Annotated in this window: 47 protein-coding genes and 1 tRNA gene (1 of these 48 only partly in view); 24 read left to right on the top strand and 24 right to left on the bottom strand. The window is 35.4% G+C overall.

Annotated elements, in window-relative coordinates; genetic code table 11:
* On the top strand, positions 1-569 hold the 3' portion of the coding sequence (leuB, locus tag E0H99_RS03285) for a 3-isopropylmalate dehydrogenase (protein WP_131991129.1). The gene continues 493 nt to the left of window position 1, outside the view; 569 of the gene's 1,062 nt are visible here — the last part of the coding sequence; its start codon lies off the left edge, out of view; its stop codon occupies positions 567-569.
* An 89-nt stretch (positions 570-658) separates the two neighbouring features.
* Here the strand turns inward: leuB and E0H99_RS03280 are convergent, their stop codons facing one another.
* Both E0H99_RS03280 and E0H99_RS03275 read right to left on the bottom strand, forming a co-directional pair.
* Positions 659-1,021, bottom strand: a complete 363-nt coding sequence (locus tag E0H99_RS03280; RefSeq protein ID WP_099713722.1) for an RNA recognition motif domain-containing protein — start codon at positions 1,019-1,021, stop codon at positions 659-661.
* 155 nt (positions 1,022-1,176) lie between these two features.
* Positions 1,177-1,662: a DUF6252 family protein gene (locus tag E0H99_RS03275; protein WP_131991127.1), complete on the bottom strand. Its 486-nt coding sequence runs from the start codon at positions 1,660-1,662 to the stop codon at positions 1,177-1,179.
* A gap of 200 nt (positions 1,663-1,862) precedes the next feature.
* On the opposite strand from E0H99_RS03275, the gene E0H99_RS03270 reads away from it, so the two are divergent.
* The 7 genes from E0H99_RS03270 to E0H99_RS03240 all read left to right on the top strand — a co-directional run bounded on the left by E0H99_RS03270 (position 1,863) and on the right by E0H99_RS03240 (position 7,898).
* Entirely contained in the window at positions 1,863-2,423 is a 561-nt protein-coding gene (locus E0H99_RS03270) for a 30S ribosomal protein S16 (RefSeq protein WP_131991125.1), read from the top strand.
* Positions 2,424-2,438: 15 nt separating this feature from the next.
* A complete protein-coding gene (gene rimM / locus E0H99_RS03265; RefSeq protein WP_131991123.1) occupies positions 2,439-2,963 on the top strand; it encodes a ribosome maturation factor RimM in 525 nt (174 codons plus the stop codon).
* A gap of 151 nt (positions 2,964-3,114) precedes the next feature.
* A complete protein-coding gene (locus E0H99_RS03260) occupies positions 3,115-3,822 on the top strand; it encodes a tRNA1(Val) (adenine(37)-N6)-methyltransferase (protein WP_131991121.1) in 708 nt (235 codons plus the stop codon).
* 237 nt (positions 3,823-4,059) lie between these two features.
* On the top strand, positions 4,060-5,238 hold the full coding sequence (locus E0H99_RS03255) for an acyl-CoA dehydrogenase family protein (RefSeq protein ID WP_131991119.1): 1,179 nt from the start codon (positions 4,060-4,062) through the stop codon (positions 5,236-5,238).
* A 91-nt stretch (positions 5,239-5,329) separates the two neighbouring features.
* Complete coding sequence (locus tag E0H99_RS03250; protein ID WP_131991117.1) at positions 5,330-6,112, top strand: DUF3050 domain-containing protein; 783 nt, start codon at positions 5,330-5,332, stop codon at positions 6,110-6,112.
* 64 nt (positions 6,113-6,176) lie between these two features.
* The gene (locus tag E0H99_RS03245) at positions 6,177-6,920 is read left to right on the top strand and encodes an SGNH/GDSL hydrolase family protein (protein WP_131991115.1); all 744 of its coding nucleotides are present in this window, start codon (positions 6,177-6,179) and stop codon (positions 6,918-6,920) included.
* An 81-nt stretch (positions 6,921-7,001) separates the two neighbouring features.
* On the top strand, positions 7,002-7,898 hold the full coding sequence (locus E0H99_RS03240; protein WP_131991113.1) for a serine/threonine protein phosphatase: 897 nt from the start codon (positions 7,002-7,004) through the stop codon (positions 7,896-7,898).
* 32 nt (positions 7,899-7,930) lie between these two features.
* Here the strand turns inward: E0H99_RS03240 and E0H99_RS03235 are convergent, their stop codons facing one another.
* The 6 genes from E0H99_RS03235 to trmB all read right to left on the bottom strand — a co-directional run bounded on the left by E0H99_RS03235 (position 7,931) and on the right by trmB (position 11,844).
* A complete protein-coding gene (locus tag E0H99_RS03235) occupies positions 7,931-8,248 on the bottom strand; it encodes a 2Fe-2S iron-sulfur cluster-binding protein (protein WP_073205174.1) in 318 nt (105 codons plus the stop codon).
* A gap of 181 nt (positions 8,249-8,429) precedes the next feature.
* Complete coding sequence (locus E0H99_RS03230; RefSeq protein ID WP_073205171.1) at positions 8,430-8,669, bottom strand: NifU family protein; 240 nt, start codon at positions 8,667-8,669, stop codon at positions 8,430-8,432.
* A 71-nt stretch (positions 8,670-8,740) separates the two neighbouring features.
* A complete protein-coding gene (locus E0H99_RS03225) occupies positions 8,741-9,868 on the bottom strand; it encodes an Mrp/NBP35 family ATP-binding protein (RefSeq protein ID WP_131991111.1) in 1,128 nt (375 codons plus the stop codon).
* A gap of 201 nt (positions 9,869-10,069) precedes the next feature.
* Positions 10,070-10,399, bottom strand: coding sequence for an MGMT family protein (locus E0H99_RS03220; protein ID WP_131991109.1), 330 nt, complete (start codon positions 10,397-10,399; stop codon positions 10,070-10,072).
* A gap of 43 nt (positions 10,400-10,442) precedes the next feature.
* Complete coding sequence (locus E0H99_RS03215; RefSeq protein ID WP_131991107.1) at positions 10,443-11,078, bottom strand: LysE family transporter; 636 nt, start codon at positions 11,076-11,078, stop codon at positions 10,443-10,445.
* Positions 11,079-11,169: 91 nt separating this feature from the next.
* Positions 11,170-11,844, bottom strand: coding sequence for a tRNA (guanosine(46)-N7)-methyltransferase TrmB (trmB, locus tag E0H99_RS03210; protein WP_131991632.1), 675 nt, complete (start codon positions 11,842-11,844; stop codon positions 11,170-11,172).
* Between the two features lie 306 nt (positions 11,845-12,150).
* Here trmB and E0H99_RS03205 point away from each other — a divergent pair, with 306 nt between their 5' ends.
* Both E0H99_RS03205 and E0H99_RS03200 read left to right on the top strand, forming a co-directional pair.
* The gene (locus tag E0H99_RS03205; RefSeq protein ID WP_131991105.1) at positions 12,151-13,755 is read left to right on the top strand and encodes a murein L,D-transpeptidase; all 1,605 of its coding nucleotides are present in this window, start codon (positions 12,151-12,153) and stop codon (positions 13,753-13,755) included.
* Between the two features lie 329 nt (positions 13,756-14,084).
* Positions 14,085-16,130, top strand: a complete 2,046-nt coding sequence (locus tag E0H99_RS03200) for a M13 family metallopeptidase (protein ID WP_131991103.1) — start codon at positions 14,085-14,087, stop codon at positions 16,128-16,130.
* A gap of 95 nt (positions 16,131-16,225) precedes the next feature.
* Here E0H99_RS03200 and E0H99_RS03195 read toward each other — a convergent pair whose 3' ends face one another.
* Positions 16,226-16,738, bottom strand: a complete 513-nt coding sequence (locus E0H99_RS03195) for a nuclear transport factor 2 family protein (RefSeq protein WP_131991101.1) — start codon at positions 16,736-16,738, stop codon at positions 16,226-16,228.
* 241 nt (positions 16,739-16,979) lie between these two features.
* On the opposite strand from E0H99_RS03195, the gene E0H99_RS03190 reads away from it, so the two are divergent.
* A complete protein-coding gene (locus E0H99_RS03190) occupies positions 16,980-18,560 on the top strand; it encodes a murein L,D-transpeptidase (RefSeq protein WP_131991099.1) in 1,581 nt (526 codons plus the stop codon).
* A gap of 100 nt (positions 18,561-18,660) precedes the next feature.
* Here the strand turns inward: E0H99_RS03190 and E0H99_RS03185 are convergent, their stop codons facing one another.
* Together E0H99_RS03185 and E0H99_RS03180 are read right to left on the bottom strand one after the other, a co-directional pair.
* Positions 18,661-18,975, bottom strand: coding sequence for an HPF/RaiA family ribosome-associated protein (locus E0H99_RS03185; protein WP_131991097.1), 315 nt, complete (start codon positions 18,973-18,975; stop codon positions 18,661-18,663).
* 318 nt (positions 18,976-19,293) lie between these two features.
* A tRNA-Leu gene (locus tag E0H99_RS03180) sits at positions 19,294-19,373 on the bottom strand.
* A gap of 622 nt (positions 19,374-19,995) precedes the next feature.
* On the opposite strand from E0H99_RS03180, the gene E0H99_RS03175 reads away from it, so the two are divergent.
* The 7 genes from E0H99_RS03175 (at position 19,996) to bioB (ending at position 28,168) form a co-directional block, all read left to right on the top strand.
* On the top strand, positions 19,996-20,937 hold the full coding sequence (locus tag E0H99_RS03175; protein WP_131991095.1) for a ribose-phosphate pyrophosphokinase: 942 nt from the start codon (positions 19,996-19,998) through the stop codon (positions 20,935-20,937).
* 106 nt (positions 20,938-21,043) lie between these two features.
* Positions 21,044-21,655: a 50S ribosomal protein L25/general stress protein Ctc gene (locus tag E0H99_RS03170; RefSeq protein WP_131991093.1), complete on the top strand. Its 612-nt coding sequence runs from the start codon at positions 21,044-21,046 to the stop codon at positions 21,653-21,655.
* A 250-nt stretch (positions 21,656-21,905) separates the two neighbouring features.
* Complete coding sequence (gene pth / locus E0H99_RS03165; RefSeq protein ID WP_131991091.1) at positions 21,906-22,580, top strand: aminoacyl-tRNA hydrolase; 675 nt, start codon at positions 21,906-21,908, stop codon at positions 22,578-22,580.
* 145 nt (positions 22,581-22,725) lie between these two features.
* On the top strand, positions 22,726-24,768 hold the full coding sequence (locus E0H99_RS03160; protein WP_131991089.1) for a M43 family zinc metalloprotease: 2,043 nt from the start codon (positions 22,726-22,728) through the stop codon (positions 24,766-24,768).
* A 99-nt stretch (positions 24,769-24,867) separates the two neighbouring features.
* Positions 24,868-25,797, top strand: a complete 930-nt coding sequence (locus E0H99_RS03155; RefSeq protein WP_131991087.1) for a bifunctional riboflavin kinase/FAD synthetase — start codon at positions 24,868-24,870, stop codon at positions 25,795-25,797.
* Between the two features lie 117 nt (positions 25,798-25,914).
* A complete protein-coding gene (locus E0H99_RS03150) occupies positions 25,915-26,364 on the top strand; it encodes a hypothetical protein (protein WP_131991085.1) in 450 nt (149 codons plus the stop codon).
* Positions 26,365-27,076: 712 nt separating this feature from the next.
* Positions 27,077-28,168: a biotin synthase BioB gene (bioB, locus tag E0H99_RS03140; RefSeq protein WP_131991083.1), complete on the top strand. Its 1,092-nt coding sequence runs from the start codon at positions 27,077-27,079 to the stop codon at positions 28,166-28,168.
* A gap of 70 nt (positions 28,169-28,238) precedes the next feature.
* Here the strand turns inward: bioB and E0H99_RS03135 are convergent, their stop codons facing one another.
* Positions 28,239-31,547, bottom strand: coding sequence for a T9SS sorting signal type C domain-containing protein (locus E0H99_RS03135; protein ID WP_131991081.1), 3,309 nt, complete (start codon positions 31,545-31,547; stop codon positions 28,239-28,241).
* 208 nt (positions 31,548-31,755) lie between these two features.
* A complete protein-coding gene (locus E0H99_RS03130) occupies positions 31,756-35,076 on the bottom strand; it encodes a T9SS sorting signal type C domain-containing protein (protein WP_131991079.1) in 3,321 nt (1,106 codons plus the stop codon).
* 338 nt (positions 35,077-35,414) lie between these two features.
* Between E0H99_RS03130 and E0H99_RS03125 the strand changes: the two genes are divergently transcribed.
* Positions 35,415-35,894 carry a regulatory protein RecX gene (locus E0H99_RS03125; RefSeq protein WP_131991077.1) on the top strand — a complete coding sequence of 160 codons (480 nt, stop codon included), beginning with the start codon at positions 35,415-35,417 and terminating at the stop codon, positions 35,892-35,894.
* 15 nt (positions 35,895-35,909) lie between these two features.
* Here the strand turns inward: E0H99_RS03125 and E0H99_RS03120 are convergent, their stop codons facing one another.
* From E0H99_RS03120 to E0H99_RS03105, 4 genes are all read right to left on the bottom strand, one after another.
* Positions 35,910-37,064, bottom strand: a complete 1,155-nt coding sequence (locus tag E0H99_RS03120) for a beta-ketoacyl synthase N-terminal-like domain-containing protein (RefSeq protein WP_131991075.1) — start codon at positions 37,062-37,064, stop codon at positions 35,910-35,912.
* Positions 37,065-37,166: 102 nt separating this feature from the next.
* Positions 37,167-38,438, bottom strand: a complete 1,272-nt coding sequence (gene bioA / locus E0H99_RS03115) for an adenosylmethionine--8-amino-7-oxononanoate transaminase (protein ID WP_131991073.1) — start codon at positions 38,436-38,438, stop codon at positions 37,167-37,169.
* Between the two features lie 63 nt (positions 38,439-38,501).
* Positions 38,502-39,122: a dethiobiotin synthase gene (gene bioD, locus E0H99_RS03110; protein WP_131991071.1), complete on the bottom strand. Its 621-nt coding sequence runs from the start codon at positions 39,120-39,122 to the stop codon at positions 38,502-38,504.
* A gap of 3 nt (positions 39,123-39,125) precedes the next feature.
* Positions 39,126-40,271 (bottom strand): aminotransferase class I/II-fold pyridoxal phosphate-dependent enzyme, encoded by a 1,146-nt coding sequence (locus E0H99_RS03105; protein ID WP_131991069.1) that lies wholly within the window; start codon positions 40,269-40,271, stop codon positions 39,126-39,128.
* A gap of 295 nt (positions 40,272-40,566) precedes the next feature.
* On the opposite strand from E0H99_RS03105, the gene E0H99_RS03100 reads away from it, so the two are divergent.
* The 5 genes from E0H99_RS03100 (at position 40,567) to E0H99_RS03080 (ending at position 46,027) form a co-directional block, all read left to right on the top strand.
* Positions 40,567-41,106 (top strand): hypothetical protein, encoded by a 540-nt coding sequence (locus tag E0H99_RS03100; protein WP_131991067.1) that lies wholly within the window; start codon positions 40,567-40,569, stop codon positions 41,104-41,106.
* Positions 41,107-41,593: 487 nt separating this feature from the next.
* Complete coding sequence (locus E0H99_RS03095) at positions 41,594-42,799, top strand: hypothetical protein (RefSeq protein WP_131991065.1); 1,206 nt, start codon at positions 41,594-41,596, stop codon at positions 42,797-42,799.
* 103 nt (positions 42,800-42,902) lie between these two features.
* Complete coding sequence (locus E0H99_RS03090; protein ID WP_131991063.1) at positions 42,903-43,826, top strand: hypothetical protein; 924 nt, start codon at positions 42,903-42,905, stop codon at positions 43,824-43,826.
* Positions 43,816-45,369 (top strand): phosphatase PAP2 family protein, encoded by a 1,554-nt coding sequence (locus E0H99_RS03085; protein WP_131991061.1) that lies wholly within the window; start codon positions 43,816-43,818, stop codon positions 45,367-45,369. Before E0H99_RS03090 ends, E0H99_RS03085 begins: the two co-directional genes overlap by 11 nt.
* A gap of 190 nt (positions 45,370-45,559) precedes the next feature.
* Complete coding sequence (locus E0H99_RS03080; RefSeq protein WP_131991059.1) at positions 45,560-46,027, top strand: hypothetical protein; 468 nt, start codon at positions 45,560-45,562, stop codon at positions 46,025-46,027.
* A gap of 297 nt (positions 46,028-46,324) precedes the next feature.
* Here the strand turns inward: E0H99_RS03080 and E0H99_RS03075 are convergent, their stop codons facing one another.
* The 7 genes from E0H99_RS03075 to E0H99_RS03045 all read right to left on the bottom strand — a co-directional run bounded on the left by E0H99_RS03075 (position 46,325) and on the right by E0H99_RS03045 (position 57,584).
* On the bottom strand, positions 46,325-46,606 hold the full coding sequence (locus E0H99_RS03075; RefSeq protein WP_131991057.1) for a F0F1 ATP synthase subunit epsilon: 282 nt from the start codon (positions 46,604-46,606) through the stop codon (positions 46,325-46,327).
* Between the two features lie 91 nt (positions 46,607-46,697).
* On the bottom strand, positions 46,698-48,209 hold the full coding sequence (gene atpD, locus E0H99_RS03070; RefSeq protein ID WP_073352327.1) for a F0F1 ATP synthase subunit beta: 1,512 nt from the start codon (positions 48,207-48,209) through the stop codon (positions 46,698-46,700).
* A 258-nt stretch (positions 48,210-48,467) separates the two neighbouring features.
* Positions 48,468-50,042, bottom strand: coding sequence for a G-D-S-L family lipolytic protein (locus tag E0H99_RS03065; RefSeq protein WP_131991055.1), 1,575 nt, complete (start codon positions 50,040-50,042; stop codon positions 48,468-48,470).
* 31 nt (positions 50,043-50,073) lie between these two features.
* A complete protein-coding gene (locus tag E0H99_RS03060; RefSeq protein ID WP_131991053.1) occupies positions 50,074-52,908 on the bottom strand; it encodes a TonB-dependent receptor domain-containing protein in 2,835 nt (944 codons plus the stop codon).
* Between the two features lie 390 nt (positions 52,909-53,298).
* Entirely contained in the window at positions 53,299-55,146 is a 1,848-nt protein-coding gene (gene glmS, locus E0H99_RS03055) for a glutamine--fructose-6-phosphate transaminase (isomerizing) (protein ID WP_131991051.1), read from the bottom strand.
* A gap of 9 nt (positions 55,147-55,155) precedes the next feature.
* A complete protein-coding gene (locus E0H99_RS03050; protein WP_131991049.1) occupies positions 55,156-56,757 on the bottom strand; it encodes a DUF4270 domain-containing protein in 1,602 nt (533 codons plus the stop codon).
* 20 nt (positions 56,758-56,777) lie between these two features.
* Positions 56,778-57,584, bottom strand: coding sequence for a glycogen/starch synthase (locus E0H99_RS03045; protein WP_131991047.1), 807 nt, complete (start codon positions 57,582-57,584; stop codon positions 56,778-56,780).
* Positions 57,585-57,671: the final 87 nt, after the last annotated feature.

Here is a 57,671-nt window from a genome sequence, read left to right as displayed (position 1 = left end):
AAGTACAACGTTTAGCAAAAAAAGGTTTTGAGTTGGCAATGACCCGTACTAAAAAACTATGTTGTGTTGATAAAGCCAATGTAATGGAGACTTCCCGCTTGTGGAGAGAAACTGTACAAGCTATGGAAAAAGACTATCCTGAAGTAACGGTAAGTTATGAATTTGTTGATGCTGTAGCGATGCGTTTAGTGCAATGGCCTAATTCGTATGATGTATTGATTACAGAAAACTTATTTGGAGATATTTTGACCGATGAGGCTTCAGTAATATCAGGCTCAATGGGATTAATGCCATCAGCATCTGTAGGAGAGCATACTTCATTGTACGAACCTATTCACGGATCGTATCCACAAGCCACAGGCTTAAACATTGCCAATCCATTAGCAACAGTACTATCCGCTGCAATGATGTTTGAAGATGCTTTTGGACTAAAAGCAGAAGCAGAAGCTATTAGAGCAGTAGTTAACAAATCATTGGAGCAAGGAATTGTAACTGAAGATTTAGCTTCTAAAGATTCAAAAGCCTATAAAACCAGCGAAGTGGGAGATTGGTTGGTTGCTAATCTATAGTAAAGACGCACTGCCGTGCGTCTCAACAATATCCAAACAAAAAAGGTGTCAATAAATTGACACCTTTTTTTATATTGTAGAAAAAAATATTAATATCCTCCTCTGTTTCCACCACCACGGTTATCTCCACCACGGCTGTTTCCACCACCATAACCACCGCGTGAATCTCCACCACGACTGTTATTGTTAAAACTTCTTCTTTCACCTTCTGGTTTAGGCTCAGATTTGTTTACTACGATTGCACGTCCTTGAACAGTAGCACCGTTCAATTCGTCAATTGCTTTTTGAGCTTCGTCATCATTTGGCATCTCAACAAAACCAAATCCTTTACTTCTTCCAGTAAATTTATCAGTAATAATTTTAACTGAATCAACTGCTCCGTAAGCCTCGAAAGACTCTCTTAAATCTGCTTCCTCAATACTGAATGGAAGGCTTCCAACAAAAATATTCATATGTACTTATTTAAATAATAGAACAAATGTACTGTTATTTTTTTCTAATCTACTATATATTAGCTTATTTATGTTTTTATTTTAATTTAAAAAAAAGAAAACGAGCATCCTAAAGCTAATACTCGAAGTGTTTTAAGAAACCAACTCCTCATAGATTACTGAACAAGAGAACTAACTACAGGAACCTTATAAAAAACTCCGTGTTGAAAATTCACAACAGGACTGGCTAACGAGTTTGTATTTGTATTTTTTGCATTAAATTTAAACGTGCCTGTGACGGTATTATTAACAGCATCATAATCCGTTATCTCAATTTGCCCCTCTCCTATCCCAAAACCTGTAGAAAAAGTAACCAAACCATTCGTAACATCAGTAATCGTATAAGTCGCTTTTTTGGTCTCGCTGGTTCCTAAAAAATAAGTTTGAGCCGTAGTAGAAGTGGTTTTTAAGGATAAAGTTTCATTTGCTGTAAAGGATTCTATAAGCAAAGATCCATCACCAGCTAATGTTGCTTTAGATTGCACCCCTCTCCAAAACACGTTATCCTTCATACCTTGCAGCGAAGGATTATTAAAACTAATATCTTCTTCACAAGAGATTAAAGAGAAAAGCACGACAATAAACAAAAAATATGTTTTCATAAAATGCAACTTTTGAACAAACAAAAATAAGTTATTAAAGCTTAAAAACAGAACTTCCCTCAAAAAATATGCGCCAAAATCATTCCTAACACATTACCAATCATTAAAATACTATTCGAATTAGTATTTATCGAGAAAAAATGTATCTTTGCACCCTTAATTAATCGAGGTCGAGTACCTCAAAATTTAATCATAAGATTATGTCAGTAAAAATTAGATTACAAAGACACGGTAAAAAACAAAAACCTTTTTACTGGGTTGTAGCTGCAGATGCACGCTCAAAAAGAGATGGTAAATACCTAGAAAAAATTGGTACTTACAATCCAAACACTAACCCAGCAACTATCGAATTAAACCTTGATAGCGCAGTAAAATGGTTACACAATGGTGCTCAACCAACTGATACTGCAAAAGCAATTCTTTCTTACAAAGGTGCTTTATTGAAACATCACCTTGATGGTGGTATTCGTAAAGGAGCTTTAACTCAAGAACAAGCTGATGCAAAATTAGCTGCTTGGTTAGAAGCAAAATCTGGAAAAGTTGATGCTAAAAAAGAAGGTTTAACAAAAGCACAAGCTGATGTTAAAGCTAAAGCTTTCAAAGCAGAACAAGATGTTAATGCTAAACGTTTAGCTGCAGCTGCTCAAGCAGAAGCTGACGCTATCGCTGCTGCAACTCCAGCTGTTGAAGAAGAAGTTGCTGAAGTTGAAGCTGAAGAAGCTCCTGCTGCAGAAGAAAATAACGAAACAACTGAAGCATAATTTTAGAAGGCGAAGATGCGTAAAGAAGATTGTTTCTACTTAGGTAAAATCGCTAAAAAATTTAGTTTCAAAGGGGAAGTTCTTGCCTATTTAGACACGGACGAACCTGAGTTATACGAAAACTTGGAATCAGTGTTTGTTGAATGCAACAAACACTTGGTTCCTTTTTTTATTGAAAATAGTTCGTTACACAAAAACGACTTTCTTAGAATTCGTTTTGAAGATATGAATACCGAAGAAGATGCCGATGCTGTTATTGGCAACAATCTATATCTTCCTTTAAATATGTTGCCAAAACTTACCGGCAACAAATTCTACTTCCATGAAGTAATTGGTTTTGAAGTTGAAGACAAACGCCTTGGTGTTGTTGGAAAAATCCAATCCATAAATGACACTACTGCCCAACCTCTTTTTGAAGTTCTAAACGGCGATGTAGAAATTCTCATTCCCATGATTGACCATTTCCTTGTAAAAATTGACAGGGAAAACAAAAAAGTTATCATGGATTTACCAGAAGGACTTATTGAAATGTACCTTTAGAAAAGTTTAATCGGTTATTTGCTTATTCGGTTAATCGATAAAATCAAAGACTTCATTAGACTTTACTATTTATTGAAATCCAATAAATCCGCATTTACAAAAAATCCTAAATCAAAAATCGTTAATCTACAATCTGAAATCAAATTTCTCCATGTTTAGTTTCAAACAATTTTCAATAGAACAAGATCGTTGTGCCATGAAAATTGGAACCGACGGTGTTTTACTTGGCGCTTGGGCACCAATTGAAAACAATCCCTTTAACATTTTAGATATTGGCACCGGAACAGGTGTAATCGCTTTAATGCTTGCACAAAGAAGCAACGCGGAACAAATTGACGCTTTGGAAATCGACGAAGAAGCGTACGAACAATCCGTAGATAATTTTGAAAACTCCCCTTGGAGTGATCGCCTATTCTGTTTTCATGCTGGTTTGGATGAATTTGTAGAAGAACCAGAAGACGAATACGATTTAATTGTTTCCAATCCTCCATTCTATACTGACGATTATAAATCTGAAAACGAACAACGGGATTTGGCGCGTTTTGCCGATGCGATGCCTTTTGAAGATTTGATCGAAGCCGCTGCTTTGTTACTTTCTGAAAACGGTATTTTCTCTGTTATAATTCCTTTTAAAGAAGAAGAAATCTTTTTGGCTCTAGCCAAAGAATACGAATTACATCCTTTAAAAATTACTCGCGTAAAAGGGACTCCAACTACCGAGATCAAACGCAGTTTACTAGCTTTTACCCGAAATGAAAACGCTATCATTACTCTTGATGAATTAATTATCGAAACTTCGAGACATCAATATACACCCGATTATATCGAATTGACAAAAGATTTTTATTTGAAGATGTAATTCAGTACTGTATCCACATCCATCGACTTCTTCTTTTAAAATAAATTTCAAACGGCAATTAGCGATTTTATTGTAAATTAGTAGGCAATGTTTTTTTCATTAAAATCATACTTTGAAAAATACCATATTTGATTACAAAATTCGTTATTTTCAATGAAAATAAAAAAATATAACATTTGTTAGTGCTTTTGTTATATTTCTTTATGTAAATTTGTCACATATAAAAATTACCAAACCATGAAACCAGACTTATTTCAAGCTCCAGATTATTATAACTTAGACGATTTACTAACAGAAGAGCACAAGCTAGTTCGTGATTCTGCTCGTGCATGGGTAAAACGCGAAGTATCTCCTATCATAGAAGAATATGCTCAAAAAGCGGAATTTCCAAAACAAATCATAAAAGGTTTAGGTGAAATTGGTGGTTTTGGTCCTTATATTCCCGAAGAATATGGCGGTGCAGGTTTAGATCAGATATCCTATGGATTAATCATGCAAGAAATTGAGCGTGGAGATTCTGGCGTTCGTTCTACCTCATCTGTACAATCTTCTTTGGTAATGTATCCAATTTGGAAATATGGAAATGAAGAGCAACGCATAAAATACTTACCAAAGTTAGCAACAGGCGAATTTATGGGATGCTTTGGATTGACGGAGCCAAACTATGGTTCAGATCCAGGAAGCATGATTACCAACTTTAAAGATATGGGAGACCATTATTTATTGAATGGTGCCAAAATGTGGATTTCGAATGCACCGTTTGCAGATATTGCTATTGTTTGGGCAAAAAATGAAGAAGGAAGAATTCACGGTTTAATCGTAGAGCGCGGAATGGAAGGTTTTTCTACTCCGGAAACGCACAACAAATGGTCGCTTCGTGCATCATCAACTGGCGAATTAATTTTTGACAATGTAAAAGTACCAAAAGAAAACTTATTGCCAAATAAATCTGGACTAGGAGCGCCTCTTGGTTGTCTTGATTCAGCACGTTACGGAATTGCCTGGGGTGCTATTGGCGCTGCCATGGACTGTTATGATACTGCTTTACGTTACGCCAAAGAAAGAATCCAGTTTGACAAACCTATTGCAGGAACTCAATTGCAACAAAAGAAATTGGCCGAAATGATTACTGAAATCACCAAAGCACAATTATTGACTTGGAGATTAGGCGTTTTGCGAAATGAAGGTAAAGCAACAACTGCTCAAATCTCAATGGCTAAAAGAAACAATGTAGATATGGCAATCCATATTGCTCGTGAAGCCAGACAAATGCTAGGCGGAATGGGAATTACCGGAGAATATTCTATCATGCGCCACATGATGAATCTTGAATCTGTAATTACTTATGAAGGAACTCACGACATTCACTTATTGATTACCGGAATGGATATTACTGGAATTCCAGCTTTTAAATAACCTTCAACGACTATTAAAGTATTTATAAAATTGATTGAAAAAGCTTCTTGGAAACGAGAAGCTTTTTTATATTTACATAAAAATACCACTTATGAATATTGAAACAATCAACAATAGCATTCAACCCCAAAAAGAGCTATTGTTACAACATTCTTTATATAAAAAAGTAAAAACCATTGAGGATTTACAGTGCTTTCTTGAAAATCACGTGTATGCAGTTTGGGATTTTATGTCTTTATTAAAAGCATTACAATCTAAATTAACCTGCACAACAACTCCTTGGTTTGCAACAGAAAATCCTGAAACCAGGTATTTGATAAACGAAATAGTCCTTGCAGAAGAATCCGATTTGACTATTGATGGCCGTCGCCAAAGTCATTATGAAATGTATATTGAAGCGATGGAGGCTTGCAGCGCAAATACTGCTGGTATAAAACAATTTCTAGCAGAAGTAGATTCACTTAAAAACATATTTGTTGCTATTAAAAAAAGCAATTTACACCCAAATATCAAAGCTTTCTTAGACTTTACTTTCAGAGTTATTGACGAAGGAAAATCGCATGAAATTGCAGCTGCATTCACTTTTGGAAGAGAAGATCTGATTCCAGGCATGTTTACCGCTATTTTGAAAAATTTTCAAGAAAACTTCCCCAAAACTGATTTGAGTAAACTCATTTATTATTTCGAAAGACATATCGAATTGGATGCTGATGACCATGGCCCAATGGCAATGAAAATGATAACGGAACTTTGTGGGACTGATGCTCAAAAATGGTCTGATGTCGAAGAAATTTCGAAGTTGGCTTTAGAAAAACGTATCGGGCTTTGGGATGCCATCGAAGAAACGCTTATGATGAATGTGGAATTAGCCTAAAACCAATTCACCCAAAAAAACGTAACTGTTATTTAGAAATGAGTTTTATCTAATTTCAAAAATAATGAAAAAACAATTCCAAATAACAGTTGCGTTTTTCTTATTCCTTTTTAGTTCAAGTTGCAGTACTGATAATCCAGCAACTAAAACTACTACTATACCAGTAATTACAAAACCTATTCCGCAAACACAAAACCAATCCTACAGCTATTTGGCAATTGGAGACAGTTACACAATCGGTCAGAGCGTTTGTAAAACCTGTAGATTTCCTGAACAATTAAAAAAAATCCTAGGAAATTTAAATCCAACCAACACCTATTCTTTGAAAATTATTGCACAGACGGGCTGGACCACCACCAACTTAATATCGGCAATAAACACCCAGAGTCCAACTTCAAACTATGATTTAGTTACGCTATTAATAGGGGTAAACAATCAATGTCAACACAGACCTATTTCATTATACGAAAAAGAATTTCCTGAATTAATAAATAAAGCTATTGCTCTTGCAAAGGGAGATAAGACCAATGTAATTGTGGTTTCTATTCCGGATTATGCCTATACTCCTTTTGGTCAGAGATCAGGAATCCAATCAACGATTTCAATGGAAATTGACAATTATAATGCTTTTGCAAAAAAATATTGCACAGACAACACAATTGAGTTTGTAAACATTACGGATATCACCAGACAAGGTTTGACAAATACTGATCTTGTTGCGCAAGATGGATTACATCCATCAGAATTAGCGTATTCCTTATTTGTAGAACTGATTTTGCCAAAAGCTGCCACAGCAATACAAAATTAAAAGACTCATTTGTAAAGAAGTGTCCTTATAAAACAGCTTTCGTAGCCGTTTTTATATATCTTTATTTTTTAAAATAAACAAATGTCTTCCCAAGAACGATTAACAAAGGCCTACAAAGAAGCCAAAAGAATTCCTTTTGATGACCAATCAAAATTTATTCTTTTTAGTGACTGCCACAGAAGCGACAATAGTTTTGCTGATGATTTTGCAAGCAATCGAAACGTCTACTTTCATGCAATGACCCAATATTACAACGATGGTTTTACGTATTGTGAGTTAGGTGACGGGGATGAATTATGGGAAAATATTTTCTTTAAAACTATTTTCGAAGCGCACAAAAACGTGTATCTTTTACTAAAGAAATTTCATGATTCCAATAGATACCATAAAATTTGGGGTAATCATGAAATGACTTTTCGAGATAAAGATCATGTAGAAAAAACGCTTACGGCGTATACAAACACACAAAATGACAGAATTGAACCCTTGTTTACTGGTATAAAATGTCATGAAGCCATAGTTTTGGTTCATCAGGAAACGAAACAGGAACTGTTTTTAACCCACGGTCATCAAGCTGATTTCATGAATTATGTAGGCTGGAAAATCAACAGGTTCATGGTACGTGTCTTATGGAAACCGTTACAAATTTGGGGAATATCTGATCCTACAAGTCCCGCCAAAAATTATCTGGAACGAATAAAAATAGAACTGCGCATAAAAAAATGGATTGAGAACAATAATCGCAAAATTACCATTGTGGGTCATACACATCGCCCTAGTTTTTCTTACCCAAATGAGAAATCAACACCTTATTTCAATGATGGGAGCTGTGTACATCCAAGGAGCATCACAGGAATTGAAATTGTAAACGGAACCATTACATTGATAAAATGGTTTATTGACACCAAGGAGAATGGTATTCTTCAGGTTGTGAGAGAAGTACTCGAAGGCCCGACGAATCTAAAAGATTATAAATAAAAAAAGCGTTTGCCGAGGCAAACGCTTTTTTATTAATTTTCTGGAGCCAACTCCAGTTCTAATCCTTCGAGACTTTCAGTGATTGGGATTTGACAGCCCAAACGGCTGTTTGATTTTACGTAAAATGCTTCTGACAGCATCGCTTCTTCATCATCACCCATTTCCGGTAAAGGGACGTCATTAAGAACATAACATTGACAAGAAGCACACATGGCCATTCCGCCACAAGTTCCTTCTACAGGAAGTTCATAGGCTTTACATAATTCCATGATATTCATGGCCATATCTGTAGGAGCCTGTAATTCATGCACTACTCCTTCTCTATCTTTAATTTTTATTAATACATCCATTTTTTAAATTTGGAATTGGTTGGTTAATCAATTGTATACTTTTGGAATGCGGATTTTTTGTGCGTGAGGGATAGCAACCAGCTACCGAAGTAGCGCGGATAGCCCGACCATTTTGAGAAAAAAGGCAAATACTCGTTATCTAGAGTAGCCTTTTTTCTCAAAATGGGCACGCCCAAAGTATTTATAGGATATTTACAACGGTCTCTATTTGGGGAGCAAATTTTTTAATGGTAGTTTCCACACCAGCTCTTAATGTCATTTGATTTACACTACAACTGGTACAGGCTCCTTCGAGACGCACTTTTACGTGTTTGTCATCCTCGATGGAAATAAGGGTAATATCACCGCCATCAGAGTTCAAAAAAGGTCTGATTTCTTCGAGTGCTTTTTGAACTTCTATTGTTAATTCTTCTGTTGTCATTTTCTTTATTTAAAGATTGAAAGATTAGAAAATTGAAAGATTAAAAAATCATTTTCAAAAGATTCTAATTTCTATTTTTTTACTGCTGAACAACCGGCCATAGTTGTAATTTTAACAGCCTCTGTAGCAGGTAAGCTTTCGTTTCTATTTACTACTTCCCGTACTACATTTCTCGTGATTTCTTCGAAAACAGTTTCGATAACTGAACCGGTTTGCATTGCTGCCGGACGACCGTAATCCCCTGCTTCACGAATAGATTGTACGATTGGCACTTCGCCAAGGAATGGAACTTCTAAATCTTCAGCAAGATTTCTGGCTCCTTCTTTTCCAAAGATATAGTATTTATTTTCAGGTAATTCTTCCGGTGTAAAGTATGCCATGTTTTCAATAATTCCTAAAACAGGAACATTTATAGCTTCTGACATGAACATAGAAACTCCTTTTTTAGCATCGGCCAAAGCTACTGCTTGTGGAGTACTTACTATAACAACACCCGTAATTGGTAATGATTGTACGATAGAAAGGTGAATGTCTCCTGTACCTGGTGGCAAATCGACTAACATAAAATCCAATTCTCCCCAGTCAGCATCAAAAATCATTTGGTTCAACGCTTTAGAAGCCATTGGTCCTCTCCAGATTACCGCTTGACTTGGCGCCGTAAAAAATCCAATCGAAAGAATTTTCACTTCATAGCTCTCAACGGGTTTCATTTTTGATTTCCCATCGACTGTTACAGAAACTGGTTTTTCATTTTCTACGTCAAACATGATGGGCATAGACGGTCCGTAGATATCGGCATCAAGGATTCCAACTGAAAAACCCATTTTTGCAAGTGATACCGCTAGATTTGCAGTCACAGTAGATTTTCCTACTCCTCCTTTTCCAGAGGCAACCCCTATAATATTTTTTATTCCCGGTATTGATTTCCCTTTGATTTCTGGTTTGTCCGGAACCTCAACTTTACTATTGATTTTGATTTTTGCATCCGGAGATACTAATTCAAGAATTGTTTTTTTGATATCATCTTCTGCACGCTTTTTAATGTGCATCGCCGGTGTGTGCAATACTAAATCTACCACAACCTCATCGCCAAAAGTAATTACGTTTGCTATTGCGCCACTTTCAACCATATTTTTTCCTTCTCCAGCTATAGTAATCGTTTCTAAAGCTTTAAGAATGTCTTTTCTGTCTAATTTCATTTTTAGTTTACTGTTTTCTATTGGCATTTCAGCGCCAGAATATTATCTTTATTTAAACTGATTTCAGATTACAAAGATAGCAGATTAAGTTCTTATTATAAAGGATTTGTATTGCATTTATTGATGCAGGAATTGAGGGTGATTATTAGAGAAAATATCGCTTTTTGATGGCCAAAAACCAATGTGTTGCACTTTTATTGACTACTCAATCCTAACTTCCGGCTGCCAAAAATGTTTTTCGAAATCCACAATTTGGTTATCAATAACCGTTATGCCTTCGTTTTCCAATAATTGCTGCATCAGATTGGTTCCGTCAAAATGTAGTTTACCCGTGAGTAATCCTTTTCGATTCACCACACGATGCGCCGGAACATCTTCAAGATTATGCGAAGCATTCATTGCCCAACCCACCATTCGAGCAGAACGAGCTGTTCCCAAAGCCTTTGCGATAGCGCCATAAGACGTAACTTTCCCGTAAGGAATTTGCTTGGCAATGGCGTAAACACGTTCAAAAAAGTTGTCGTTTGACATATTTGTAAATCGGATAAAAACGGTATTTTTATTTTGCTTCAAACTACCTCAAATAATATCGAATAATATTAATTAAAGTGATTAAAGCTATTAATCCTGTTATACTTCCTATGATCGTATTCATGTTTTTCATCATATAATCCGTTTTGTTTTCAATTTTCTGAAAGAAAGTGATATATAAATAAAAAACTAAAAAGGAGCCTAATGCCACACCAGTCACGAAAATAAAGATATGAGGAATATCGAAAGCAAATAATTCATAAGAAGCCAAAGTGATACTTACAAAAACATAATACGGAATGGGGAAAAAATTAAGTGCAGAAAGCAGCATCCCAAGAAAAAAACGAGTGTATGTACTCTTTTTTTTGATTTTCCCTTTCCTTGCTTTTGGCTTTTTGGCAATCAGTACGAAATAAATGGTTAATACTGAAAATATAACAAATCCCACTTCTCGCAGTAAAACGATCACATCTGGTCTGCCTTCAATGTACCTCGCAAATAATATTGCCAGTGTCGCTTGGAAAAAAATTACAATTACCGCTCCTAAAACAAACCAATAGGCACTTATCTTCCCTTCTTTCAGATTCACTTTAGCGGCTGTCATATTGATTAATCCCGGAGGCGTAATCCCTACAAAAGCAGTAATGAAACCCAAAAATAAGGAAGTAATTAAATTCATAGTAACACTAAGTATTCAGTAATCAGCACTCAGTTTACAGTTGTCCACGACTATCATTAGAAACTGAACACTACAGCCTGAACACTGATTGCTATTTTATTTTGAATCGAATATACGTAATTGCTTTGTTAATTTCCAAATATTGTTTTTCATAAAAAGTTTGAAATGCAGTCACTTCCTCCGGACTTCCCTCATTTACATACACATTATGATTTGCATATAAAACTTCATGTCCTTCACCGTGCAACAACCCAAGGGTGTACCCGTGCATGAACTCACTGTCGGTTTTTAAGTTTACAACACCGTCTTTTTTAAGGACTTTTTTATACAATTGCAAAAACTCTGAATTAGTCATTCTATGTTTCGTGCGTTTGTATTTGATTTGTGGATCCGGAAAAGTAATCCAGATTTCGTCCACTTCATTTTCAGCAAAAATGTGGTTGATTAATTCGATTTGGGTTCTGATAAAAGCCACGTTATGCAATCCGGTTTCAACAGCCGTTTTGGCACCACGCCAGAAACGTGCTCCTTTGATATCAATTCCTACAAAATTTTTATTTGGATATCTTTCGGCAAGACCCACTGAATATTCTCCTTTTCCACAGCCTAATTCCAGCACTAATGGGTTTTCATTTTTGAAGAATTCCGAATTCCATTTGCCTTTAAGCGGAAATAAATCTCCTACTACTTCTTCTCTCGTTGGCTGAAAAACGTTATCGAATGTTTCGTTTTCCTTGAACCTTTTTAATTTATTTTTGCTTCCCACTTTTTCAGAATATTTCGGCAAAATTAAGGAAATATATAAGACCGAACGATTTGCCGGAGAAAAAATGAAGAAAATCATTTAGAAAACCTTCGCAATTACAAAATTATTTTTTTGCTTGAATCATATTTATAAGAAAGTCTTTAACAAGCACTGCTATTCTTCCATCATTCCTTTAATTTATCCGAAACAAATAAAATCAGAAAATTAACATAACACACCCCAAATAAGCATCTTAACAGCAAACGCATTGTTAATTCACTTTATACCAAGAATATATTTCTTTACCTTTATATAAATAATTATGCCATGAGAAAATATGTTTTATCCATAGCAGTTATATTATTTGGCTTTTCGCTTGTCACTGTTTACCACAACAGAAATGAAAATCTGACGGCTAAGATGTTTGCTTTTGCCCTGTACGTCCTTCAGAAATCTACTATCGATAAATCCCTTGACAGCGTTGATGTTGTTCGTTTTTTCAAAAAATATCCCAATTTAAAAAAATACCAGTCGGATGTTACTGCCTTGTACAAAAAACGAAACTACGTCGCTATTTGGTATGATGACAAAGGACTTATTGAGTTTGCCAATTTATTATACACCAAAGTAAATCTGCTTGAAGAGGAAGGCCTAAAGTATAACTTATCGTATAAAGATAAAATTGACGGAATTTTTAACGAGAAATCCGCAGATGATTTATCCAATACCGATACCGAACTCATGCTGTCCTCGATGTATGTTTTTTATGCTAAAAAAGTATTTCAGGGAATTGGCACGGAGAAAACCAAGGAAATGGGATGGTTTTTGCCAAGGAAAAACCTCTCTTATCAAGACCTTCTAGACTCTTTATTAGTTGATCCTAAAACATTAAGCGGTAATAAAAATCTGTTATTTGGACAATATTACAAACTGCGCGATGTTTTAAAAAAATACCGTCAGATAGAGAAAAATGGCAATTGGAATCCCATAGCAATAGATTCTTTGGAAGCAGAATACAAACCAAACGACAGTTCAAAAACCATTGGTCAAATAAGACAACGTCTGGCCGTCACCGGAGATTTAAAACAGGATTCCAAAAGCAATCGGTACGATGAAGAATTAATGGCCGGCATATTGAATTATAAAAAAAGACATGGTTATAAAGCGGATTATCTCATTGCATCAAAGCACATTCAACGCATGAACATCCCAATTGAAAAATACATCAAAAGCATTATAGTAAACATGGAACGTTGCCGGTGGATTGCCCCAGAATTAGCAAAATCCGATGAACATATCATTATAAACATTCCATCTTACAAACTTTTTTATAAAAAAGATGGTATAAATATATTAGAATCGAAAGTGCTTGTGGGTAAAAACATGACCAAAACGGTTGTTCTCAGCAGCAACATAACCAAAATAGTATTCAGTCCTTATTGGAACATTCCTAAAAGTATCATTGAGAATGAATTAAAGGACTTAATGACTTTGAACGAAGACTATATGACAACCAATAATATAGAATGGTACAATGGGAATGCCAGACAAAAACCCGGTCCCAGAAACTCCTTGGGACTGGTTAAGTTTGTGTTCCCAAACTCTGATGATATTTATTTACACGATACCCCGTCTAAAGATTTATTTCAATACGAGTACCGAGCCTATAGCCACGGTTGCATCAATATGGACAAGGCCAAAGAACTGGCGTTGTTGATTTTAAAAGACGATCCGGATTGGCCAGTAGAACGTATCAATGAGGCGATGAAAGGCGAGGTCGAAACAACTTGCATATTGAAAAAGAAAATTCCGATTCATATTGGTTATTTCACCACTTGGGTAAACGATTCGGGAGAAATTAATTTTTATAACGACATCTACATCAGGGACGAACGCTTAGCCGAACTATTATTCTCTGATGATTCCAAATAAATTTATTGTTTGGACTGTAGCTTTTTTATCATCCTATTTTACTCCCATTCAAATACACATCATAATTCACTTTTACTTTGTACAAAGCGTCAATCACTGTGTTGTTTTAAAGTTTATCTATAAGGAAAATAAATCCAAAAAAGAGAACAATAACCTACCTCGTGTTAGGTAAAACAGTGAAAAAAATTACCTAAAAAACTATATAAATCAGTAAAACCAATGGTTTAAGTCCCTTAATTAAAATTATTTTAGTTTTAAGTATTTAATAATCAATTTATTATAAATACGTCGCTTTTTTTTAATTACATTTATATTCTAAAATCCAACTTATGAAATCAAAACCATACCCAATTAAAACACAGCTCGTGTTGGTATCTTCCATTTTATTGTTAGGTGCTTTTAACACTTCTGAAAAACCAGACCAACTCCTTTCTGGAATTAATAAGGAAAACATGGACACATCTGCAAAACCAGGTGATAATTTTGATGCCTATGCCAACGGAACTTGGATAAAAAAAACTAAGATACCAGATGATAAAGCCTCTTATGGTGCTGGATATATGGTTTATGAAAAATCACAAGAAGACGTAAAAGCCATTATCGAAGCTTCTTCCAAAGGTAATTTTGTAGCCGGTTCCGATGAACAAAAAATTGGGGACTTTTATGAAGCCTTCATGGATACTAAAACGAGGGATCAAAAAGGAATTACACCATTACTTCCGGAATACAATAAAATTGACGCTATTACCAACTATACTGATCTGGCTGCTTATTTTGGATATGCCAATAAATCCGGAAGCAACATTCCTTTTTCCGTTTCGGTAATGGAAGATTTAAAAAACCCAACCCAATACATGCTTATTTCTTGGCAAGGTGGTTTAGGATTACCCGATAGAGAATATTACTCCCTTGAAGATGCTAAATCTAAAGAAATACAAAAAAAATATGTAATCCATATCGAGAAGATGCTACAACTTGGCGGAATAGCCAATGCACCTGATTTATCCAAAAAAATCATGGCATTAGAAACTGCTTTGGCTGCCCAACACATGAAAAAAGAACAAACTCGCGACATAGTAAAACTGTACAACAAATATGCTATTAAAGATTTGAACCAACTCATGCCTGATTTTAATTGGGCCTCCATGCTAAAAAATGCTGGAATCCTCAACCAACAAAATATCGTCATTGCACAAGTTGACTATATCAAATCGCTCAACACTCTCATAAGAACAACACCTTTAAACACTTGGAAAGCCTATTTGAAATGGAGTACCATTCATGGAGCGGCAAGATCATTGAACACCGCTTTAGATAATGAAAACTTTGACTTCTATAGCAAAACCCTTAACGGAGTACAAGTACAACAACCGTTATGGAGAAGAGGTGTTGACAGAGTAAACAATAACCTTGGTGAAATCGTGGGAAAGGTCTATGTAAAAAAACACTTCTCTCCTGAAGCCAAAGAACAAGTGACACTTTTAGTCAAAAACCTTCTCAAAGCCTATGGGGAAAGCATAAAAAATTTGGATTGGATGAGTCCAGAGACCCAAAAACAAGCTTTGGACAAACTCTCTAAATTCACTCCAAAAATTGGTTATCCTGACAAATGGAGAGATTATTCTACCTTGAAAGTCGTTAAAGGTGACTTGTATGGAAACCAACAAAAAGCCACCGCTTTTGAATACAACAGACAAATTAATAAATTAGGAAAACCTGTTGACAGAACCGAATGGGGAATGACTCCACAAACCGTAAACGCATATTATAATCCTCCACTTAATGAAATCGTATTTCCTGCAGCAATACTACAGCCGCCTTTCTTTGATGTAAAAGTGGAAGGCGCAGCAAACTATGGCGGAATTGGCGCGGTAATTGGGCACGAAATAGGCCATGGTTTTGATGACCAAGGAAGCACCTTTGATGGTGACGGAGTACTGCGCAACTGGTGGACACCTGAAGATTTAACTGCTTTTAAACAAAAAACAGGCGCATTAATCGCACAATACAACATGTTCAAAGTATTTCCTGACCTCAATGTTAATGGGGAATTTACCCAAGGGGAAAATATAGGGGATTTAGGAGGATTATCCATTGCTCTAAAAGCCTATAAAATGAGTCTCGAAGGAAAAGAATCTCCCGTTTTAGAAGGTTTCACTGGGGAACAACGCGTGTTACTAAGCTGGGGACAATGTTGGCTGAATAAGTCTCGTGACGAAGCTTTGCGAAATCAAATCGCTACCGATCCGCATTCGCCAGCAAAATTCAGAATTAATGGTGTAGTGCGCAATATTCCTGAATTTTATACCGCTTTCAACATAAAACCTACCGATTCATTGTACCTGGCCCCAGAGAAAAGAGTCAAAATCTGGTAATGATTAGAATTTATATTTTATAAAGAATCTCTGCTAAAAAAGCAGAGGTTTTTTTATGCAAAAAAAATAATGTCTGCAGGGCAAGTTAAATAAATCTATTGTTTGGACTGTAGCTTTTTTATCATTACATCTTCCATCGAAGCTTTAACTTTTATGACTTCATTCGAGTTCTCATTTGGAATCGTCATGGACAAAACGTAGTGTTTTATTTTCCACTCCTTACCTGTTTTTACCAAAACACCTGAACCACGGCAAATCTTCATTTGAGTGTTCAACAATTCATCAAACCAAGCTGTTTTACCCGTTTTATCAAAATAAATATGACGTTCCAATGCGGTAAAATTCCATGCTTTCCCTTTGTCGAAATGTGGTTTTGAATACGCTTGAAAAGCCGCTTTATTCCAATTCTCGGTTGCATCTGTACCAATGAAAACCGCGTCATCCGTCATCAAATTAAAATAGGCATTATAGTTAGCTTCCGCCGCCGCTTTATGCCACGTATCAAGCACTGAATTTATTTTTTCTTTTTCTTTATTAATGTCTTGATCTGCTGAGATAAAGGATGAAAACAGTAAAATACTTAAAAAAAATAGCACTATTTTTTTCATAATTTTTGGATTTTTAGAAATTGATTGGACAATAAAAATTGATTTAAAAACAAAATAAAAAATTTAAATAATTAATTTACAGATATTTAACCTCTATTAAAGATTGAATTTTACTCTAAAAGTAAAGATACTGTTTTAACCTTGAAAAATACAGCCTGTTCAGAACTGGTAGCACAATACTCGATTTTGCGTATTTTTGTAATGCCTTAAATGAATTCTTTTACGCATTAAAATTCGACCTATGAGAAAGTTATGCTCCCCAATACTAATTATTGCTTTTACAATACTGTTGACGATCATTTCCTGTAAAAAGAAAAATAATCCCGATTCCGCTAAGAAGCAAACGAGTTTAAATACCATCGAAATTGCTTTTGACAGCACCCAGATTAACACTTTTTTTGAAAAGTATCCAAAACTGAAAAGCTACCAAGCTGATGTAGAAAAATTATATCGCAAGCATCAATTTCATTACATCTGGTTTGACAAAGATGGACTCAATGAATTTGCGGGTGTATTATACAACAAAGTGAATAATTTGAGTCAGGAAGGAATTGAAACCGTGATTCCATACAAGGAAAAATTAGATGATATTTATGATAATCCGGACGACAAGCAAAAAGCAAGTATTGAAACCGAGTTATTGAGTTCTTCACTGTATTTTTTTTACACAGAAAAAGTATATGATGGCATCAGTACTCAAAAAACCAAAGAACTGGAATGGTTTTTACCTCGAAAAAGACAATCGTATGTCAATTATTTAGATTCGTTGTTAATCAATCCTTCATTAATCAACAAAGATGAAAAAGGTGTATTGAAGCAATATTACCTGCTTAAAGATGTCTTGCAGGAATACCGAAAAATAGAAAAAAAGGGCGGATGGAAAACCATCGCTATTGACACAACGGTCAAATGGTATAAGCCCGGAGACAGTGCTGCTACAATTGCACAAATCAGAACCCGTCTATTTATCACTGATGATATTTCCCGGGATTCCAAAAGCGCTGTGTATGATACCGAATTAGCGAAAGGAATTTTGAAATTTAAAAAGAGAAGTGGCAATACCCTAAACAAAACAATTCTGCCGGAACATATCAAGTATATGAATGTGTCCGTTGCGGACCGTATCAAAACCATTATGGTCAACATGGAACGTTGTCGATGGATTTCGAATGATATTACCAAATCCAAAGAATTAATTGTGGTGAATATTCCCGCGTATGAATTAACCTTTTTAAGAGATGGAAAACCAGAATTACGCTCTAAAGTTGTTGTGGGAAAAGCCATGAACAAAACAGTGATTTTTAGTGCTCCCATGAAATATATCGTGTTCAGACCGTATTGGAATGTTCCAAAGAGTATTTTAAATAAAGAAATACTTCCTGAGATTGAAAAGAACCCAAATTACTTGGCGGAACACAACATGGAATGGAAAGATGATTATGTAAGACAAAGACCCGGACCTGAAAATTCATTGGGATTAGTGAAGTTTTTATTCCCTAATTCGAATGCGATTTATTTGCACGATACGCCATCCAAAAGTTTATTTGGTAAAGAAGACCGCGCTTTTAGCCACGGATGCATTCGAGTGGCCAAGCCAAAAGAACTTGCCGCCATGATTATGAAGAACGATAAAAAATGGAATCCTGAAAAGATAGCATCCGCCATGAACAGTGGAGAAGAGTATTGGTACACGCTTAAAAACAAAATCCCGGTGTACATTGGCTATTTCACCGCTTGGGTAGATAACGAAGGAGTAATTCATTTCTATGAAGATGTCTATAAAAGGGATGAAGTATTGGCAACTCTACTGTTTGACAAATAAAGTGCAACCTCTTTTTCCGAAGAATAACAAATAAAAAAAGGACACTATCTTTAAAGATAGTGTCCTTTTTTTCAATTGATGTTTGCCAAAAGGCAACTATTTAATACGCTTTCTGTTTTTCGAAAGCAGTGTCCAACACCTTTTTTATTTTGTCCAATGCTCCGTGAAATGCTTTCTCCGTAGTATCCGCATAATTCGTAACCGCTACTGGCTGCATATTTACTGGTCGGGCTTCAATAAGACATCTTTTGTCATTGACTCCTGACTTATCACTGTTTTCGTCTCCAAGATGCACTTCTAATCGGGTCACTTTATCTTCAAAACGCGCTAAAGCGATTCCTAATTCATCCGAAATGTACGATTTCAAACGTGCGTGTCCTTCTACATTGTTGTCTGTGTTGATTTGTACTGTCATGTTTTTATTAATTTAATGTTGTCTTTCAAATTTACCGATTGTAGTACAAAAAATCGAATCAATTAATAAAACATTGTGAAAATAAAGGAGAGCAGAAGCGGATTTGAAGGAGAAGCTAACTAAATATTGACTAGGAAAGATGTCTTCTTTCAAAACTTTGAATTAATTGTAGAAATTAAAACCGTATAAATTAAACGCTACCCTCAAGAAGTTTAAACATTGTAAACGGATTTTATTACGAGTTTATGGTTTTGTCGGGCAAACACAATAAAAAAAGCCTGTAATACTTGACAAACAAGCAATTACAGACTTTTTAAGTACCCGGAGCCGGAGTCGAACCGGCACGGTTTCCCACAGGTGTTTGAGACCAGCGCGTCTACCAATTCCGCCATCCGGGCTTAGCAGACATGAAATAACAACAGTTATTTCAACGCAATAAAAGATGTGATTGTGTTTAAATCAACCATCAATTCCTTTAACACGGTGCAAATGTAAAGAATATTTTTAGAAAACATTAAAAAAATATTTAATTTTTCCTTCTACGCTTAAATAGATTTTACTCTTACAAAGACAAAATAAATTAACTCCCTACAAAACAATAAATTAAACCAGTTAGCGATGGAATATCGTTTTTATACTCCCATGCTTATAATAGGCATTATAAATAATATAGAATAATTTATCGATCATAAATTAATAATTTGTTAGTCACAAACATCAACTTTATTCCAAAAAAACATAAATTAATTCACAAATAAAATGTGTTTTCGAAATTCTTAAACTCTCACTAGACAATCTAATTAAAACCCAGCGACACACAAGAAACTATTGTTTAGATAAATCCTCGAATTAAAACAGCGGCAACTCGGAGCCGTTTTTCACAAACAATTCCATTTTATTAGACCTAAGAGGCATCAATTCTGAAAATACTTAAATTTTTCCTTTCAGAGTTGAATAAATTTTATAAATTTGCACCTCGTTAAAACGAAACACACAACTAACTACAAAACAACAAATTAAATGTCACACCTAGAACCAGAAGCTAAAATTTTTGCTTGTTCAAAAAGTGAATATCTTGCAGAGAAAATTGCAAAAGAATACGGAATTCCGTTAGGAAAAGTTACCATGTCTACCTATAGCGATGGTGAATTTCAACCTTCCTACGAAGAGTCTATCAGGGGTTTACGGGTTTTTATTGTTTGCTCGACTTTTCCAACTGCTGATAATTTAATGGAATTGTTATTGATGATTGATGCTGCAAAACGTGCTTCGGCAAGACACATTACCGCAGTAATACCTTACTTTGGTTGGGCAAGACAAGACAGAAAAGACAAGCCAAGAGTTCCGATAGGGGCTAAATTAGTAGCCAATTTATTGGATGCAGCAGGCGCAACAAGAGTAATGACAATGGATCTACATGCTGATCAAATCCAAGGATTCTTTGAAAAACCGGTAGATCATCTTTTTGCTTCGACCATCTTTTTACCTTATGTAAAAAGTTTAGGTTTAGATAATTTGACGATTGCTTCGCCAGATATGGGTGGTTCCAAAAGAGCCTACGCCTATTCTAAATTTTTAGAATCGGATGTGGTTATCTGTTACAAACAGAGAAAAGCAGCAAATGTGATTGACACCATGGAATTAATTGGTGAGGTTAAAGGCAGAAATGTAATCTTAGTAGATGACATGATTGATACCGGAGGCACTTTGGCGAAAGCCGCAGATTTAATGATAGAAAAAGGAGCATTGAGCGTAAGAGCGATTTGTACCCACGCTATTTTATCTGGCGATGCTTACGAAAAGATAGAGAATTCTAAATTATTAGAGTTAATAGTTACCGATTCTATTCCATTGAAGAAAGAATCAAACAAAATAAGAGTGTTGAGTTGTGCGCCTCTTTTTGCTGAAGTTATGCACATGGTGCACCACAACAATTCCATTAGTGGAAAGTTTATAATGTAATTCATTCGTCATAAAGTCAAATGTCTTAAAGTTATAAATTCATGCTGATAGCCAAAAGCTAGAAGCCAAACAAGTAATATTATTTAATAACTATATTTTTTTTACAATGAAATCGATTACAATTAAAGGATCAGAAAGAGAAAGCGTGGGTAAAGTAGCAACTAAAGCCCTACGTAATGCTGGATTGGTTCCTTGCGTATTATACGGAGGAAATCAGGCAGTTCATTTCTCAGCAGAAGTTATGGCTTTCAAAAACTTGGTTTACACTCCAAACGCTCACACAGTTGAGATCGATCTTGGAAAAGGAAAATCATTTAACGCTATTTTACAAGACATTCAGGTTCACCCGGTGTCTGACAAGATTTTACATATTGACTTCTTTCAATTATTTGATGACAAAGAAATCACTATGGAAGTTCCTGTAAAAATCGTTGGGAACTCTAAAGGAGTTATGGCTGGTGGAGATTTACGTTTGAACACTCGTAAATTAAGAGTAAAAGCATTACCGAAAAATCTTCCAGATTTTATCGAAGCTGACATTACTCCACTTGATATGGGTAACAAATTATACGTTACTAAAGTAGCTTCCCCAGACTACAAAATCATGCACCCAGACAATACAGTTATTTGTCAAGTGAAGATTTCTCGTGCGGCTATGAAAGCGGCTCAAGAAGCAGCAAAAGCAGCAAAAGCTCCTGCAAAAGGAAAGAAAAAATAATATTTTTTCAATCATTCAAAAAAAGCATCAGTTGTAAAACTGGTGCTTTTTTTTGCTTTGAAGCGAGAAAACTGGCATTTCTATAAACAATCTTCCCGCTGTATGTTACAATCTTTTTTTCGGGAAAAACCTCAAAAAAGGATTTTCACTCCCATCGGGGCTATAAAGTCATTACTTTTTCTCTTTTGTGACTACTCTAAAAATTCAACAATCTAATAGACCAATACTCTAATTAGTTTACTTTTGCAGTATGATAAAATGGATATCAAATTTATTCTCATCAACAAAAACAGAGACCAATACGGATTGTATGAAACCGGAGGTTCACGAACACCAAAAAAACAATATAGAAAGCGTGAGTAATAAATTTTTAATAGTAGGGCTCGGTAACATTGGCGCCGAATATGTAAACACAAGACACAACATCGGATTTAAAATAGTGGATTTTTTGGCCCGAAAAGAAGGAGTCAACTTTGAAACCGTAAAACTGGGTGCACTGGCCGAATATAAATTCAAGGGAAGAACTTTTCTGCTTTTGAAACCCAACACCTATATGAATTTGAGCGGAAAAGCAGTGCAATATTGGATGACGGCAGCAAATATCCCTTTGGAAAATATTTTGGTGATTACCGATGATTTGAATCTTTCTTTTGGAACCATTCGCATCAGACAAAAAGGAAGCGATGGCGGGCACAACGGATTAAAAAACATCAACCTTGTACTGAATACGCAGAACTACGCCAGATTCCGTTTTGGGATCAGTGATGAATTCAAAAAAGGGAAACAAGTTGACTATGTACTTGGAGACTGGGATGATACTGAAAAACTGGCACTTCCGGGACGATTAGAACTATCCTCAGAGATTATAAAATCATTTGGAACCGCAGGTTTAGAAAACACCATGACCGCATTTAATGGAAAATAAAATCGCAACATTCGTAACCGTTACTAAATGGGTTTTGAAATCACTTGCATTAGACGATAATAATAATTAATTTTATACCTATTAATTGGCACAAAAATCGACACATTACATCAGGGTTTTTAGATAAAAGCAACAAACTTATAACATGAAAAAAATTACTTTAATTTTCTTACTATTCCTTTTTTTTTCAGTCAATTGTTCGTTTGCTCAAGTAAACAATACAACTGAGGTTACACTTTTTGGTAAAAAGAAAATCATTAAAGAAGGCTCCCTCATTCGATGTGCGACTACAGAATACGAAGAATATTTGAAGTCCAAAAATCCAAATAGACTATCTACAACCGAATTTGAACAATGGATAGCCCCAAAAATTATAATTGAAAAAGAAAAAAGAAGAAACACCTCTAAAGTATTAAAACAAAATGCAGTCATCACAATTCCTGTTGTAGTTCATGTCATCCATAATGGCGATATTATAGGAACTAATGAAAATATATTTGACCAACAAGTAATCTCTCAAATACAGGTACTAAACGAGGATTTCAGAAAAAAAGCAGGAACTCCGGGTTTTAATACCAATCCTGTAGGAGCCGATGTTGAAATTGAATTCGCTCTGGCAAAACGCGATCCATCCGGAATTTTATCAAATGGAATAGACCGAGTAGACTTAGGACAACAAAGTTGGTCAACTGATGAAATTAATAGCTTTGTTAAGCCCCGAACTCAATGGAATCCTGAAAAATATCTTAATATTTGGGTCGTTAAATTCACGGAAAACGATCTTTTAGGTTATGCTCAATTTCCAAGCACATCCGGCTTGCCAGGAATAAATGCGGATGAAGGCCCCGCTAATACTGATGGTGTAGTCATTGGTTATTCCTTTTTTGGTTCATCAAGCTACTTCCCCGGAGGGACATACGTGACAGATTACGACAAGGGGAGAACAACTTCACATGAAATGGGACATTGGCTTGGGCTAAGACATATCTGGGGAGACGGAGGATGCGATGTAGATGATTTTTGCGCGGACACCCCAAATTCAGGGCAAGAAAATCAAGGATGTCCGACAGGAGTTGATTCCTGCCCGTTATCTCCAGGGCTTGACATGATTGAGAATTACATGGATTATACAAATGACGCTTGCATGAATATATTTACAGCAGATCAAAAAACGCGTATGATAACCGTTATGAACAATTCCATAAGAAGAGTTTCATTAAAAACTTCTGATGCGCTTGTTCCTGGAGTAACCTTCGCCAATGATGCCATGACTATGATTCTGAATCTAAATATTAACTGCAGTAAAAACTTCTCACCAGTTATAAAAATCATAAATAAAGGGACCTCACCTTTGACACAAGCATCTATACAGTATGGCATTGATAATCAAAATTTACAAACTTACAATTGGACTGGCAACCTAGCCAATAACGAATCACAAGACATTACTTTAAATAGCTTAACTACAACGGAAGGAAACCATAATTTTAACAGCACTATAATCAGTACAAATGGAACAACGGATCAAAACGCCTCTAATAATAGTAGTACAATTAATTTTGACATTTCAAACAGTTTAAACTACTCGTCTAATACCGTAAACTTTTCACTACAACTAGATCACTATGGCACAGAAACTACTTGGAAACTAACAAACACTGCAGGAAACATATTATATGAAGGAGGGCCTTATACTGATACCGGTAATGAAACTGGACCACTACCAGCCCTAATAAACACCAGTTTTAACCTCCCAAATAATGATTGCTACACTTTTACAATATTTGACAGTCAAGGCGACGGTATTTGTTGTGATTATGGAGACGGGTTTTACACCTTAAAAACACCCACGGATCAAGTTATTGTTTCTAGCGGAGCTTTTGAAGGAGCCGAATCAACTAAATTTAGCATCAATTCACTATCAACCAATGAGGTTAAAAACTTAAATTCGATTTATCTCTATCCAAATCCTACTTCTAATATATTGAATATAGTTGTTGAAAATAAATTAGAAGCTCCAGAAGCTTACACTATTGTTAACAGCTCAGGTCAAATAATAAAATCTAAAAAAATAGAATCAGAGGAAGATCTTCATGTAAACGTTTCAAATTTAACACAAGGTATTTATTTTTTAAAATTATCGAGAAATCAATCCGAAACAAATACAATTCGATTTATTAAAAAATAAAAAATCATAAAATGAACTAAAAAAGGATTGAAGTTTTCAATCCTTTTTTAGTTATATCGATTGGATACCTTAAATTTGCGCTATCATAAAACACTTGCTTTGAATATTTTTCATTCTATAAACGATTTCAGCTCCACAAAAAAAACGATTCTAACATTAGGCACTTTTGACGGGGTACATATTGGGCATAAAAAAATACTGAAAAAAATAACCCAAAATACTGAAAACGAGAAATACGAAAGTTTAGTTCTTACTTTTTTTCCGCACCCCAGAATGGTGCTTCAAGAACATTCTGACATAAAACTACTCAATACTATAGATGAAAAAATAGATTTGCTCGAAAAAATCGGCATTGAAAATCTTGTCATCCACCCTTTTGACGAAGCTTTTTCAAGACTAACTGCTGAAGAGTTTGTAAGTGCCATTCTTGTTGATCGATTCCATATCCAAAAAATAATCATTGGTCATGATCATCGATTTGGAAGAAACCGAACGGCAAACATCGACGATCTTATCGCTTACGGAAAAGAATATGGCTTTGAAGTAGAACAAATATCGGTTCAGGAAATTAATGACATTTCGGTGAGTTCTACCAAAATCAGAAACGCGCTATTAGAAGGAGATATGGCTTTGGCCAATGGTTATTTAGGATACGATTATTTCCTAACTGGAAGCATTGTCAAAGGAAAACAATTAGGAAGAACCATCGGTTTTCCAACGGCCAACTTAAAAATCGAAGAAAACTACAAATTGATTCCGCAAAACGGAGTTTATATTGTAAAAAGCATAATTGATGGACAAACCGTTTTTGGAATGATGAACATTGGATTCAATCCTACTGTTGATGGGCAAAAACAGACTATTGAAATTCATTATTTTGATTTTAATACTGATTTATACAATCAAAAAATCAGTGTTTCAATACTGCAGAGGATTCGTTCAGAACAAAAATTTGAATCTCTGGACCTCCTAAAAGAACAACTTGAGAAAGACAAAAAAACGGCACTCGCCTACTTGAATAAATTTTAATTCTGAATCAAAATCTTTTATATTTTTCATAAAACATTGCTATTTTTTCTGTAAATTTGATTGTAATATACCTTTTTTCTCATAAAGAGGTAATTTTTAAATTTTAAAACTGGCCGTATGAAACTACCGAAAGAATTATTAAACGGATTTATTATTTTCATTGGAATTGGACTTTATTTCTTATTAATGGAGGCTTTAGGTCTTGCCGATTTATATTATTTACGTCTGCTTAACGTATTGTTTGTGTTTTATGGAACCCAAAAAACTTTAAAATCAAATTTTGCCGAAGGTAAAATCATCTTGGTTTCTAATGCTGTTTCAGCATTGATCACATCACTCACAGGAATATTCTTAAGCACCATTGGACTGATAATATATAGCTTTTCAAAAGGAGGTGATGCCTATGTAGGCTCATTGTCTAAAACCTTTTTATTTGGCGGAGACCCATCCGTGATGACCTATTCCATTTCCATATTATTTGAAGGAATCGTATCGGCCGTAATTGTTACATTCATGCTAATGTTATATTGGGATACACGCTATGTTTCAGACAAACATCAAAATTGATCGAATCCATTTTACTTATAAGACCTTTCAAGAAGAAATGATTTATTCTGTTAGAACAGAACATAGAACAACTATTTTATCGAAAATACCCTCAAAATTATGTATCGAAAAACGATAAATGAGATAATTAAAAAGTAATAGATTTCAAAAAAGAATATTGTTTTTCACTTCAAACATCTATTCTATTGCTTAATGAAACTTGTTTTTTAATTTTTAAAAACGAATCGTATGAAACTACCGAAAGAACTATTTTCATCGGAATTGGACTGTATTTTTTACTAATAAATGCACTTGGTTTCGCTGATTTATTTTATTTACGCCTTTTGAATGTATTCTTTATTTTTTATGGCGTCAACAGAGCAATTCAAATGAATATCAATGAAGGTAAAAAAACCTTGTTGACAATGCTATTTCAGCAATGATTTCTTCACTAATTGGGGCGTTTTAACCATCATAGGATTAGCGACTTACAGCTACTTGAACGGAGGGGATCCCTATGTAATATCCTTGCCAAAGACTTTTTTATTTGGTGGAAGTCTTTAGGTAAATACCTACTTCGCTGCTTACTTTTTGAAGGAATCGCCTCTTCGGTAATTGTTACCATGTTACTGATGTTATATTGGAACAACCGTCATATAACTGATTAACTTAGCTATTGCATTGCTTCTTTAGAACAATTTAACTACTTTTGATCCATCAAAAAATCGCATCGATGAGTATTACGAAACACAATTGGACGAAAGACGAAATTATCGCAATATATAATAAACCTATGATGGATTTGCTTTTTGAAGCGGCTTCTATACATAGAGAACACCATGATCCAAACGTGGTTCAGGTTTCAACCCTATTGTCTATAAAAACTGGCGGATGTCCTGAGGATTGTGGCTATTGTCCACAAGCAGCCCGTTACCATACTGAAATTGAAGGCAATGATTTAATGTCAGTAAGCCAAGTAAAAGCACAAGCTTTGCGTGCAAAATCAAGCGGATCCTCTCGTGTATGTATGGGAGCAGCTTGGAGAAACGTAAAAGATGGCCCTGAATTTGATCAAGTACTTGAAATGGTTCGTACCATCAACAAATTGAATATGGAAGTGTGCTGCACCCTTGGAATGATTACTGAAAACCAAGCACACCGATTGGCAGAAGCAGGTTTATACGCATACAACCACAATTTAGATACTTCAGAAGAATATTATAAAGAAGTGATTTCAACCCGCGGATTTGAAGACCGTTTGCAGACCATAGAGAATGTTCGTAAAACGAATGTTACGGTTTGTAGCGGAGGAATAATTGGGATGGGAGAAAGCGTCGAAGACAGAGCGGGAATGCTTGTAGCACTTTCTACATTGAACCCACAACCAGAATCTGTGCCAATAAATGCATTGGTAGCAGTTGAAGGAACTCCGATGGAAGAAGAAAAACCGGTAGAAATCTGGGAAATGATTCGAATGGTAGCCACTACCAGAATCATCATGCCAGAAACTCAAGTGCGTTTATCGGCCGGAAGAATGAATATGAGCCGTGAAGGTCAAGCTATGTGTTTCTTTGCAGGCGCCAATTCTATTTTTGCTGGAGATAAATTACTTACTACGCCAAATCCTGATGTAAATGAAGACATGAAAATGTTCGAAATGTTAGGTCTAAATCCACAAAAACCATTTACAAAGGTTTCTCAGCCACTAACCGTTGAAGCTGAAGATTCTCAATTTGCACCATTAGGTGAAAAACCAAAATGGTCAAGACCAGGGCATACCATTGATAGGAATCTTGAAGCATCCGGATCCCGTAAAGAGAAATAGACAATTTAAATTATAAAAAAACACCATCTGTTTATCTCAGATGGTGTTTTTTTATACATAGCTTTTTATTTTAATACATAATTTTCTTGGTTACTGTGTGACCGTTCTGCAATGTAACTTTTACTACCAAAAATTGTTGCTTTGAAACAAAATTAAACACAGAAAATTCAACGTCATTTATATTATTTTTTTGAAACACTTTCCTTCCTGACAAATCATATAATATGACTTTATCAATTGTTTCAATTGGAGAATCAATTTTTATTTGTTTGTTTTTATTAGACACTAAAACTGAATTTTCCAGAGTTACAAAGTCACCCGTTCCTAATGCTTTTTTTGTATAACGCAATACAAACCGATTGTTAAAAGCTCCTTTCTCAGTTGTAAAATTATACGCTCCCTCTTTTAGATTGTGAATAATTTTAGCATCCTTATCTTCTATATAAGCCTCTTCAGAGGCTAATATTCCGTCTACTTCATCGATACTTATTGAAAAAGCACCTTGAATAGCAGAACTATAACCCAATGTTACCTCATCATTTTTATCAAATGGTAAAGCTCTACCTTGTATTGTTAAGTTTTTATCCTCATTGATACTGTAAAAATCAACAAACTGATTCCCATCATAACTCTCACCGTCAAAGAGGCCTTCATACTCATTTGTAGCGCCAGTGACATAACCTACCAATGTCTGCTTGAAAGCACCTTGATTGTTCGTCAGGTTTAACCAAATGCGATTTTTTTCAATGGTGCTGACGTCTTTTGATTTTGATGTGTTCTTAATTCTAAAAAACTGCAAATTATTCCCAGTTATAGCCCCAACACCTACTCGCATAGTATTATTAAATACAACCGTATTACCAGAAATAGGTGCAACATTACTCGACACAAAGAACCCTTGCCCCGATGCAATTTTACCGGATGGTTTGTTAGAAGTTTGTTCATCACTTCCTACAGTATTTCCTTTACTAGTAACCGTCCCAACACCACCTACCCTATTATAAGATGCGTAATCATCTGACGAGTAGGCATAAGCCCCTGATCCTGGGTTATTAACATTTTCGGAAAGAGCAATAGCTGAATTATGTGTCCAGAAATAAAGAGTCCCATCTAGAACTGCATTATTGCCCTTTAAAAATTCATCTGCATCCAAAGCTGAAGGGTACGGATTTCCTATTAGATACAATCTATCGGCAACAATACCAGCGATAGAAACTGCCCCGTTATTAGGCTTCCCTACAAAAGAGGCTGGAAAAACGGCAGAAGTGACTGCGTCATAATTCTGAGGCCCACGAATGATGTAACCCATCCCTTTTTTCATAACAGTGACTGATGATTCTTGCGCCCAATCCTCTGCATCAGCATCAAAAGAATAAAATTTATCCCCAAGCGTGTTTGGAGAAACACCTCCCAAAGTATATCCTACAACCGGTGATGACCAATAGGTGTAATCGAATTTTCTAATCGGCTTGGTTGTTCGTTTATAGGTAATATCTCCCGAGTTTATAGTAGGATCCTCGTTTATTTGTACCAAACTAGCGTTATTTTCAAATGTTAACGAACCTCCAGAAACGGTTACTCCGTTAGTGATAGTCATTGTTTCCCCAGTTGGAATAGTAACTATTCCTGATTTTACTTCACAGGAACAACCCAACACATCTACACCTTCGCTATAATTTGTCTCAAAAATAATACTTTGATTGGCATTTGGTGTCCCTTTGTCCCATTTAGCGACACCCGAAATAACTTTCCAAGTATTATTTTCTGCGGCAGCTATCACCACGTTTGCAGTTGGGAAAGATGTACAAGTTCCATTAGATACTGTAAAGGCATAAGGAGAGCCTGCTGCACTTAATCCTGAAACTGTATAAGAACCACTACCTCCTGTAGCAGAGTAAATTGAAACTCCATTTTGATATAATATCCATGCGCCAGAAGTTGGCAAACCACTTAAAATCACACTTCCTGTTGCTACTGTACATGTAGGTTGAGTTATTGCAACTGTTGGAGCACTTGGTAGTGCGTTTATGGTTACTGTGGCACTACCCGCAAGTGTTTGCGTACATGATGGACTAGTCGAATAAACAACGCTTACCAAAGCATACACAAAAGAACCCGCTACAGTTGTTGCAACAGCTACATTTGCAGTACCACTTGCAACAATACTTACAGTTTGATTTACCCCCCCATTAATGGTATAGGTTACGGTTATTCCTGCTGCTTGTGGGTTTGTAAATGTAATATTTGGACTTGTAGCACCAAGACATACCGCCGTAATACCACTAACGGTCGCTGTTGGGTTTGGTCTAAAAGTAACACTGGCAGTTTTATTAGCTGGTGATAAATTTACACAACCATTAGCATTGGTGATTGATAGTAAGGTATATGTTTTTGAAGTTGTAGCTGATACATTAAAAATTGTAGACGCATTAGTAAATACACTTTGACTATACGTTGTTATTCCGTCTGTATAGGACAAAGTATACGAAGGCGCTCCATTAGTGTCATCTGCGTCAAAAGTAAGTGTGGCTTGACTGCCTATACAAAACGAACCTCCCGTAAAACCAGAACTTGCTGTATTATTTGGCAATGTATTAACGGTAACTATTACAGGAGTAGTATATGCTGAATAAAAGGTATATCCTGCAAATACAGATTTAGTTCTTCGTTTGTAACTTGTTGAGGCAGTTAAAGCTGGCGGAGAATAAGTTGAACTTGTTGCGCTTGGAATAGTAACAAAACTACCTGTTGTATTTGTCTGCCATTCATATGTGATTGTTCCTGAACCGGTACCAGCCGTTGTTGATGTCAAAGTAGTAGGAGTAGCTCCACTACAAATCGATTGTGCTACGCCTATTACTCCTGCAGTAACAACATTGATACCTCCAGCAGCCTCAATTTCCGAAAATAGGTACAAAGCACCACCACCAACACAAACAGCGTATTGTACAGTACCTACAAAAACCTCGTCATTATTATTACAACTTCCATTTAAACTACCTGAACCATTTTGAAGATACAGGGCAACATTTGAAGGTAATCTAATTATAGAATGATCAAAATTAATATGCCCATCAGGAGAAGTAACAACTATTAATTGCGTATTTATAGTAATGTCAGCAGATTTATTTAAATCCAGTGTCCCAGAAATATTTATACTATTAGCTGAAACAGACATAATATCAAGAATCACTGTTTTTCCAGATGGAATAACTACATCATCAGCAGCTGTTGGAACTGCACCTAAAGACCAGTTTGCAGCTGTACTCCATAACAACTTTCCTCCAACTGTTGTTGAACCTGAATAAGTATTTGTTGCTGCAAAAACTACAGTTTGAAACAAAATTAAAAAAAGGGTACAGAGTAATTCTTTGATCATGCTTTTAATATGTTTTTTTTAATAAATCCGACTTTAAATCCGTAGCCTTCCAAAAGAAAAAACCTACATTAAATTCAAATTAAAAAAAACAAATCTACTTCCCATAATAAAGTCGTCGACATGCATTTATATTCGTTAAAAAGCTGTTTTACAAAACCTTAAAACTCTAGCGCTTATAAAAAATTATCAAATTATACTTTAAGTTATTTTAAAGTATAATTTTCTTAGATACTATTTGACCATTTTGCAAAACCACTTTCACAATTAAAGCTTGTCTACTTGAAGTAAAATTAGGTATTATATGTTCGTTATTTCCAACATTTATTTTTCTATATAATTGTTTTCCCAGTAGGTCAAAAATTAAAACTTTATCAATTGTTTCATTTGAAGAATCAATTTTTATCTGTTTATTTTTGACCGAAATCACAATTTGAGTATCTGCTGTCTCAAAATCTCCTGTTCCTAAAGTTTTATCTTTATAACGTAGAACAAAACGATCATTAAAAGTCCCCGCCACTGTTGAAAAATCATAAGGTGAGGCTTTTAAATCATGTACTACATTCAACAACTTATCTTCAATATATACCTTTTGAGATTGTATCATTCCATCTAGTTCATCAATGCCAATACTAAAATTCCCTACAACGATAGATCTATACCCTAGGGGAACTTCATCGTTTGCATCAAATGGCAAAGCCCTGCCTTGAATCACAAAGTTTTTCTCTTGATTTACGCTGTAAAAATCTATAAATTCATTTCCATCAAAAGTTTCACCATCGTAGCCATTATCATCGTCATTAGTAGCTCCGGTAATATACCCCACTAACAATTGTTTGAAAGCACCTTGTGTGTTAGTTAGATTGAGCCATACTCTGTTTTTCTCAATAGCACTTGTCGTTTTTGATTTGGTGCTATTTGTCTTAAAAAATTGGGAGTTATTCCCTGTAATTCCTCCAACACCAACTCTCATACTATTATTAAATACAATCTCATTTATACCTAAAATCGTTGTATTACTTGTAGCAAAAAAACCTTGTCCTGCTCCTATCTTACCAGTTGGTTTGTTAGGGTTACTTTGTGTCTTATCAGGATCGCTATCTGCAACTGTTCCAACACCTCCCGTTAAGTTATAGGAAGCATAATCATCTCCAGAATAAGCGTAAACACCTGTTCCTGGATTAACAACACCTATTCCAATTTTTGTGCTGTGCGTCCAGAAATAAAGCGTTCCATCTATGACACCTGCGTTATCAGTCAAAAATTTATCTGCATCTAATGCCGAGGGGTATGGATTTCCGATAAGATAAGATTTATAAGTATATATTCCTGTGATAAGATAGCGTCCATTATTAGGCTTACCAGTAAATGTTGCTTCCAACGAAGTCAAAGGACTTACCGATATTGGCCCAGGACCTCTAATACTATACCCTTTCCCCACAATCATTGGACTTATCGCCGACTCACTTTTCCAATCTTCAGAGCCTGCAGTAACTTCGTAAGAATAAAATGTACTACCTACAAGACTGGAAGGATTGTACAAAATTCCTCCAGTACCTCCTAAATTTAAAGGCGATACCGGTGAAGACCAATACGTATAATCGGTATTGCGTACTCCCGTATTTGTGAGTCTTTTGTATATTATATTTCCCGCATTGACAGCAGCATCATTAGTTTGCACTAAACTAGCATTATTTTCAAAAGTCAGGACTCCTCCTCCTACTACTTCCACTTCATTTGTAATAGTCAGCGTACGCTTTGCTCTAATTGTAACGGCTGCGCCTCCCGTAATTTTACAGGAGCACCCAACTAAATCCACATCCTGATTAAAATCTCCTGTAAAAATAACTTTTTGTGTACTTGTTGGAGGCAATCCAGTAGACCACGCAGCCCCATTCCACGTATTTGTAATTACTGTATTTATCCCCACATTTGCTGATGCCAAAGATGTACAAATGCCGTTCGAAACCGTAAAAGTATACGTTCCTGGAACCAATCCTGAAATTGTAGTTGAACTTCCTGTTCCTGTAGTTGTTGCCGAAGATGTACCGTTTCTTGTTAAAGTCCATGTCCCCGAAGACGGCAAACTGTTTAGAGTAACACTGCCTGTAGCAATATTACAGGTTGGTTGAGTTGGAGATTCAGGCGATGGCGTTGTTGGCAATGTATTTACAGTAAGAATACCTATACTTGTTACACTTCCATAAATATTAGTAACACTTACCAATCCACTAGTATTTCCTGAAGCTACAGTGGCAGTGATGCTCGTGGCTGAGTTAACAATAAAAGATGAAACTGCTGTATTATTTACGGTAATATTCGTTGCTGTTGTAAAATCAGTCCCGATTATTGTAAAAGCGCCTCCTTGACAAACTGAAGTTGGCGAAAATGAAGTTATTGTCGGTGGGGCAATAACCCTAATTAAATAATCCTCTACTTGTCCATAATCGTTCCCACTAAAACAAGGATTATTAGAATTAGCGACAGTATATGTTTTCATAACCCGCATCTTAGTATTGCCAGCAACAGCAGTTCCTGGTACAGATATATTAGCAGTAACTAATTTAGCATCGACTCCTGTAGAGTTAGTAATTGTGCCTAAATTGTATATTTCATTAGTGGTATTTCCAAAAAAGCCATTTTGATCCCAATCAATATATACTTTAATAAATTCCGTAAAATTACCATCAGTATTCCCCTTTACAGAAATAGCATTTAATACTGACCCCTGAATAACAGAGCCTGTGATACAGAAACTTTCTAAACTAGGGCCTCCCAACACATTAGTAGTAGTATTATTAATTCCGGCAAACGTAACATTAGTTATCGGCTCTACACCATTATTAAAACTAGGCATACAATAAGCTTTAAAAGTAGAAGTAATTTCTATTCTGCCATTACCTCCATTACCTCCTGATCGATTTCCGCCACTGCCACTAGCATCTTCACCACCACCACCACCACCACCAGGTGCATTCCCGTTTAATCCATTTCCATTAGTAACTCCAGTTCCTCCAGCTCCTCCATTAGGGGCGCTTCCTCCAGTTCCTCCAGTATTACTACCTCCAATAGTTCCATTTGCACCAGAAGTATTTATTGTACCTCCAGAAGCAGTGCCTCCTAGACCCGTAACACTTCCGCCATTACGATCTCCTCCACTGCCTCCATTAGCTGCTATGCCTAAACTAAGAATAGTTGTATTTCCTCCATTAGCTCCATCATCAGTACCTCCAGCACCTCCAGTACCAACAATATAGTTTATAGTTTGACCCGAAGTTACTGCAAAAATTCCGATACAATATCCTCCTGCTCCTCCGCCGTCACCACTATCACCACTAGTCCTAGACCCTCCTCCTGCTCCTCCTGCTCCCCAAGCTTTTACTGTTATAGAAGTTACATCACAAGGAACTACAAAAGTGCCTGCTCCTGTAGTCGTTACTGTAACCGTTTGCGAATTAGAAAATTGAGTAGTTAAAAAAAATAAAATGGTGAAAATTATCTTTAATATTGGTGTAAGTAATTTTTTATTCATGTGGTATTATTTGTAAATTCAATCATTTTAAATGTGCTTTAATGAGCCATCATATGTCCCTGTTTATCGAAAAAATCGATTTCCACAATATGACTTGCTTTTTTAAATAAAATGAAATTTTATCGATTATCGGTTAAAAAAACCGACGTAATACCTCTTTCTGTTTATAAGAAACCAAAATCATCAAAAACAAAATAAGTATCTTTTTAATAACTACAAAGCCAAACTCTTACCATTTTAGTTGCAATAATATTGATCCAAAAACTATATTTTTAATGCGTAATTAACGAACATTATAATTAATTTCGCTTAATTACTAAAAATTAGAAACCCCACTAATGAACCCAGTTTATTCCATAAAAGAAGCGATACATAAAATAGAGCATTATTGCGCCTATCAAGAACGCTGTCATGAAGAAGTAGTACAAAAACTGAGAAGCATGAAAATGGACTCCGAAGAAATCGACACTATTTTAGTACACCTTATCAGCGCTAATTTTCTGAATGAAAGTCGTTTTGCCTGTAGTTTCGCAAGAGGGAAACACCGCATTAAGTTTTGGGGAAAAATAAGAATTGTAAATGAATTAAAATTTCGAAAAATTACTCAATACAATATCAATCTGGCACTCAAAGAAATTACGGTCGAGGAATATAACTCAACATTTCATATAGTTTCAGAAAGACATTGGGAAGCAATCCTAGAAACAAATGTTCAGAAAAAAAGAAAGAAATTCTGTGATTATTTACTTAGAAAAGGCTTCGAAAGCAATTTGATTTACGAAAAAGTTAAAGAGCTGGAAAATTTACAAGAGCAATAAAATAAGCAACCAAAATTACAAACTCAAAAGTATACTCACTGCGTTTCCACCAAAGCCAACCGCATTAATCAAAACTTTTTTAATAGGTTTTGCTTGTACTTGTGCTTTCGCAAATGGAACTCCGACAAATATATTGTGTTGCATCATCATAATAGCCAATTCCATACTCAAAATCCCCGATGCGCCAAAAGTGTGACCAATTTTCCATTTATTAGTTGTCAGCAAAGGAAGATTTTTACCAAAGATTTTCTCAATAGCCCTGTATTCCGTCAAATCGCCTTTTATAGTTCCCGGAGCATGCATTACAATGACATCAACTTTGGATAAATCAGTGTTTTGCAACGCCATTTTCATTGATTTCTGGAAACAAGTCGCTTCAGCCGAAATAGAAATATTATGTTCCAGAATTTCCGTAGCATATCCAATTCCTTCGATGTAAGCCAATGCGTTTTCAGTTGCACCAATTTCGATACAACAAACTCCAGCACCTTCACCAAGAATCATGGTGTTTTGTTTTTTTTCAAAATCAAGCGCACGATTCGGATATTCTTCTGTACTATTCGAATAAATTTTCAGCGCCCGCATTTGGGCAATCGTAAAATCAGTTAATGGCGCTTCACTTCCACCGACTAAAAACTTATCCGCCATCCCGGCTCTAAGCCAAGCCACTCCGTTTAATACCGCATGTAAAGCCGTAGAACACGTTATGGAATGTGATATTTCCGGACCTGAACTTTGCAAATCATGGGCAACCCAAGAAGAAATATTTCCTAATGTCGTCGTTGGAGAAGCCAAAGTTTGTGCTTTTCCAGTTTTTAAATAATCCTGATAGTGTTTTTCGAATAAATCTGTTGCGCCACGAGACGAACCTATATTAATCCCAAAAACATCTTTTTGTGTCCAACCAGCATTTTGCATTGCCTTTTGCGAAACCGACATCGCATACAAAACCGATTTGTCTAAGGATTTATATTTGTTATCTGACTCTCGCAAAGCATCAATAACTTGCATTGAATCAGCATCTAAAGCCGCCACAAAAGTTTTGTTATGGTCTAAGACGTGTTGTGTAAAACAATGATTTTCATTGAGATAATTTTCCCAAATAGACTCAGGTGTATTTCCTAAAGGCGAAATGGAAGCTATGGCAGTTATGGAAATTGTTTTGGACAAAATACTACTATTATTTAACCGCAAAGGTCGCAAAGTTTTTCCCAAAACTCATACGGCTTTGAGAAAATTTACACTCGAAAAATGCAGCTTATTGTTATAAATTTATACAACATCTAAAGCATTTTCGACAACTTGATATACTTTTTGTAATTGCTCATCGGTAATAATATATGGAGGCAGAATGTACACAATATTTCCTACTGGGCGCAGAATTATTCCGTTTTCGATAAAAAAATCATAGAGTTTATTGCGTAATGTTCCATAATAACTGGCGGAACTTTCGGTTTTTATTTCTAATGCAAAAATGACACCCAGCACTCGTGTTGTGACCACTTTTGGATGATTTTTAACGCGCTTTTCAAAATTCAGATGATTTTGATTGACACGAACTATATTCGTTTGCATTTCATTGGTTTGCAATAATTCTAAACTGGCCAAAGCCGCCGCACAGCCTGTAGGATTTGCAGTGAATGTGTGACCGTGAAACAAGGCTTTATTGATATCATCGTTATAAAAAGCGTCAAATATGTCTTGTGTAAAAGTGGTAATTGCCATAGGAATAGTTCCTCCGGTCAACGCTTTGGACAAACACATCATATCTGGTTTTTCTACCAGATAATCCGTTGCAAAAGTTTTTCCGGTTTTCCCAAAACCCGTCATCACTTCATCTGCAATGGTAAGGACATTATTCTCCTGACAAATTCGCATCAACACATCTAAGGATTCCGGCTCATACATCACCATTCCTGCGGCTCCTTGAACCAATGGTTCAAAAATAAAACCTGCACAATTGTTATTTTTTATAACGGACTGTAAAGTATCGTAACTTTCCTGCTCCAGTCCTTTAACCGGAACCGGAATACGAACAACATCAATGAACATCCCTTGAAAAGCTTGTGTGTAAAACGAAATTCCACTCGCCGCCATAGCCGCAAATGTATCACCGTGAAAAGCATTTTCGAAAGCAATTATCGTAGTTTTCTTTTCTCCTTTATTGAAAAAATACTGCAAAGCGACTTTAATCGCGACTTCAACAGCTGTGGAACCATTATCAGAAAAGAAGATTTTTTGTTGGTTTTTCGGCAAAATTTCCATCAACTTTTCTGCTACTAAAATAGCAGGTTCATGTGTAAATCCACCAAACAATACATGCTCTAATGTGGTGAGTTGTTTGTAGATCGCATCAGCAATGAATGAATTCGAATGTCCATAAGGATTGACCCACCACGAAGCGATTGCATCAATATACTCTTTGTTATTTTCGTCCCAAAGCAGTGCCCCTTTCCCTTTTTTAATAGCAATTGGTAACGCTGCGGTTTTGTGTTGGGTATACGGATGCCAAAGATATTGGCGGTCTCTTTCTGTTAAATTCATTTGGATGATGATTGTAGATTTTTGATTTAGCTATTAGCTTCTAGTCATTGCTATTGATTTTTACTATTGCAATTGCAGAAGGTCTTCTCGAAACAAATCGGCATATTCTTTTATTACATTTTGATCAAAATAAGGCTCTTGTACTATTCTTCCAATGCAGTTCAAACCTGTTTTGTTCAAAATTATTTTTTCGGTAGCTTTATTTTCATCACCAGAAAAAACAATTCCAGCAATAGTAATTTTTCGATTCTGCAAAACTTCAACCGTCAATAAGGTATGATTAATACTTCCCAAATAATGACGGGAAACTACAATTACTTTATAATCCGGTTGAATCAAATCAATCACACAATCGTTCGCATTTAACGGAACAAAAACGCCTCCCGCACCTTCAACGACCAAATGATTCTCTGTTTTAGGTTCGATGATTTCATTTAAATCAATAGTAATACCATCTAATTCAGCAGCGAGATGTGGACTCGCAGCAGTATTCAAAGCGTAGCTATTGGAATGAACTACCGTCTTTTCATTAGATAAAAAACATTTGATTTTATGACTATCCGAATTTTCTAAATCGCCGGCTTGAATAGGTTTCCAGTAATCAGCTTCCAAAGCTTCTGTTATAATAGCTGATGCGATGGTTTTACCTACATCGGTTCCAATTCCTGTGATGAATAGTTTCATAAATTAATGTTCAAACACAAAAGTACGTAACAAAGCTAAGACTTCTGATATTTCTTCTTTTGAATTATAACTGTGCAGACAAAAACGCAAACGTTCCTGCCCTTCGGGAACAGTTGGCGAAAGTATCGCTTTGACATCAAATCCTTTTTCCTGCAGTTGGTTGGCGATTGCTTTTACTTTTTCATTTCCTGGAATGATAGCGGATTGTATAGCCGATTTGCTTCGGACAAAAATCTGCTTTAATCCTAACATATTCTTTTCCTGATTGAAATGAATGATGTTTTCTCGAAGTATTTCTATGTTTTTTTTCTCTTTTTCTAAATAGTTATACGCAACTAAAATCGTGGCGACAGAATGTGGCGAAAGCCCTGTAGTATATATGAAACTTCGGGCAAAATTTACTAAATAATCCCTCAATTCAACTGAACCTAAAATTGTGGCACCGTGACATCCCAATCCTTTACCAAAAGTCATGATGCGGGCAAAAACGTGATCTTGCAAACCCAACATTTGAACAAACCCTTCGCCTGATGAACCAAAAACTCCCAAAGCATGCGCCTCATCAACAACTAAATAACAATTGTGCTTAGTAGATATTTGAGCCAATTCTTCTAGATTTGGACAATCTCCATCCATAGAAAAAACAGATTCGGTAACGATATAAATAATGGTATTTGGATTCCGTATAATCAACTTTTCTAGATCTTCGAAATCATTATGACTGAATTTATAGGCTTTGGCATTCGATAATTGAATTCCGTCACGAATAGAGGCATGACACAATTCATCGTATAAAATCAAATCGTCTTTTTGTGGAACTGAGCTAAAGAATCCAATATTGGCATCGTAACCCGAATTAAAAATTAACGTCGTTTCTGATTGATGGAAATTAGCAATGAAATCTTCAGCTTCTTGATACAGTTTATGATTTCCAGTTAACAATCGAGAACCAGTTGCTCCGTTTTGAATAATCTTATTACTAATTAAATACTGATGCGTTTCATTAAAAATAATTTCCGATTGAGAGAAACCCAAGTAATCATTGGAAGAAAAATCAATCCTTTTACTTGACAAAGGCAATTTTCGCAAAGCATTATTTTGTATACGGGTTTCAAGTTTAGCGGATAGATTTTCTGGAAAATGTTTCATAGTCAGCAAAAATAAGCATCTTTTTCGGTTTATGGATTTTGTGTCATTTTTGTTTGCTGATTTCTTTAAGGGAATGGATTTTGAAATAGTAATTCTAATTCCGAATCAAATTTCAGCATTCATAAAAATCAAATTGTTCGAAAATTAACATTTGCATAAAAGCAATCAAAATAAAACTAGTAAATATTTCCGAAAACGGTTTCGATTTATAACTTTCACAAAATTGTGTTAAAAAAAACTTAAAATTAATAACGAAGCTGTTAATCCATGAAATAGTTTTCTACTTTCGGCAAATATGAAACGAATTGCATCACTTTTCTTATTAGTAACGTTGTTTTACAACGTGATGGGATACTATCTGATGTTTGCTTATCAAGAAGAGCAAGCGTGGGTATCTTCTATTGAAAAAAGACAGGATTCTGAGTTTCAAGTAATCCAATTAAATGCAACTTTATACTCCTTTATCGAAGACACTGAATTTGAGTATGTAAATGAAGATGTGGTTATCAACAATAAAAGCTACCATATTTTCAAGAAAAGAATTCAAAACAACATCCTAAGTCTGTATTACCTGCGCAATTCACACCAAGACGCAATAAGTCAGAATTTAAAAGATATTGTTGACAACCAATTATTCAACGGATCTTCATCAAAAGAGTCTCCAGTCAAAAAATTACTAAAATCTTTCCAAAAAGATTACGTTGCAAATAGCGCTGTTTGTTTCACTTTTTCTCTTGAAAAAGAAGCAGAAGTTGTTGTCCTTAATGGAAACCCTATAGAGTCTTTACACTCAGGACACCTTACCTTATCCTACACACCACCGGATTTCGTTTAAATCTTCTTTCATTTTAGTGGAATCATTCACTTTTATCTGGCATTTGTAAAGTCAAGGTAATTCACGATTGTTTTTAGCTAAATCTGTATTTATTACACCCGTTTTTATTAGAAATTATACCTGTTATAAATACAAAACAGTCTTTTGTATTTTCCGAATTCATTTTTCGTGAATGATTTCATAGCCCTGTTTTATATTTCTATTCTGGTATATTTTGTACAACTAGCTTTCAGAATCGTGACTTAAATCCATTTGCAGATTCAAAAATGGATTTCTAAAAAGAGTTCTTTATTTCAAAGGCAACCTTTAATCTATCTATTTTGCCTTGTAAAATCAAACAAAAATTTGGTGAAAGCCAATAGCAAATCTTGTTTTACAACGACAATACCTATCAACTAACTTATATTTTTTTAATGCCAACTTTCTTTTTGGAAAGAAGTCATTGTTAGCATATTTTATATCATTAACCATTCTAAAAACCAAAAACTTGAAAAATTTATCAGCTTTACAATCCGTTTGTGTTTTTATACTATTCCTTACAATTGTTTTTAGCACCCAAAATATGTCTGCACAAGGTTGCGTCGCTGTCCGCCAAATGGGAGGACAAAACATGAATTCTTCAAATTCTTATAATTTAAGCGAAGGCGAATTTCAAGTAGGTGCTAATTATCGCTATTTCCACTCTTGGAGACATTTTGTAGGCAAAGAAGAACAGCTACATCGCCAAACAACTGGAGGCGGATTTGACGCAAACGGTAAAGAACGTGGTAATGCAGTAAATATCTATTCCCATGCTGTCGATTTAAACATTTCATACGGATTGACAGACCGAATTCAGTTGAATGCAACATTACCTTATGTAAACAATGAGCGCTCTCAAATATTAAGACAAACTACTCCTGTGAAAAACACGTACCGCTATAGTGTTTATGCTGACGGCATTGCTGATGCTCGTTTGAGCGTTAACTATTGGGTTGTTGATCCAAAAAAGGCAAAAAAAGGAAACATTATGGTAGGATTAGGTGTGAAATTAAACAATGGCAGTCATGATGAAATGGATGAGGCACCACAAACCGATGGAACCACTAAAAGTGTTGTAATGGATCAAGCGATTCAACCCGGTGATGGAGGTGTTGGTTTTTCAGTAGAACTACAAGCATTCCGACAGTTAACAGGACGGCTTTATGGTTTTGCTAACGGCTATTATTTATTTAATCCAAGTGAATCAAACGGCACCTTTAAATCAGCCCCAAAAGCAGGTTTGGGTGGATACAATGTTTATGCCTCTCCCGATCAATATTTTGGACGTGCAGGTTTCATGGCTGCAGTGGATAAAAAAGAAAACTTTACTGTTTCATTAGCGGGACGATTTGAAGGAATTCCTGCCTATGATGCCTTTGGCGGTCAAGTGGCATATCGCCGTCCTGGGTATGTTATTGCAGTTGAATATGGCTTTTCATATCGTATAGGTAAACATGGTTTCAGTCTTTATATCCCTTACAATGTTGTGAAAAATCGCATTCAAAGCGCAGCCGATATTGCTGATCAAAATTTGCAGAATTCAGTAATTACAGATCCAACAAAATATGTACATGTGCAAGGCGATGCGGCATTTGCCGACTACTCTATCAATGTGGGTTATTCGTATCGTTTCAATTTGAACAAAAAAATGAAAATGACGATGAAGCATTAGATTTAAATCAATACTGAAGATAAAAACGCTTTAGTTATTTTAAAAAACACTTCTAACACCAAAAAACCAGATATGCTATTTCAAAATCAAACCATTTATTAAAATGAAAAAAATTTACCTGATTTACCTACTCGCAGTTCCTTTTTTCATGAATGCCCAAACTGATATTGACGGCATCATGATGAACAAAAATAATTTTTGCGTTGGAGCAATATATCAATACAGCAGTTGGGATGAGTATTGGGAAGGAGACTTTAAAAGAGAGAATCTAAATCTTGGTACCGTATCAACAAGAGCCATTGGCCTCATGGGAAACTATGGCATCTCAGATAAACTGAATGCAATCTTTAGTGTGCCCTATATTGAAACCAATGCTTCTGCAGGAACCATGAAAGGTCAAAAGGGAATACAAGACCTTTCGCTTACACTAAAATACATGCCTTTAGAGAAAACAATAGGAGAGGCAACTTATTCCATTTATGCATTGGGAAGTTTTACTACTCCTCTATCCAATTATTCTGCTGATTATTTGCCTTTGAGCCTTGGTTTAAAAAGCAAAACAGTTTCATTGCGCTTAATGGGTGATTATCAAAGAGGAAATTTCTTTACTACAATCTCAGGTGCTTATGTAAAAAGAGCCAACATAACTATCGATAGAAATGCCTATCTCACTGACGAAATGCATTATACGAATGAAGTCGATATGCCTGATGCTATTTCGATAAATTTTAGAGCCGGTTATCGTTCTAATAGATTGATTGCCGAATTTATAATAGACAATTGGGTAACACAATCCGGAGGATTTGACATTACAAAAAACAATATGCCTTTTCCAAGTAATACCATGAATGCATTAAAATATGGTATTAATTCAAAATATACATTTAAAAAAATACCAGAATTATCTCTTGTAGGTGGTTATAACTATGTAGCAGAAGGAAGAAACGTTGGAAAATCAGACACCTTCTATGGCGGTGTATTTTATGTGATTAATTTTAAAAAAACAAGTCCCCAAGATGAAAAATAAGATACAAAAAAAAGCCTGTACTACTCTTCTGGCAATATTTCTTGCCTGTGCCTATTCGTGTAGTGACGACATTATTGAACGAAACGAATTTGAAGCCTTAAATCCTACTAATACAGACGATTTGGCTGGAAATTGGAAAACTTTTTTATTGACCGCTCCCAATGAATTCCTCTTAGAGGCACCCATTGCAACAAATACACCGGCATTTACCAGAGAAATTAACGAAATAAAAAGTTACCAAACCAATATATCAGAAAATCAAAAAAAGATAATAAAATATTGGAGTGCAGGTGGTGTTTTACGCTGGAATGAAATCATGCGAACTTTAGTAGCCAGACATAATCGTCCACCCTATCAAAACGAAGATGGCACTTACCCTGCACCATCGGCGGCAAATCCATTTGCGAATCCGCAATTTCCTTTTTCAAATCCACCTTATGCAGCCAGAGCCTACGCCTATGTAAGTGCCGCACAATATGATGCAATGGTGGCTACTTGGTATTATAAAAAACTATACAATAGAGCCGCACCGTTTACCGTGGATGCAACTTTACAAGTGTTAATTCCAAAAAGCACTATGCCTTCCTATCCTTCAGAAGATGGTGTATTGTCCGGTGTTACAGTTGAATTATTAAAATTATTGTTCCCAACCGAAATCGCATACATTGATGGAAAAGCGGAAGAACAAAAACTATATCGTATCATTAGTGGTGCCAATGTTAGAAGTGATATCGATGCCGGTATCATTTTAGGAAGAAAGATTGCAACCAAATTTATTGCAAGAGCTGGAGCTGATGGAGCTGGAGCTGCGATAGGAAACCAGGCGCTTTGGACACAATTAGAAACACAAACTGCAGCCACTGGAGAAACGCCTTGGATGTCATTAGATTTACCTGCAAGACCACCAATGCTACCATTATTTGGCAAAGTAAAATCGTTTCTAATGACTCCTGAAATGGTTGTTGCCAGCCGGCCAGTTCCTCCACCGTCTACAAAATCAGAACAGTTTGCTAAAGAATTGGCAGAAATAAAAGATTATGGTACTAATCCATCTAGAAAAAACATGGAAATCGTTGCTTTTTGGGCTGATGGGGTAGGAACTTATACACCACCCGGTCATTGGAATGCTATTGCAGCTGAAGCATTTGTAGAACAAAATTATAGTGAAGTACGATGGGCAAGAAATATGGCGCTATTGAATATTGCAATGATGGATGCCGCTATTAGCTGTTGGGACGCAAAGTACACTTATTTTAATCCAAGGCCATCACAACTGGATTCTTCTATAAAAACAATGACTGGAGTTCCAAATTTCCCTTCTTATGTGTCAGGACATTCTACTTTTAGCGGCGCAGCCTGTGTTGTTTTATCCCATATCATTCCTGCAAAAGCGCAAAATTTTATAAATATGGAAAAAGAAGCTTCAGATTCAAGAATGTTTGGTTGCATTCATTACAGAAGTGACTGTGAAAAAGGGCTTGAATTAGGCGAAAAAGTAGGTGGCTTTGCTGTAGCAAGAGCCATTATTGATGGTGCTGAATAAATAATAATGATACGATTGATAATCTGTTTTAATGGTTTGTTTTAATATTACATTTTATCAATTACAGCCTAGCAGGCGTTGGAAACCTGTTAGGCTTTTATTTTTTAAGTTTTAAACTTTAAAATAAAACAACCGCTTTGCTGATATTCAAAAAAAGGGCAAGTGTAACAATACATTCAACTACTTCATTATGAAAAAAACATTCAAATTCTTTTATTTTAGATTTAGCAAAAAAATAGAAAAACACAGCATCAACATGATGCGATTTTCTCTCGCCATCGTTTATGGCTGGTTTGGTGCTTTAAAAATTTTCGGTATGAGTCCTGCCGGTGAATTAGTAGAACAAACTGTTTATTGGTTTAAACCCGAAATATTTATTCCAATTCTTGGCATCGGTGAAGTAATTATTGGTCTCGGATTGCTCCTAAAACGATTCATTCCTTATACTGTTCCGCTATTATTAATGCATATGGCAGTCACATTTTTCCCTGTTTTTATTCTAAAAACCATCTGTTTTGATGTTTTTCCATATCGCCCTACATTGGCTGGGCAATACATAATTAAAAATCTTATTCTAATTTCAGGAGCCCTTGTAATTGCCGGGAAATACAATGAAAAATATTATTTCAAAATGGATTCAAAACTAATTACAAAATAATCCTCAAAAATTAAAACCTCAGGAGGGATTTGCAACAGTACCACTCACTAGTATCGTATTAGAAAATTAATTCAGCATGTACTCTATTATTACAAAAAACAATGACAGGGTGGTTTGATTCTTTAATCCCCGTTTACCACGAGAAACCTTCACATACGCAAGCACAAGGTTATTGGTTTCAAAACAATGCTAATTATGAAAAAGATGGCATTATTTGAAATATCATGCTTGGCGATTGAACATAAAAAAAGCCAAACATTCCTGTTTGGCTTTTCCATTTTATTAATCGAAATTACTTTAGTCCGCTAAAATAATAACTTTATTGTCTTTCATTTCAATTGTTCCTGAATTGATAGCCAGCGTATAATTTTGAGCATCTAACTTAGTAAATTTATTGGCTACTTCTTTTGCAAAAGCAAAATTAGAAGCTGTAATTTTCACGATACCTTTTGCTAAAATAGAAACGATTGGTGCGTGATTATTCAAAATTTGAAAACTTCCATCAACTCCTGGCAATGTAACCGAGGTTACTTCTGCTGAAAATAATTTTGCTTCTGGTGATACTATTTCTAAAATCATAATTTTTTCAATTATGAATTATGAATTATGAATTATAAATTATTTGAGGCTACCCAATTCATAATTTATAATTCATAATTTATAATTCTTTTTAAGCTTCCGCTAACATTTTTTCTCCAGCTTCGATAGCTTCTTCGATAGTACCTTTAAGGTTAAAAGCTGATTCTGGCAAGTGATCTAATTCACCGTCGATAATCATATTAAATCCTTTGATAGTATCTTTGATATCAACTAATACCCCTTTTAATCCTGTAAATTGCTCAGCAACGTGGAAAGGTTGAGATAAGAAACGTTGTACACGACGTGCTCTTGAAACAGATAATTTATCTTCTTCAGACAATTCTTCCATACCAAGGATCGCAATGATATCTTGTAACTGTTTGTATTTTTGTAAAATTTCTTTCACTCTTTGTGCACAGTCATAATGCTCATCACCTAAAATTTGAGGAGTAAGTATTCTTGAAGTAGAATCCAATGGATCCACTGCAGGATAAATACCTAACTCAGCAATTTTACGAGACAATACTGTAGTTGCATCAAGGTGAGCAAAAGTTGTAGCCGGAGCTGGATCCGTTAAATCATCCGCAGGAACGTAAACCGCCTGTACAGATGTAATAGAACCTTTGTTTGTAGATGTGATACGCTCTTGCATCGCACCCATTTCAGTAGCCAATGTTGGTTGGTACCCTACCGCAGATGGCATACGACCTAAAAGTGCTGAAACCTCAGAACCTGCTTGTGTAAAACGGAAGATATTATCAACGAAGAACAAAACGTCTTTCCCTTGATCAGTCCCTGCTCCATCACGGAAATATTCCGCAATAGATAATCCAGAAAGTGCCACACGAGCACGAGCTCCTGGAGGCTCATTCATTTGACCGAAAACGAAAGTAGCTTTAGACTCTCTCATTCCTGGCATATCTACTTTAGATAAATCCCATCCTCCATTTTCCATAGAGTGCATGAATTCATCACCGTATTTTATAATTCCTGACTCTAACATCTCACGAAGTAAGTCATTTCCTTCACGTGTTCTTTCTCCTACTCCTGCGAATACTGAAAGTCCACCGTGACCTTTTGCGATATTGTTAATCAACTCCTGAATCAATACTGTTTTACCAACACCAGCACCACCGAACAATCCAATTTTACCCCCTTTTGAGTAAGGCTCAATTAAATCGATTACTTTGATTCCTGTGAATAAAACTTCAGATGAAGTTGACAAATCTTCGAATTTTGGTGCTTGTCTGTGAATAGACATCCCGTTTTCTCCTGTTTTTGGCAAGTTTCCTAAACCATCAATGGCATCTCCAATTACGTTGAATAAACGACCGTATACATCGGCACCGATTGGCATTTGGATAGGGTTCCCTGTTCCAACTACTTCATAACCTCTACTCAAACCATCTGTTGAGTCCATCGAAATGGTACGAACTGTGTTTTCACCAATGTGAGATTGTACTTCAAGTACTAATAATGTACCATCTTTTTTTGTGATTTCTAACGAATCATAAATTTTTGGAAGTTCAACATCCTTACCGTTGAAAACAACGTCAACTACTGGGCCAATGATCTGGGCAACTTTTCCTATTACTTTTGACATTACTTATGTATTTATTAAATAGCTATTTAGGTTTATGAAACAGAACCAATCGAATCTTATCGATTAGACACTTTTTTCAGTGCGCAAAGATAATTTTTTAAAATATAAAATCAATAATTTTTTTTATAAAAAACAGGATAATTTTAACGGATTGTTTCAAACCCGTTTACAAACAAACAAAAACGCTAGATTTTAATGAAATAAAAAACCACCGCGTCTTAAAACGGGTGGTTTTTTACTTAAAATAATATCATTAAATTAAAGCGACCTTGGAAATAAAATTCGATATTGTCCTAAATCTACTCCTTTTAAATTCGAACCATATTTAGCGTTAATTGCTTCAAGAAATTTATTGGCTATTAAAGCATAGCCTCTTGGGCTAGGATGAACACCATCAAGCGAAAACGCTCCTCCTGTTACATAGGTAGAGGTAAGAGTAAAACTATTACTTACTATTCCTGTAGTTGACAATTCAGTCATAATCACTTTTGTATCCACAAAAGCCAACCCTTTAGCATCAGCAATTGTTTTTATAGCAACATTATAAGCATCCGTAGCAACTTTTACTTCCGCAATTTCTGTTGGTATCAGGACATGTTTGTCTTGTAATGGATAGGTAATTCCGAATTTATTTAAAGGAGACGGTGGTGCCATTCCTATACCTGAATCAACTGCAGTCGGTGCAGCTCCAATTGCAGATTGTGCTGGCAAGACTACCAAATCCGTAGCAGTAGCTTGTCGAGCCTGTCCAAAAACACTTCCGTAAAAGGCCGCTGTAGCCGCACCCAAACTTGGAGTAAAAGCTGCTGTTAATTGAGCCGACAAATTTGTTAAAGACTCATCTTTAATCAACATTGGATTAGCAACCGTTGTAGAAAGAAGATTGATTCTAGCTCCTGCTCCAAATGCCGTTAACGCTTGTTTTAACGGACCATACAACTGAGCATTTAAGGCAGCTATAGTAGCTTGACCTACAGCTTCACTACCACTACCAAGAACTTTAGCCGTCAATGGATTGTAAGGAACGGTCGTGAAATAAGGAAGTGTATTTACATAAGGAAGATTCGCAACTACTCCTTTTGCTCCGTTGGCCGTTAGATTTGTAACCAAGCTTGAATATACACTCGCAAAAACATTTGGATCTGTTATATCATTCCCTCCATATGTGGCTGGATTTAAATTCCCTGTTTGGTTTACACCAATACCTCCAGATGTCGCATAACTCAAAACATCATTACCACCAATCCATAAAGAAAAGAAAGTAGGCGCTTGAACTAAAGCATCTGCTAAAATTGTTGTCCCAGCTGTAGTTGCAAATCGTGCAAAATAAGGATTCGCAGCGCCTGAAAGAACACCTACTACATTTCCATATCCTGGCGCTACCAAATGATAGCTTTTTGCCCCGGGAACCCCCAAATTATTAAATGGCCCCGTAACCTTAGTATTCACTTCTGTCGTCGGTGTTCCGCTTACCGGCACAGGTCCAGTACCGTTAAAATACAAGCGAACTCCTGCTATTACATTTCCACCCAGCAACAATCCTCCAACATTATCCGATGTAAAAGGTGTTTTAAAATCACCCCCTCCAGCTGCAGCAAATTGCTGTGATAGTATATTAACATAAGAACCTTCCTGTCCTTTTTTGAAAAGCGCGCCATCACTATATCCCGCTGCAAACGAATCTCCCAATGCAACATATTTAGAAAAGCTTGCTGAACCTGCCGTTAAGGGCAATCCGTCAGATGAATTATGAACAACCACCGCTTCATCATCATTATTACATGCTACAAAGCCTAAAGAAACCAATAGTAGCCATTTGAAATTTTTTATCATGGTTAAGTTTTTTTTTAAATTATTGACTCAATTACGGGTTGATTGTCCAAGAAGCAAAAAACTGCTGCCCAATTAATCCTGCACCTAATACTTGAGTATATTCTTTTCCTCCAATGTTTGAAGCTCCTAATTTAAGCGTTGATTTTAGTTTTGGCATATTGTAATTAACTTGAGCATCAATAACAGTAGCAGCATCGATCATACCATCTGCCATTGTGGATTGCCACAAATACTCACTATTCCATCTTCCACTTACGTTAAATCCAAAATTATTAAATAATTTTTCGTTTCCAAATGATGCTTTTACTCTGTGTTTTGGTGTATTAAAACCAGCTTCAAAACTTGGGTCTTTTTCCTGATCGAATTTAAATTCTGCAAAATTATAGTTCACACCAACTTCAAAGTTTCTATATACTTTTTTAGAAAGTCCAAGACCAAAACCAAGTGATTCGATTTCTATGTCAGTGTTAGTATACAATTGATATGCTCTGAAATTACCATTTTGAAGCGCATGCAATGATTGAGCTCCCGGATCTGTAGGCCCCGCTAAAGGATTTGGAGAATCTGCTGCCGTACCATAAAAGGGAGCTACAACATTTAAATTACCGATAAAATCATTATAAATATTATAATATCCATTAACGTCAATAGACACATCTTTTATAAAAGAACGATACCCTATTTCAAACGCCTTAACCTGTTCAGGTTTTACATAATCTACATTTGTTTTTCTTAACAAAGCCGAGCCAGCAATAGGATTACTAGACGCTAATGCACTAAAAGCACCAACTGACGAAGCTGTGTATGAATTATTATAAGCATTCAAACCAGTCATAACAACAGAAGTTCCACCAGCAAAAGCTTGACCAACAGCAGTAGAAACTGGCAAAGTTTCACTATATCTAGTTAAATTATCTGGAGCTGAACCAAGTAATATGGCACTTCCAACATTAAACCCAATGTATTGATCTTGTGTTGATGGATTTCTAAACCCCGTTTGAAAAGAAGTTCTAAAGTTGTGTTTCTTGCTTTCTCCTCCAGAATATACTAGAGAAACTCTTGGAGAAACACTACCGTCGAAATTTTTTGATTTATCGTAGCGAATAGATCCGGTAAATTTCAATCTATCCTCTATAAATCTTTTTGTTAATTGTGTGTAAGCACCGTATTCATTATAATTAATCGGACCATTTGCATCGGTATAAATTCTACCATAAGAATTTAATTCATAAAGTCTAAAAGACCCGCCTACTTGGATTTCTGCAAATTTTATAATGTCTTTAAAATTATAATTGGCATCAGAATGGTATATTTTGGAATTATCCACCAGTTTTGAACCCGAAAGCACACTTGGATCAGCAATAACACTATTAAAAGCAGCTTTAAATTCCGGTGTACCAGGAATAAGTCTTCCAGTATCTGCCGTATTTCTTGCGATTATATGTGCATTTTCCGGACTTGCACCGCCTAAAGTTGATTGAATATAAGCTCCGGCATATTGCCCAAACCATGTTTTATCATCCTTCCATTTTCTATTTATGTTGATTCCTGTAAAAAGCATATCATACGATTTCCCTCCATCTTCGTTAGTTGTATACCCTCTTACAAAGAAATTTTTCCCTTTTATTTCTAATTTATGCTGTTGCATAAAAAAATCATTCAGATAATATCTATTTGCTCCTTGGTATACTGCGTTTCCGAAACCAAATTTACTTTGCCAAATAACTTCTAAATTTTCACTCCCAAAAGGTCTGTAGTGAAGAGAGAAATCAATTTTAGTATTACTGGCTTTGTTATTTGTTAAATCCACTTCATTGTATCCCGTTCTACTCACGTTGTAATTTGGAAGCAAATTCACAGCTCCTGCTGGTATTAAACCCAAAGAGGCCAAAGATTGACCTACTCCTTTTATATTAGTAGTAACTTCATCACCATACACATTAATACCATCATAATTCACATCACTTCTATCTCTTCCCACAACTCTCTTGTCATCATAGTTTGTAGCATGCCAATCTGTACCATGCAAGTAAGTGAAGTTAGCTTTTCCAGCCAATTTTGAACTAAATGCATGTGCCATTCTTATTCCATAATCAACGTAATCATTTGAACCGGCAGCATCTTGAACCGTCTGTCCATACTTTGCATAAGCTGTAATACCTTGACTTGTAAATGGATTTTTACTATTCATAAACAAAATACCATTAAAAGCATTTGCACCATATAAAGCTGATGATGCTCCAGGCAACAACTCCACGCTCTGAACATCAATTTCCGAAACACCAATCATGTTACCCAATACAAAATTCAATAGCGGCGAAGAATTGTCCATTCCATCAACTAATTGCATAAAACGCGTATTGGCCACAGTAGCAAAACCACGCGTGTTTATTGATTTAAAAGACAAACTACTTGTATTCATCTGAACTTCTTTCAAATTTTCTAAACCATCATAAAAAGTTGGAGATGCCGATTTTTTAATATCAGCGATACCCATTCTTTCAATTGTCACCGGCGATTCTAACACTCTTTCTGGAGTTCTTGAAGCCGAAACTACTATCTCATTTAGCTTAGTCTCTTCATCCTGAAGCTTTACCACTACCTTCTGAGTATTAGAAGAAACACTGATCTTTTGAGAACTATACCCTACACTCGTAACCTCAATTGTAAAAGGCGGCTTTCTAGACGATTGTAAAGTAAAAGAACCATCGAAATCGGTTATCGTACCCGAAGTATCTCCAACGATTTTAATGTTGGCTCCAGGAATAGGTTGATTGTTACTGTCTGTAACAATACCTGAAATTGAATTTTGAGCAAAAGTTAGGCTACAAAAAAACAATGACAAAAAAAGTAAATACACTCTCATTGGGTTATAATTTGTTGGTTTATGACGCCAAAGTACAAATATTTTTGATATTATTAAAAAAGCCCTTAAAAAATTTCATATTTATCAATTATTTTACATCATTTGCACTTATTCTATATTTATTTTTTATTGTTATATGTTAAAAATTGTGTAATAATAACAGAATATCATTATGCATGCATATAAAAAATACATTTATCACAAAAAAAATATTAAATTTTAGATATTTGATAAAAGTGATTAAGAAGGGGAAATTTAACGTTTTCTTTACTCTTTTAGGCATTTAAAAAGCCACGTCCTAAAATACTTATTCAAAAAAAAAGCCTCGAAAGAAAATCTTTCGAGGCTTAGTTTAAAATATTATAATGTAACGCTTTTTTGCAAATAAATTTATTCCACAGTTACTGATTTTGCTAAATTACGAGGTTGATCTACATTACAACCACGCATAACAGCAATATGATATGATAAAAGCTGCAATGGAATTGTGGTAATCAATGGCGATAAAGCATCTGATGTTTCAGGGATTTCAATAACATAATCAGCTAATTCGCGCACTTGTGTATCACCTTTAGTTACTACGGCAATAATTTTCCCGCTTCTGGATTTAATCTCCTGAATATTACTTACAATTTTGTCGTAGTGTCCTTGTTTTGGAGCAATAACAACCACCGGCATAAGTTCGTCAATTAATGCAATTGGCCCGTGTTTCATCTCTGCTGCAGGATATCCTTCAGCATGTATATAGGATATCTCTTTAAGCTTCAAAGCGCCTTCAAGAGCTACAGGAAAGTTATACCCTCTTCCTAAATAAAGACAATTTGGAGCGTCTTTAAAAACTGAAGCAATTTCTTTTGCCTTCTCATTTGTTTCTAAAGCTTCTTTCACTTTTTCAGGAATAATTTCCAATTCTTGCAAATAGGTATGAAAATCACTATTTGACAAAGTTCCTTTGGCTTTTGCCAAACGCAAAGCTATCATTGTCAATACTGTAATTTGTGTGGTAAAAGCTTTAGTCGATGCCACACCTATTTCAGGTCCGGCATGCGTGTAAGCTCCCGCATGTGTTTCTCTAGAAATAGAAGAACCTACCACATTACAAACACCAAACACAAATGCTCCATGCTCTTTGGCTAGTTTTATTGCGGCCATAGTATCTGCCGTTTCTCCAGATTGTGAGATAGCAATAACTACGTCTTTACTGTTTATGATTGGGTTTCTATATCTAAATTCTGAAGCATATTCTACTTCTACAGGAATACGTGCAAACTCTTCAAAAACATATTCTGCTACTAAACCAGCATGCCATGAAGTTCCACAGGCTACTATAATAATTCTATCGGCATTAAGGAATTTTTCTAAATTATCCTCAACTCCTGCCATTTGAATAATACCTTCATTAGCATGAAGTCTTCCGCGATACGTATCTTTTATAACACTTGGTTGCTCATAAATTTCCTTAAGCATAAAATGATCGTAACCACCTTTTTCAATTTGCTCTAAGTTCATTTGAAGCTCCTGAATATAAGGATCAACTAAAGAATCATCTTTAATTTTTCTAATTTTCATCGCTTTATGCAATCTAATATTTGCCATTTCTCCATCTTCAAGATAGATAGCATTAGAAGTATATTCTATAAAAGGCGAAGCATCGGAGGCAATGAAATATTCTCCTTCTCCTACTCCAATTGCCAATGGACTTCCTAATCTGGCAGCAACAATTTCGTTTGGATTCTTTTTGTCAAAAACAGCAATTGCATAAGCTCCCACTACTTGATTCAGCGCTACCTGAACCGCTTTTCCCAGTTTTAAATTCTCTTTTGTTTGTACCTCTTCAATAAGATTTACCAATACTTCAGTATCTGTATCAGAATGGAAAACATACCCTCTTTTTATTAATTCAGCTTTCAATGGCGCATAATTCTCAATGATACCATTATGAATTATTGCCAAATCTCCTGAATTTGAAAGATGTGGATGTGAATTCACATCGTTTGGCACACCATGAGTTGCCCAACGCGTATGTCCAATTCCTATTGTTCCGTTTGTTGTAATTGCTTTAGAAGCTTTCTCCTCAAGATCTGAAACCTTACCTTTTGTTTTACAAAGTTTTAGTTCTTCACCGTCATACAACATCACACCAGCGCTGTCATAACCTCTATATTCGAGTCTCTTTAATCCTTTTATTACAATAGGATAAGCTTCTCTATAACCAATATATCCAACGATTCCACACATAGTCTTACTTTAATTAGGTTTTGTATAATAAATTTCAAGTTTCAATCTCTTATCATCAGGAACTGTGGATTTCCCTCCAAACAAAATAGTTCCTAAGGGATTCATTACTGATGCTTTTGGCGCTCCCGAAATAAAAGCGTTTGGGGTTCTTAATTTATGAGAAGCGATTGTTGCAATATCTTCTGTAACTACTAAGCCCAATTTAACATTAGTTGAATCTTTATACTTAACAAGATTCCTTATTTGATTTGTAACTCTAATTTTATATGTAACTCCTCTTTTACTGGTAGCATCAGTATTTATATTACCATCAAAAATGACTTTTGATCTTTTAATATCGATGCTGTTTGTTGTTACATCAGCATAATAATCAACAATAGGTCGGTTATTATTAAAATCATATAAATAGATTCTTCGTGGCTCATAATTATTAGCCATAGTAGCAGCATCAATATGAAAAACCAAATTAGCTTCATTAATCAACCACCCACTATTCCTAATAGCTTCTAACTGACCTGGGGTATTAAAAAGGCTAATCACAGCCACGGATCCTTCACCACCTTTTAGATACAGTTTATCATCACCTTCGGTTGTATTTCCCGTGTTTGGCAACGCATTATAAGCAAGTCCACTTCCTGCAAAATCAGTATTCAACAAACTCACAGAGTTTCCAGTCATGTTAAGTACTATAGTTTTTTTAACTCGTGTAATTGTAGTCACACCACCAGTTGTTGTGGACAAATCTTCATTATATTTTATAGTAATTTTTCCTTCCTTAAAATTCAACATTGCTAAATTTCCGGCACTACTTCCTGATTTTTCCATTTTAAAATAAAGCCCTCTGAAGTACTCTTTGAAAACATCATTTGTGGCCAATTTTCCAGCAGCCACAGCATCAATTATTCTTGTTTTGAAATAGCCTCTATTCAAGCTTAATTTCATTCCTGGAGGAGTTCTTGTAGTTGTAACCACTTTAGTAATTGAATCCGTTGAAGTCACAACATGCTCTGCTGGGTCAAAGAAAAAGCTATCATTTTGAGCCAAACTAGAATCGTCATTTAAACGATTAGGTTTTTTAACATTATCAAATTCTGAATTTTGATTTGTAAAATATTTTTGAGGCTGTTGAAATCCACCTATAGGATCTGAATCTCTCATATAATAACCCGATTCGTAAACACTTAGTTTCATTACAGCCTTATCAGCTCCATATATAGAATCTAGGACATATTCATGACTGCCATCTGTTTTTGTAACCGTTTTTGACGCATCATAATAATATGGCAAAGTCAGAACAACACTTTCAATATAAGGTCTTGTCCCAACAGCTGTTATCGTTGCAGACAAAGTCAATTGAGTACCGAAATTGGCCGTTGTCTCGCCAAAATTTGAGTTGTTATAAATCCCCAAAGGATTTACAACAAGATTATTCGATTGTATAGGTCCTGTTTTTTGATTGTAAGCTAAAACATCGTACGTTTCTTTTTTGAGATCAAAATTGTTATCCCCAATTAAATCACCTCCAATTTCATTATAATCTTTATCACAAGAATATAAAAAAACAACACTCACAACTACCAGAATTTTCTTAAAAAAAGAATTATTGTACATATTTAATAAAAAAGTTTAATTTAAAGAACCTCGTTTCTATAGAAATTAGTATACGCTTCCGCGAATGCATCTTTCGGTGCGAAAGGTAAAAAAGGTTTTCCTGAAGATTCTATATATTTTGTTAAACTTGGAGACAGGTTTTCTGATGCAATAATCACCGCATCGGAATGTTTAATGGTAGCCTTAATAATATTTTCGTAGTCTGGAACTTCTAAATCAGAAATTGCCTCATCAGGAATACCGTCAAATTTTACTTTATTAATCATCTCTACATCTAAAGTACCGTCAAAAGACTGACTGTAAACAGAAGTAACAATCTTAGTTTCTGAAAACAATGCTTCATTTTTGTAAAAATGCTTCATATAAATGGGCAACATAGCAGCCATCCATCCATGAACGTGAATAATATCAGGAACCCAATTGAGTTTTTTTACAGTTTCAACAACTCCTTTTGCAAAGAAAATAGCACGTTCATCATTATCAGGATACATTACACCTTCTTCATCAGCAAATGTGGCTTTCCTTTTGAAATACTCATCATTATCAATAAAGTAAACCTGTATTCTTTCTTTTGGTATCGAAGCCACTTTTATAATCAAAGGCATATCCAAGTCGTTCACTACCAAATTCATCCCCGAAAGTCTAATTACTTCGTGCAATTGATGTCTTCTCTCATTAATATTTCCATACCTTGGCATAAAAATTCTTATCTGTCCACCTTGATCATTAATCATTTTCGGCACGTCGTAAGACATTAAAGAGACCTCATTTTCAGCGAGATAAGGCACCACTTCAGATGATACATATAATATCCTCTTATCTTTCATATTGTAATTTACTTAATTTATTGGCAATAAAAACCATGCAAAATTACAAAATTTTATGCAGTTATTAACTAAAATAGTAAGTTTGCA

The sequence above is a fragment of the Flavobacterium sp. GT3P67 genome, from assembly GCF_004349155.1.
In the GTDB taxonomy this organism is placed as follows: Bacteria; Bacteroidota; Bacteroidia; order Flavobacteriales; family Flavobacteriaceae; genus Flavobacterium; species Flavobacterium ranwuense.
Note: the sequence above shows the minus strand (reverse complement) of the source record. Positions and strands in the feature narration are given on the sequence as shown.

Bases quoted from the DNA above. Each gene is read 5' to 3' on its own strand.
- E0H99_RS03060 (WP_131991053.1), bottom strand. From the start codon at position 52,908: ATGAGAGTGTATTTACTTTTTTTGTCATTGTTTTTTTGTAGCCTAACT.
- E0H99_RS03190 (WP_131991099.1), top strand. From the start codon at position 16,980: ATGAGAAAGTTATGCTCCCCAATACTAATTATTGCTTTTACAATACTG.
- E0H99_RS03255 (WP_131991119.1), top strand. From the start codon at position 4,060: ATGAAACCAGACTTATTTCAAGCTCCAGATTATTATAACTTAGACGAT.
- E0H99_RS03245 (WP_131991115.1), top strand. From the start codon at position 6,177: ATGAAAAAACAATTCCAAATAACAGTTGCGTTTTTCTTATTCCTTTTT.
- E0H99_RS03135 (WP_131991081.1), bottom strand. From the start codon at position 31,547: ATGATCAAAGAATTACTCTGTACCCTTTTTTTAATTTTGTTTCAAACT.
- E0H99_RS03085 (WP_131991061.1), top strand. From the start codon at position 43,816: ATGAAAAATAAGATACAAAAAAAAGCCTGTACTACTCTTCTGGCAATA.
- E0H99_RS03260 (WP_131991121.1), top strand. From the start codon at position 3,115: ATGTTTAGTTTCAAACAATTTTCAATAGAACAAGATCGTTGTGCCATG.
- E0H99_RS03160 (WP_131991089.1), top strand. From the start codon at position 22,726: ATGAAAAAAATTACTTTAATTTTCTTACTATTCCTTTTTTTTTCAGTC.
- glmS (WP_131991051.1), bottom strand. From the start codon at position 55,146: ATGTGTGGAATCGTTGGATATATTGGTTATAGAGAAGCTTATCCTATT.
- E0H99_RS03220 (WP_131991109.1), bottom strand. From the start codon at position 10,399: ATGTCAAACGACAACTTTTTTGAACGTGTTTACGCCATTGCCAAGCAA.
- E0H99_RS03130 (WP_131991079.1), bottom strand. From the start codon at position 35,076: ATGAATAAAAAATTACTTACACCAATATTAAAGATAATTTTCACCATT.
- bioD (WP_131991071.1), bottom strand. From the start codon at position 39,122: ATGAAACTATTCATCACAGGAATTGGAACCGATGTAGGTAAAACCATC.
- E0H99_RS03225 (WP_131991111.1), bottom strand. From the start codon at position 9,868: ATGAAATTAGACAGAAAAGACATTCTTAAAGCTTTAGAAACGATTACT.
- E0H99_RS03230 (WP_073205171.1), bottom strand. From the start codon at position 8,669: ATGACAACAGAAGAATTAACAATAGAAGTTCAAAAAGCACTCGAAGAA.
- E0H99_RS03050 (WP_131991049.1), bottom strand. From the start codon at position 56,757: ATGTACAATAATTCTTTTTTTAAGAAAATTCTGGTAGTTGTGAGTGTT.
- E0H99_RS03275 (WP_131991127.1), bottom strand. From the start codon at position 1,662: ATGAAAACATATTTTTTGTTTATTGTCGTGCTTTTCTCTTTAATCTCT.
- E0H99_RS03270 (WP_131991125.1), top strand. From the start codon at position 1,863: ATGTCAGTAAAAATTAGATTACAAAGACACGGTAAAAAACAAAAACCT.
- E0H99_RS03170 (WP_131991093.1), top strand. From the start codon at position 21,044: ATGAAATCGATTACAATTAAAGGATCAGAAAGAGAAAGCGTGGGTAAA.
- E0H99_RS03235 (WP_073205174.1), bottom strand. From the start codon at position 8,248: ATGGATGTATTAATAAAAATTAAAGATAGAGAAGGAGTAGTGCATGAA.
- bioA (WP_131991073.1), bottom strand. From the start codon at position 38,438: ATGAATTTAACAGAAAGAGACCGCCAATATCTTTGGCATCCGTATACC.
- pth (WP_131991091.1), top strand. From the start codon at position 21,906: ATGATAAAATGGATATCAAATTTATTCTCATCAACAAAAACAGAGACC.
- E0H99_RS03195 (WP_131991101.1), bottom strand. From the start codon at position 16,738: ATGAAAAAAATAGTGCTATTTTTTTTAAGTATTTTACTGTTTTCATCC.
- rimM (WP_131991123.1), top strand. From the start codon at position 2,439: ATGCGTAAAGAAGATTGTTTCTACTTAGGTAAAATCGCTAAAAAATTT.
- E0H99_RS03280 (WP_099713722.1), bottom strand. From the start codon at position 1,021: ATGAATATTTTTGTTGGAAGCCTTCCATTCAGTATTGAGGAAGCAGAT.
- E0H99_RS03080 (WP_131991059.1), top strand. From the start codon at position 45,560: ATGAAAAAAACATTCAAATTCTTTTATTTTAGATTTAGCAAAAAAATA.
- E0H99_RS03185 (WP_131991097.1), bottom strand. From the start codon at position 18,975: ATGACAGTACAAATCAACACAGACAACAATGTAGAAGGACACGCACGT.
- E0H99_RS03100 (WP_131991067.1), top strand. From the start codon at position 40,567: ATGAAACGAATTGCATCACTTTTCTTATTAGTAACGTTGTTTTACAAC.
- bioB (WP_131991083.1), top strand. From the start codon at position 27,077: ATGAGTATTACGAAACACAATTGGACGAAAGACGAAATTATCGCAATA.
- E0H99_RS03065 (WP_131991055.1), bottom strand. From the start codon at position 50,042: ATGATAAAAAATTTCAAATGGCTACTATTGGTTTCTTTAGGCTTTGTA.
- E0H99_RS03175 (WP_131991095.1), top strand. From the start codon at position 19,996: ATGTCACACCTAGAACCAGAAGCTAAAATTTTTGCTTGTTCAAAAAGT.
- E0H99_RS03215 (WP_131991107.1), bottom strand. From the start codon at position 11,078: ATGAATTTAATTACTTCCTTATTTTTGGGTTTCATTACTGCTTTTGTA.
- E0H99_RS03125 (WP_131991077.1), top strand. From the start codon at position 35,415: ATGAACCCAGTTTATTCCATAAAAGAAGCGATACATAAAATAGAGCAT.
- E0H99_RS03205 (WP_131991105.1), top strand. From the start codon at position 12,151: ATGAGAAAATATGTTTTATCCATAGCAGTTATATTATTTGGCTTTTCG.
- E0H99_RS03045 (WP_131991047.1), bottom strand. From the start codon at position 57,584: ATGAAAGATAAGAGGATATTATATGTATCATCTGAAGTGGTGCCTTAT.
- E0H99_RS03150 (WP_131991085.1), top strand. From the start codon at position 25,915: ATGAAACTACCGAAAGAATTATTAAACGGATTTATTATTTTCATTGGA.
- E0H99_RS03250 (WP_131991117.1), top strand. From the start codon at position 5,330: ATGAATATTGAAACAATCAACAATAGCATTCAACCCCAAAAAGAGCTA.
- E0H99_RS03240 (WP_131991113.1), top strand. From the start codon at position 7,002: ATGTCTTCCCAAGAACGATTAACAAAGGCCTACAAAGAAGCCAAAAGA.
- E0H99_RS03090 (WP_131991063.1), top strand. From the start codon at position 42,903: ATGAAAAAAATTTACCTGATTTACCTACTCGCAGTTCCTTTTTTCATG.
- E0H99_RS03105 (WP_131991069.1), bottom strand. From the start codon at position 40,271: ATGAAACATTTTCCAGAAAATCTATCCGCTAAACTTGAAACCCGTATA.
- E0H99_RS03200 (WP_131991103.1), top strand. From the start codon at position 14,085: ATGAAATCAAAACCATACCCAATTAAAACACAGCTCGTGTTGGTATCT.
- E0H99_RS03075 (WP_131991057.1), bottom strand. From the start codon at position 46,606: ATGATTTTAGAAATAGTATCACCAGAAGCAAAATTATTTTCAGCAGAA.
- atpD (WP_073352327.1), bottom strand. From the start codon at position 48,209: ATGTCAAAAGTAATAGGAAAAGTTGCCCAGATCATTGGCCCAGTAGTT.